This is a genomic window from Pelotomaculum terephthalicicum JT (genome assembly GCF_022410535.1).
GTDB lineage: Bacteria > Bacillota > Desulfotomaculia > Desulfotomaculales > Pelotomaculaceae > Pelotomaculum_D > Pelotomaculum_D terephthalicicum.
In genome coordinates this window covers 1-57,671 of sequence record NZ_JAKNBL010000009.1, presented here as the reverse complement: position 1 = coordinate 57,671, position 57,671 = coordinate 1, and the positions used below count along the sequence as shown (strand labels likewise).

Sequence of the window (57,671 nt, the reverse complement as noted above, 5' to 3'; positions counted from 1 at the left end):
CTCACACCTTTCCTCAAACTTCCTCAAACAAGCTTATCCGCGTTATCCGCGTGTTCGGCCTCTCCGGCCACTATTTGCCTGGCTTCATGCCAGGTGTCGCGCAGGTTCTCAGCCAGTCCGAGCACCTCTTTCAATATTTCGGTATCTTTAGCCACATTGGCGTCCACAAGACGGCGGTAGGAGTAGTCGTAAAGGTGGGCCAGGTTAAACGCGACGTCTGCTTTCTCGTTCAGGGTTTCGGCCAGGTATTCAAATATTTCCTGCGCGCGTATAATAGCGTTGTGCGCTTCCTGTTTGTTGTCATCCTCAACGTGGCTGATAGCCTGCCGGATGAACTTCACAACCCCGTTGTAAAGCATCTCCGCCAGCTGCGGCTGGTTGGCCGTGATAACGGCGTTCTTGCGGTACTTGTTGTAAGGATTATCTGAATTCATTATATGTCCCTCCGTCTGTTCTGTCCAGGTGGTCCTTTCACCGTGATTTGAATCAATATCGTTCTAGCTGGAGCTGCTGGAGCTACTACTGCTGCTACTTCCTGTGAGTGCTCCGAGGTAAGCGCTGATAGTCTGGCTCTGATACTGCAGTTCTTGAAGTCTGGTTTCCATATCGGAAAACTGCTTCCATAGCCGCTCTTCTTTTGCCACAATGCGGTCGGTCAGGGCATTCATCTGATCTGCTATGTCATCAATCTGGTTGCTTAGCAGTTGGTCTTTTTTTGAGAGAATGCCACCGGATGAAACATAAGATGCGTAAAAGTTATCCAGAGTAATCGCCAGACCGGTAATGCCGTTGGCCCCTGCCCCGTATTGTCCCACCGCCAGGTTCAGTCCGGCCAGCCCGGCGTCAACCCTGGTTACCTGGACGCTCGAACTCGTGCCTGTTTTTAGGGAGCGTATCACAAGACAGTTATTGGAGTCGAGATAAGCTTGCGCAACCTCGCCAATAGTGTTGTTGATCTTGCTGACCACGTCGCTGCGGTTATACGCGCCGGTGAAAGCTATCGAGTAGTCGGCGCCGTCTATTTTCAAGCCCAGTGTGCCGCTGGTGGTTACCGGCGTATCCGCCAGAGCGGCAAATGAAGTTATTGAACCCTGCGTCTCTGCGACCTGAGCGGTGAAAAAAGCTGCGACATCCTTGCCGCGGCCTGAATCGCCCTGCACGAAGCCCAGCTTGGCCAGGTCGCCGGAGTGGTCCTCCAGGATCTGTTTAATTCTGATTACTGAATTCACGCCGGTGGAGCGGTCTGTAATCACCAGACGGTTGCTGGAATTGAGCGACGCCTTGGCCACGGAACCGATCACGGCGTTGATGCCGTCAACCACCTCCTGGCTGGTTTTCGGCCCGCTGAACTGTATACTGTAGTCTTTGCCGTCGATTTCAATAATCAGCCTGCCTGACTGGCCGGACTGGATGGCATTGTCCGCGCTGGATACTGTTGTCTGCTCCGTCAGCCCCAGGTCTGCAAAAGCCGTGCCGCCGCCAGTGTCGGTCAAAACCACTTGACCCGGCGTACCCATTGAGTTGCTTGTTATCAGCAGCTTGTTGTCCACAATTGACGCGGTTACTCCCGCGCCTGCCGCGTTGATATTGTTCATGATGTCGGTCAGGCTGTCGGTGGCCGACACTGTTATCGAAGCGGTAGCCACGCTGTCCGCCGATTTGACTGTGAAACTGCCGGTCAGGTTCAAATCGGTGGAGGCGGTAGCCGAAGTGTTCCCGGTAATGGCGGCGGCTGTCTTTGAGATGAAGCTGTTGTATTTCACCGGTATCCCGTCGCGGGCGGTTACTGAGGCGGAACCCGGGCCTTCAGCCAGGGCCTGCTGCAGTTTTGACTCGTCTATGACCAGGGTGGCCTGCTGTCTTTCCCCCTCTCCCGAATAGTAGCTGGTCGTGACACCGATGGCGCTTAACGCGTTCAAGGTGGTACTCAAGCCCGCCACGCTCTTGCTGACCATCATGCGAATTTGCGACTCCAGGTTGATGATCGTCGAGTCTCCCTGCAGCACGCCTCGTTCACGAGTGGAATCGTACGGTGAAAGATCGTCTTCATCCCTTTCGCTCAAAGCGCTCTGCGATGCGACAGAGGTTTTTTCGTCAATAAATTCCATCAACGAATTGTATTGCTCGACGAAAGCTTTTATTGCGTCATATCCTTTTGTTGTGTCGGTGGCTATGGTCAGCGAAACGTTTGTGGTGCTTTCGCCCACAAGGTTCAAGGTAACGCCGCTGATCACGTCGCTGATGCTGTTGGTGCTCCTTGTTATGGTCATTCCTTCATACACGATTTCAGCGTCCTGCGCCGCTGTCGTCTCCGTTAAGCCAAGGTCGGTGAAAGCCGTGCCGCCGCCGGTGTCGGTTAAGGTAATTTGACCTTTTGAACCCATGGTGTCGCTTTTTATCACAAGCTTACCGTCAATTAAGGAAGCCGTGACACCGGCGTTTGCCTTGTTTATCTTTTCAAGAATGGAGTTAAGCGTGTCGGTCGCCGTTATTGTAATTGAACCGGTATTGGTGCTGTCCGCCGACTTGAACGTAAAGCTGCCGGTCAAGCCGAGCGCGGTGGATGCCGTCGCGCTGGAATCGCCGGTTATTGTCGCCGCGCTGCTGAAGACGTAACGGTGATAGCTGGCCAGCTTGTTTACCTTAATCTGGTATGAGCCGGCGGCCGCCGAAGTGCTTGCAGATGCGGTCAAAACTTTATCGTCGCTTGAAGTGGCCGTCTTGCTGTTGAACGTCGAGCTCATTTTAAGCTGGGTAACCGTGCTGCGCAGGTTGGTCAGCCGCATGTTGACATCCTGCCAGGCTAACTGGACTTCCTCCAGGCGGTCCATTTTATCCTGCATTAAATCCAGCGGTTTTTTATCGTTCTCAGTCAACGCTGTTATCAGCGATTCCGTGTCAAAGCCGGATACTATGCCTCCAATTTGGATGCCCATACTTTCCTTCACCTCACTATTTTTTAAACGTACTTGTCGATAATCAAGCCGGCCATTTCTTCCATCTTGCCGAGCATGTCCAGTATTTTTTCAGTGGGTATCTCTTTCACTACCTCGCCCGTATCCGGGTTGACTACCTTGCAAAATATACGTCCGGTTTCTTCGTGAACACGGAACTGCAGCTTGAAGTTGAAAAGCTCCGTCATCATGTTCAGCTTTTCTATGGCTTTTTCCAGGTTTTTTTCATTGATTTCACTGATTTCTTCGCGCTGGCTTTCCTCTGTAACGTATTTGCTTATATCTTGAGCTTTTACCGGCGTGACCGCTTCCCGAATATTCTGAGTTTTGTTGCTGCCGGCGGCATTGGCCGAATCGTCCGTTTTGACAATGGGTATTGTCGGTACAATATTGCTTGGGATGATTTCCATTTTTTTAACCTCCAGTTTGATAAGTCAAACTTGTTAAACAACTGATAATATGTATAGTATATATCATTTTATGTACTTTTTTGATTGTTTAAGCAAAATATGTTAAGGACGACCGGCCAAAGCCGGCCGTCCTTTTGATAAGGAAGCTGGATAACATAGAGTATGGTTTCAGCTAATCGACTGATTATTAGCCGCCAAGCAGCGAAAGGACGTTTTGCGGCAGCGCGTTCGCCTGGGCCAGCATCGCCGTGCCGGCCTGGGTGAGGATCTGCAGCTTGGTCAGGTTCATCATTTCCTGAGCCATGTCTACGTCGCGGATGCGGGACTCTGCCGACTGCAGGTTTTCAGCCGCGACACCCAGGTTATTGATGGTGTGCTCAAGGCGGTTCTGCAGGGCGCCCATCTTGGCCCGCTCGCTGGAAACCCTGTTGATGGCCGAGTCAAGCTTGGCGACGGAGTTGGTGGCCGAGTTGCGGTCGGTTACCAGGACATTGTCCACTCCCAGGGCGCTGGCGCTCATGTTGCCGATAGAGGCGCTGACATCCTGGTTCGGGTTGGCGCCGATCTGGAAGACCATGGTGTTGTCCGCCAGGTGAACTGTTGTTGTGTGATACTTGGTAGTGTCACTTTCAGCAACCATTTGGAAGAAGCCGGTGGCTGAATTGGTGGCTGTTATTGTCCTGATGCTGGCGTTGGAATCAAACATCACGTCCACGTTCTCGTGGATCACTCCCACCAGCAGGTTGCCCGCGATGGTGGCGTTCGGGTTGATATCGTACGGGTCGGTGCTGTGCGCGTCCTTGTACCAGACGTTGAACGTGTTTTCCTTGGAAGACTGGATGCTGGCCAGGCTGAGCGCGTTAATCAGGTTGTCATTGCCTGCCGAGAAACGGATCTCGCCGCTCTTGCCGGCGATGGCGCTCTGGATTACGAAGGTGCCATCCACAGAGTAACCTGTCTTATTGGCAAACTCAGCTGCGTCTTCTTTATTGTATACAAACTGGACAAAATTCCGCTGCAGGCTTTCATCTACATATTTACCTTGCTCCAGGCCGTCCCGTATGGCGTTGTTCAGTTTCTGCTGGACGGTGAAGATGGTGTCGTTGCTGTCCAGGGTGATGCTGGCTTTTTTGCCGTCGCCCTGGATCATGGTGAGTGTTTGCGGGTCGGTCAACATGAAGTTGCCGCTGGCGTCCCAGAACTTGTCTATGTCGTACAGTTTGGTGTCCAGTGAGGCCGCGCGCCCGAAGGCAGGTGTAACATCAAATGTGGTTGTGTTTTGTGTTTCAGCGTAATCGTAGTCAAAACCGACAGTGAACGTGCCGTTGAAGGCGGTGCCGTCGGCCGTATTCAGGGAGTACAGGTTGAAAGTGCGCTGGGTCTTATCTAAATAACCGTTAATGTAGCTTTGACTGACCAATTGTGTAGTAGCTGAACTGAATGTATAGTTGTGGGTTGAATCTGCTGTGTTTTGTGCCAGCACGTTGATTACAGCCTTGTCGCCGACCCGAAGCGTACTAGTTGTTCCAGCTGTAAAATTAAAAGTAAGTGTTGTACCAATACTTGTTCCTGTATTAAGAGCTACAGTTTCAGTAGATGATGTAATGTTCACTGTTTGAGTTGTCTGGTTAAAAGTATAAGTTCCATCCAGGTCGTACTTGTGGGTGGAAATACGGTAGGTAACGGCGCCGGAAGCTGTTACATTAGTAATTTCAATTAGTACGCTTTCGTTTGCCGAAACAGTACCAGTTGCATTTACAGAAGCTGCAGTTGTACCGGAACCGAATATGGTACCTGCGCCGCCTGACCTGAATGACTGGGTTAGAGTGGCTTCCGCAGTCGTGGCACCTGTTCCTCCGACAGTCGTTGTTAAGGTGTAGCTGCCTGAAACGTAATTGTAAGCGCCTACCATTGTTAAATTAGCCGATGACGCCAGATTCAGGTTTTCAATGCCATTGTATGTGTGCTTGACTTTAAAGATATCGGTTTTTTGAACCTCGGTCTGCCCCAGTTCTTTAACACCGATTTTTAATTCATAGTTGCCGCTGTTGGTCTTCTTCTGGCCGAACTGGTCGATGGTGCGCAGTCCGTCGCGTACAAAAATCTTGGTGGACAGCTTGTCGCTGGAAGTGAGGGCCGCGGCTGTCCCGTCCAGCAGTTTCTTGGTGTTGAACTCGGTGGTGTTGGCGATCCGGTCCAATTCCGAGGTCAGTTGGTCGATCTCTTTTTGGATCTCGCCCCGGTCGGTGGAGGTGAGGGTGTCGTTTGCGGCCTGGACGGACAGCTCGCGCATCCTCTGCAGGATCGAGTGCGTCTCGTTCAGGGCGCCCTCAGCGGTCTGGATTAACGAGATGCCGTCCTGGGCGTTGCGCGTCGCCTGGTTGAGGCCCTTGATCTGGGCGCGCATTTTTTCCGAAATGGCCAAACCTGCGGCATCGTCGGCTGCCCGGTTAATACGCAGTCCGGAAGAGAGCTTTTCCAGCGATTTGGACATGGACGAATTACTCATGCTTAAGTTGCGCCACGCGTTCAATGCTGGAATGTTGTGATAAATAATCACCTTGTTATCACTCCTTTACAAATATTTTTTATTATATTGCGGCAATAAAATGCTGCCTGTATATTTAATCGGCAGCATCGGCGAATACTTTATAGATATTGTAAGGTATGATAAATTTTTTAATCAAGTTCGCCGGGAAAATCGAAGTAAAGCAGTTCCCTGTATTTGTAAAGGGTCTTACGGCAGGTGTCGGCTAGGCGGCCGACAGTGGTGAACCACTCAATATGCCGCAAAGCGGTTTCCGCCAGTGCCGAGGATTCATTATCATGTGATTCGGGAACGGCTTGTATTTCCATCTCAAATTTAATATTAAAGGATTGAATTACATGCATGAAAAACAACTGGAAGGTGTTGTGATCCAACTCGCAATTACGCCTTTGTTCATAAATTTTAACCATACACTCTTTGACCTGACCGGCAGAATTCCGGTTGACGCCTGCTTGATTCAGAAGGGGTTCCATTTCTTTGATCATTTTCAAAGATTTCTTGCAGATACTATCTATTTTCTCCAGTTCCGCCATGGTATGATCTATTTTTGCAAACACTTTTCTTAATGTTTCTTTATTCTCCGATTCATCCGGTATGGTCAGGTGACGGTGGATTATCTCAAGAGGATCGAACTCAGCACTAAGGTGACGTTCAATTGCCTCCGCCAAGGTCATCACCTGTGTTCCTTGAATAAACGCGCCGCCTTCGGTTGAGTTGATACATGTGCCTGCGTATTCCGCCACGTCCACTTCGTAGCCTTTTAAAAAACTGTAAAGAACGGTACTTGTTTGGATTGGGCAACCATCGTTGCCGGGAACCTCCATTACGCTTTGGTAAAAAAAGTCCTGTTTTTCACCCAACATATGGCCATTGGCGTGCGTTGCCCCGGCTCTATCGAAGGCCAGGTCCTGACCCACCAGGATGATTGGATTACAGCCCAGCGCGGCAGCAATTTTAAAAGCCATGTTGCCGGCCGATCCCTTAATATTCAGCATGCCACGGTCGACGTCCAGCCACTTGAAGTGGTCAAAGGCCCGGTAGACAATTACTTTCGGGCCGCAATACAGGTCGTATACTTCCCGCCGGACGACCGGGCAGGCAGCCAGGTAGATATCGTCCAGTTCGCCCGGCCTAAAATCCTTGAAAAAGCCCGCTACCGCGATTACCCGTTCAAGCGCCGTGACCAGGTGCGGCCTGACGCCCATTTCCAGAAGGATCTTCAGGGAGGCGTCGACAGATACTATTAAGGCCCGTTTCTCAAGGCCTTTTAAAAGGTGCTTGTTCTTATTTAAAGACGGACCGGTGGCCACCACGACGGCAGGTTTGTCTCTGAATGCTTCAAAGAGTTGGTTTATGCCTGGGTTGCGGATGATTACCGACAGGTTGGCCAGCATGTTTTCGACGCCGATCAGGGAATCTTCCGGGCAGTTGCCGAAATCCGTTACAGTGAGCAAAGAAGCGTCGCGGATTACTCTCAGCGCGTTAAGGTAGTAGCCTTTTCCCAGGCGCATTGAGGAGGGATGGTATAGCGGCTTGAGGGCGCGCAGGTAAATGAACCAGCCACTTCCTTTCAATTTGTTTCTCAGCGGTACGTAAAGTTCATTCTCACTAGCTCCGATCAAGAAAAAAATCATGGGATGCGCGATAAGCCTAGCTAAATCCGTGTAGCAACAAGCCAGCTTAAATAATTCAAGATCTTTTTCGATTACTATTATTGCTTTTGTGCTTACTGTTTCCGCAATGTCCATGGCAAAATGTACGAGTTCGTAACCCAACCCGACACCGAGAAAAACGGACAGTCTGGCGTTTTTCAAATGCAGGGCTTCTATTTGCTGCTCGGAGTCTCGAAGGGGATCGGTGTTATCATAGTAAAGCAAGTCTTTTTCCACACAGTAAAGGTTCGGAGTGCCGTCCGGCCTGAGGGACTGCATTACCCGGTAGCGGGAAGTGAATTGGCATTGTTCCACCCGGCGGGCCAGTTCGGGATAATGTGTTTTTAGCGCCGCCAGGTTGTCACGGTAGAACCTGGTTGTAGTATGAAACCTGTCACTGAAAAGGGGCGGCGCTTGTTTTAGGGGCAGGGCGGCGGCTTGCCGCGGAAAGCCTGCAGCGCTTCTTTTTTTTGCCTTTTTGTTGGCCATTTTAACACCGTCTTTTCTTTTGTTTCTTGGATTGTGCGTAACTACTTGGAAAGTAGCAAGAGCGAATCCGTGTACCTTTTTTCCTGCTCTATAAGAAGATCTTCGATAATACCGATTCTCTTGGGGTAAATAGATTCCTCGTTAATTGAAAATAAGGTAAAGTTGCAAGGAATGAAATCCAGCAAGTTAACCAATTTAAAACTATTAAAGAACTTTATAACTTCTTCCGGCCTGAATACGCGCATCACGCCTGACATTTGGATGTCGTCGTGTGATGCGATCTCGTTGGTGAAAGAGACCAGGGCAAGCCCGCCCTGTTTTAAAACCCTGTAAAACTCAACGGCCATTTTGTTAATAAGATCATCTGAAGGAATATTGGACAGGTAGTTTAAGCAGACAGCAATATCAAATGTATTATCATTGAAATTAAGCGTGTCTAGGTCTATTTTGACAAAGCTAAGCGTTTTGCTTAAGATGGCCTTGGCCCGGTCAATGGCTTGCGGGCAAATATCGGCCACGGTGATATTTTGGGGTTCAGCCCCCAGCTTTAAAAAGAATGAAACCAGTTCATGGCTGAATCCGGTAATAAGAATAGACTTTTCCGCCAGGCTTTTCATCTCGAATTCGCGCAGTACGGTAAATAATACTCTTTCAATAAATCTCTCCCTGAGGAATTTATTAAGATAATTGTCTGATAGATTCTCTTCGTTATCCAAGAAACCAATTTTCTTGTAATAATTATAAAAAACATTCTCTAATTTTTTGTTTATTAAACCTGCTTCTTTTTTTGTCATAATAAAATTTTCCTTTCTATAGTGGTTACATAAAGAAGGATACTTGTTACCATGCACTAAGACCTCCGTCCACGATGACATTCTGGCCGGTTACGTAACTGGAGGCGTCTGAAGCGAGGTATATCAACGCTCCGACCATTTCCTGAGGTTGGGCCATCCGCCCCAGGGGAACGCGAGTGGAATAATTTTTTTTAAATATATCGTTTTGCCCGCTCTCAACGCCACCTGGCGTAATTGTGTTCACTCTGATACCCATGTCAGCCCACAGGGTGGCGAGGTATTTCGTCAGCCCGATGACTGCCGCTTTGGAGGCGGCGTATACCGCCGGGGTGTTGATTTCGCGGTTCAGGTAATATGAGCCTTCATAAATCCGGTGATCGGGTCCCATGACGCCATAGATCGAAGCTGTCTGGATAATCGTGCCACCCTTGCCTTGAGCGATCATCTGCCTGCCCGTGGCTTGAGCTACTAAAAACATGCCGTCCATGTTTACTGACATGATCCTGCGCCACTCAGCCGGCGAGTATTCAGTGGTGGGCGCGAAATAGGCGTTAAGGTCAGTTGATTTACCGGCCGCGTTATTATGCAAAATATTGATTTCTCCAAATGTTTCAACAACTTTTGATACCATTATGTTTACAGACTCCGGCGCAGAAACGTCGCAACCCAAGCCGGTTGCTTTAATACCATATTTTTTTGCCAACTCCGCGGCGAATTCACCGGCTGCTTTTTCATCCAGGTCGACCACCGCGACATTTGCGCCGAACTCAGCCAGTCCGGAACAAAAATGTTTTCCCAGAATGCCAATTCCACCTGTAACTACGGCGGTTTTACCTTTTAGACTAAATAGTTCTGAATAGGTTTTATTCATCATAATGCGGTCTTCTCTTTTCAATTAGCAATTTTACCAACTCAAAATCGAGTTCGGAATCAATGTCAACAGAACGTTCTATTGGCATCACATAAAGTTGTGTATCTTTGAAAAATACTGTATCATTAGCAATTAATGTGTCCCTTTTCCAGACATAAATTGATGCATTCATATCATAGCATTTTGGCGCATCTTGCCTGCGGAAGACCGGATTTGGCAGTGTTTTTGACAGAACCGCTGTCCCGCTTTCGTTTATTTCGACCAGATTAAAATAAGGAGAGCGGCGGGCAGGTGCGCCGGTGATCACGTTGGAAACCTTCTTTTCTTCCAGCAACCTGACAGCTTCCACAATATCATCCGGTGTTCTCAATGGCGAGGTTGCGTCTAATTCAACTATGACATCATAAACTCGCCTGCTAAGTTTTTCTACTTCCAAAATGCAGTGCCTGATAGCCGGTATCTTCGGTGCTTGATCCGTAGCCAATTCCGGAGGCCTTTTTATTAAATAGTCGGCTCCCCAATCCTTGGCTACTTGGAGAATGTTATCAGCATCACTACTGACAGCTATAGCGTCAAAAAGACCTGATGAGCGCGCCTGGATGATGCTGTGTGCAATAAGTGGTTTGCCTGATAACTTACGGATGTTTTTGTTCGTAATTCCTTTCGACCCGGCCCTGGCGCATATGGTGCAGAGCCTTATCATTTGTAATCCACTCCTTTTCTGCAACGGACTGTTCTATCGCTTCAATCATTTCTATTATAGCCAACCCTTCTTCAATGCTGCACAGGCAACTAAAATCTCCGTTCAATATTGCTTGATGTTGTAAACGATAGGTAATATTTTCATCTGTTTCGAAGTAGTCTCTTGTTCCATTAATTTCCAAAATGCTGTTGGCCAGGTCTGCTATAATAGTACAATTATCGGTATTGACAAGGATTTCCCGCCGGGTAACGCGGTCGAGGTAATTTATGTGAACAGCAGCTACCGGACACCTGCTCATTTCGAACAGGATGGAGAAAATATCATCACTGTCTATTTGCAGGTGGCTGAAATGCCCACCTAGTGCGGTTAACTTTTGCCAACCGCTTAAAATCCAGTTAAGATAATCCAGTTCATGGCTCAGGTCTCTGAGGACTCCACCGCCTGCCGCTTTACTGGCGGAATAACTTAACCTGTAGTCCGACTGAGGGCGCCATAATGGCAGGTATTGTCCACAGTAGGCTTGCGCAAACAATATTTTTTCATTTTTTAATAAGTTATATAATCTTTGCATTACCGGATGAAACCTCAAATTATACGCCACAAAAATTGCCTGAAAATTATTCGGAGGGGGTTCTTTAAGAGAGTTGAATAAAGGTTTTTCCACCAAAACTATCCCTTGAAAACCAAGCTCAGCTATGTAAATAAGTGTTTGAGAATGATCGCATGTTTTATTTGCAATGACGATGTAGTCAGGTTTTTCAGTGTTAATGGCCCGATCTATATGTTCATATTTGATGCCATAGTCTATATCATACTGGCTGACTACAGCTACCCTGCACCCTAGATTCTTTAGCACTTTAACATGTTTTGAGCCGATTGAACCATAACCGATGACTAGTACTCTCATAATCATTTCCCCTGTTTTACCTCTATAAATAATATCGATTCTTTGGACTATAAATTAAGATCAACCCAAAACTTCTTGATCGATATTAGACTTAAGACAATGTTTTTATTTCGGCAGGTTGGGTATAAATCCTTTTTTCGACAGTAAATTTTCTAATTGATACCGCAATAGACATCATGTTACAATGTTTTTACCAGTATTTATATATCAATGGAGTAAATTAATATGAAACAGAAGATTTTGGTCACCGGGGCAGGTGGTTTTATCGGTTCCCACCTCGTCGAAAAATTGGTGGGACTGGGTCATGAAGTGAGAGCGTTTGTAAGATATAACGCCCGGAATGACTGGGGTTGGCTGCAGACGTTGCCATGTATAAAAGATATCGAAGTGTATACGGGTGATATACGTGATTACGACAGTGTAAGGCAAGCTGTTAAAGGGATGGATACCGTATTTCACCTTGCGGCGCTTATCGGTATCCCTTACTCTTATGTGTCGCCACTTGCCTATATTAAAACTAATGTCGAAGGTACATATAATATTCTGCAGAGCGCCAGGGAAGAAGGCATTGGCCGCGTTGTGTGCACTTCCACATCCGAGGTTTACGGCACGGCGCGTTACGTACCTATTGACGAGAGCCATCCCCTGCAGGCACAATCTCCTTACGCGGCAACAAAAATCGGCGCCGACCAGTTGGCGCTGAGCTATTACCGCTCTTTCGGCTTGCCGGTGGTTGTTATCCGGCCGTTTAATACTTTTGGTCCCCGCCAGTCAGCAAGGGCGATCATCCCCACTATTATTACCCAAACAATCAGTGGAAGCGGGTTGGTTAGCTTGGGTAACCTTAAGCCCACCCGCGACTTGAACTATGTGCGTGACACGGTGTTGGGTATGATTACTGTAGGCAGGTCGGATAATGCTATTGGACAGGTTGTTAATGTCGGTAGCGGCAGGGAGATTTCCATTGAAGAGCTTGTCGCTTTGATAGGAAATCTGATGGGTAAGGAAATTATCGTTAACGAGGATGAAGCCAAGGTAAGGCCGGGCGCAAGCGAAGTGGAGCGCCTTTTGTGCGATAATAAAAAAGCCCTGGAACTTGCAGGATGGAAACCTAGTTATGATCTGGAGCTTGGGTTGATTGAAACAATCAAATGGCTAGGCGAAAATATCCACCTGTATAAGCCGGACTTATACAATGTGTAGAGTGGAGGCGCGTTATAACTGATGCGTATACCGTTAGACGCTCCTAATATCGGCGAACTGGAGAAAGAATACGTCATGCGTGCTTTCGAAAGCGGTTATGTTTCTTCCGCTGGCCCGATGGTAGCAGAATTTGAAGAGCGCTTTGCCGTCTATGTGGGCGCGCGGTTTGCCGTGGCGATAGTGAACGGTACTTCTGCTATCCACCTCGCCCTCAGGCTTCTTGACATAGGTCCGGGTGATGAAGTGATTGTACCAGCCTTAACTTTTATCGCCACGGTGAATCCTGTGCTTTATGTAGGCGCCACTCCAGTGATTGTAGATGTTGATCCGGCGACATGGAACATTGACGTGGACAAAATGAAAAAGGCGTTGACCGCGCGTACCCGGGCGATTATTCCAGTGCATTTATATGGCAATCCGGCCGACATGACTTCCTTGATGAAGGTTGCGTTCAATCATAATTTGAGGGTTGTTGAAGATGCCACTGAAGCTTTAGGGGCCACATGCAAGGGGAAAAGCGCGGGTACAATCGCGGATATGGGCGTGTTCAGCTTCAATGGTAACAAGGTGATTACCACGGGCGGCGGCGGCATGCTGGTTACCAATAACTCAGATCTGGCAAACCGGGCGCGTCTGCTGGTCAATCAGGGCCGCGAAGCCGGTATTTTCGAATACGAACATCAGGAAATTGGGTATAATTTCAGGTTGAATAATTTGCAGGCTGCTTTGGGTTTAGCCCAGTTGGAACGGTTGCCGGAGTTTTTAAAAAACAAGCGGCGCTATGCCGCTCTTTACCGGGAAATGTTCAAGGATGTGACTGGCTTGAGCTGGCAGAAAGAGCTTGGGGAAGCAAAAAGCAATTGGTGGCTGTTTTCATTGCTGATGGACCGGGAGCACTTTGGCGAGAATAGGGCGGAAGTGGCCAGGCGGCTCCTTGCGAGGGGGATTCAGGTGCGGCCTCTTTTTACCCCCTTGTCGCGACAGCCTGCTTTTGCGAGTGCCGGTTTTGCAAAATGCCCTGTAGCTGAAAATTTGCATGAAAGAGGTCTTAATTTGCCGGGTGCCAGTTTTCTTACGGAAGAAGATATCTATGAAGTGGGCCGGGCAATTTTAGGTGGGTGATTTCTTTGGGTGCATCCCCTGTTGTAGTTATCGGTGCCGGCGGACATGCGACTGTGGTCTTAGAAATAATTAAAAAAACAGGTGTTTATGAAATAGTTGGTTACACTGGTCCTGTTAGGCGGCAGCCTGCCACGAACTGGGATTTAAAATATTTAGGGGATGACAGTGTTCTGCCTTTCCTGCGCAGACAGGGAGTTAAACTCGCGGCTCTCGGGGTCGGCGCAGTGGGAGATAACAGACTGCGGTGCAAACTGTATGAGCAGGTCCGCGCCTACGGTTTTTCCTTTCCGCCGTTAATTCACCCGGACGCTGCTATAGCCGGTGATACTGGTCTTGCAGACGGTGTGTTGGTTGCTAGGAGTGTGGTGATTAATCCTGGTGTGGAAATCGGCAGTAACACAATTGTCAACTCAGGTGCGATAGTTGAGCATGATTGCTCACTGAGTGAGCATGTGCATGTTTCGCCAGGGGCTGTGTTATGCGGTGGCGTTAAAGTGGGCCGTTTAGCGCATGTGGGTGCCAACGCGGTGGTAATTCAAGGACTGACCATTGGTGAAGGAGCTTTGGTAGGCGCCGGGTCTGTGGTGCTCCACGATGTCGAGCCGTTAACCGTGGTGGCCGGGAATCCTGCCAGGGTGATTAAAAAAATGGAAGAAAGGTTTTAACAGTGCGCAGGGTTGCAGTCTTTACGGCAACGCGGGCCGAGTACGGTTTGCTAAGGCCGGTGATCAAAAGCATCAAAAATTCCAATCGGCTGGATTTGTCCCTTATCGTTGCCGGTGCTCATCTAGTGCCGGGCCAAGGCTTGACGGTGCAAGAAATATTGGATGACGGGTTTACTCCTGATTGTCTGATAGATAATGTTCTTTTTTCCGACAGCCCCGACGCTCTGGTTAAATCAGTCGGCCTGGGACTGATTGAGATCGGTGGTTATTTTACTAGTCACCCGGCGGATATTATCCTCCTTCTGGGGGACCGCTATGAGCTATTTATTCCTTTGGTTGCCGCGTTGATGCACCGTGTGCCTGTAGCGCACCTTTGTGGCGGTGAAACTACTGAGGGTGCTCTTGACGAACAAGTGCGCCATGCCATAACCAAGATGGCCCACCTGCACTTCCCCAGCGCCTTTGAGTACGGGCGGTGTTTGCGGCAAATGGGGGAGGAGGCATGGCGAATTCACGTTGTAGGTTCGCCGGTTGTGGAAAACATCCGCTGCGGGAATGTAATGGGTATCCGGGATATAAACGCCAAGTTCGGTTTTAACCCGGAACTACCGACATTACTGATTACCTACCATCCAGAGACAATAGCAAAAGAAAAAGAATCAATTGGTCAGATAAAGAGCTTAATTGCCGCGCTGAAGGAATTTTCAGAGTATCAGCAGGTTATCACCCATCCGGGGATAGAGGTCGGATACCTGGAGGTTGTCAAGGTATGGGAAGAATATGCCGCGGTAAACCCCCGCGTTAAGCTGTTTAATAATCTTGGCTCGCGAGGTTACCTGGGAGTGATGAAAAACGCGGCGGCAGTAGTGGGCAACTCGTCCAGCGGGATAATTGAGGCCCCTTCATTTAAAGTACCCACGGTTAACGTAGGGGATCGGCAAAAGGGACGCCTGCGGGCTGAAAGCGTGATAGACGTATCTTGCCGCAAAGACGCCATAGTTGCCGGGCTGCGGAGAGCCTTGCATGAAGAAGATTTTCGCAGTCATTTGAAGGAAACGAAAAATCCATACGATCCGTATGGTGACGGGAAAGTAAGCGAGCGAGTTATTTCGGTTCTAGAGTCTGTTTCGTTAGACCGGCGACTATTGAATAAAAGACTGGATTTCCCTTCTCCCGGAGAGGAGGCTTATTTGAAGTGCTAAAAGACAGGATCTTTATTATCGCTGAAGCCGGGGTTAACCACAACGGCTGTCTGGATACTGCCAAGAGCCTGGTTGAAGTGGCTGCGAAAGCGGGGGCTGACGCGGTAAAATTTCAAATGTTTAATCCGGAAGAACTCGTTGCCAAGAGTGCCTGCCGGGCGGCATACCAGCGGTCAAATATGCCGGCGCGCAATGAAACGCAATTGGAAATGCTCAGACGCCTGGCTATGACCCGTGTGGAATTTCGGGAACTGGCGGCTTTCTGCAGCCAGCTTGGTATTGTGTTCTTGTCTACTCCGTTTGACTTCCCAAGCGTGGATTTTTTAGATGAATTGGGAGTGCCCTATTTTAAAATTAGCTCAGGTGATTTAACCAATCACTCATTCTTAAAATACATTGCAGGCAAGAAGAAAAAGCTAATATTATCAACGGGTATGGCATCGTTAGGTGAGGTGGAGGAGGCTCTTGATGTGCTGCGGCAAGCGGGACAGGATGATACTATTCTTCTGCACTGCACATCTAGTTACCCCGCCGCGTTCAGGGAAGTAAACCTGCGGGCAATGCTCACGTTGCACCGGGCCTTCAACTTGCCGGTTGGTTATTCAGACCACACTGAGGGTATCGAAGCTGCGATAGCGGCGGCGGCAATCGGGGCTTGTGTGATTGAAAAACATTTCACGCTGGACAGGGGGATGGAGGGGCCGGACCACAAGGCTTCAGTGCAACCTGATGAACTGGTAGCAATGGTTAGGGCGATCCGCAATGTCGAAAAAGCTCTGGGGGACGGTCGTAAAAGGCCAAGTGAGAGTGAAAGGGACATTATGCGGCACGCCAGGAGAAGTCTAGTTGCGGCAGATGATATTTTTGCAGGAGAAACCATTACAGAAAATAAGCTTACTGTAAAACGTCCCGGCACGGGCATTCCGCCGAATATGTTAAATATCATTGTTGGGCGGTTTGCCAGAGTGGACATTCAGAAGGATTCGGTTATAACCTGGGATATGATTTGAAATCAAGGAGCATTCAAATATTATGAAAAGAGAAGATTCACTAAAAGAAATTCATATATCACCCGGTGAGCAAATTGTAAGCGCGCTTGCACAAATGGACCGCACAGCCCGGCAGATACTGCTTGTTATCGATGATGGCGACGTCTTGCTCGGAACTGTAACGGACGGTGATGTGCGACGTGCGCTTCTAGAAGGGGTTAACTTAAGTGAACCTATCTCCAAAATAATGAACAGCCGCCCTAAAGTGCTTCCTATCGGTTCTTCATTCGATTCTGCCCGTAGATTGATGATTGAAAACGGTATTAGACATGTACCACTGGTTGATGACGACGGTCGGGTTGTTAAATTGTTAATATGGCAGGATTTATTTTTACATCAAGTTGAGGAGAGGTCGGAAAATGTTGTAATAATGGCCGGCGGAAAGGGTACGCGTTTAGATCCTTTCACAAAAATACTGCCGAAGCCTATGATTCCTTTACATGATAAGCCTATTATTGAAGTGATTATGGACAGGTTTAACCACCAGGGTTTTGGTCATTTTATACTCTGCCTGGGTTACAAAGGAGAAATAATTCGTCTTTATTTTAATGACGACAGGCGCCCGTACAGCGTGGATTTTGTTCAGGAAAAAAGCCCTCTGGGAACAGCAGGCGCCCTTTCACTACTCGGTAGTCTTGTTGACAGCACTTTTATATTAACTAACTGTGACATTATTGTCGAGTTGGATTACGGTCATTTACTTGAATACCACAAAGAACGGCAGCATTCGATCACCGTAGTCGGAGCTTTAAAGGAGTTTGAGGTTCCGTATGGCGTTTTACACTCGGAAGGAGAGCGCTTTTGGATACATGAAAAACCGAACTTTCATTTTTTGGTTAACACTGGTATTTACGTATTAGAGCCATATTTATTGCCGTATATTCAAAAAGAAACTCCTTTAGACATGCCGGAATTAATAGAAACTGCTCAATCACATGGTATGAGCGTGGGAATTTATCCGCATCACGGCAAGTGGTTTGATATTGGGCAGTGGGATGAATACCAGATGACATTAAAGATGTTTAACAACATAGGATTGAGCGGCTGATAAATTACCCTTATTTAATATCTGAAAGGTTTATTTAATATTTAAAGATTAATTATTATTGTGTATATTGAGTTCCTGGCTTGAGGTTACTTATTTTTTCAAAAACTAGCCGGATGAAAGGGACTATCTCATTTTCAAGCAATTGACCTACGGAGTGAGTGTCTTTGTTTTCTATTGATTCAAGTATGCTATTGAGCGCTTCCATATAAGGCTGCCAGCTAGTCTTGATATCTGTCACATTATCTCCCTGCGGAAGTATAACAGGCAGTCCTAGGACAACTTCATTAAACCAAGTTAAACCCTCATTTGCGTCACTTAAAATTTGAAAGCCATTCAGGTTTTCATTTTTTTTAAAATGGTCAGACGCCCTGGATAATCCGTCTATTAGGCGAGGCAGATAATCCATGGCGGAATCAAAAATCTCATCAGATAACTCTTTGATGTCATCCATTAATCCTCATCCCTTTCTGACTTATTTCTAGGTAATATTACAGTAAATTTACAAAATTTTCAAAATGGCTTATTGTTAAACTATATTCGACATAAAAATAAGATTTCCTTTGTATTGATTTCGAATGTTCCATTAAATTGATTGACTATCAATTATTGATAAACCTTCGGTGGAAATGTATTTCGGCAGTTCATTGCTTGTTATAACTTTTATCGACAAATTGGGTTGCTAGATTAGTATTTTTGATATAAAATTGGCAGTAATTGTTCATTCTGGGTAGTTCGTAGTAGAATAAATATCAGCCGATAAACATTGACAGTATTGCATTCTAGGACTTGTGTCCTAGAAAAAATTAGTGCTTTCGCCTTATTTGCTATAACAAGTATGAAGGATAAAATTAGGGAAAATTACCTAAAAGATGAGAACGATGTTAAAAAAGGAAAAATATTAGGTGGTTATGGCGTAAATTATCGACTGGCAACTAATAAGGCGAATGGTAACTGTTTACCATAAAGATGGCAGCGATGAGATAAAATGACAGTTGGTATTTATTGTATGCGGCGGCGGCAAAAATGTCTTAATAAAAGGAATTTGTGCGTAAAGATTTAAAAAAATTGGTATTATTTTGTCCTTTTTAGAAGGATAAAATTTTTTAATGTAGAATATTCACTAAATAATTTTTAGGTAAGTAGTTCCTCATATTATAAAAATTTTCCATGAGCTAGAAAAAAATAATGCCAATTTTCGGCATTATATATGGAGGTTTGCAGGTGGATCTTTTTTCCAACCAAGTAATGGTTGCCCTGGTAAAAGAGTTGGATGCCTGTACTCTGCGCCAGAGAGTGATGGCTAATAATATTGCCAACGTAAATACGCCGGGTTTTAAAAAATCTTCTGTGGAATTTGACGGTTTATTAAAAAAAGCTCTGAGCAAGGAGCCTGCCGAGATGCTCAGGACTGACCCCAGGCATTTTGGCGGGAAAACTTCTTTGGCCGAACTGAAGCCGGAGGTTTTGCTTAACAAAACTACCACTATGCGCACTGATGACAACAACGTTGATATTGACGAGGAAATGGCCAATCTGGCCGCTAACAGCATGCAATACCAGGCGGTCGCCAGAGAGCTGAGCGACCGTTATTCCGGTTTGAGTTACGTTATTAAGGGGAGGGGGTAAATAAATGGCAGGCTTTTTCAGTTCTTTTGCGATCAGCGCCTCTGGCCTTACGGCGGAAAGATTGCGGCTGGACTTGATCGCTAATAATATCGCGAATATGAATACCACCGGCACGCCGGATGATCCGAGCAACCCTCCTTACCGCAGGAGGATTCCTTTGTTCGCCCAGATACTGAAGCAGGAAGAGGAAACCGGCGCGTCGCAGCCGTTTTTCAAAGGCGCCGGCGTGCGGGTGACCAAGGTGCTGGAAGACAACAACCCGCCCAGGCTGGTCTATGAGCCTACCCATCCTGACGCGGACGAAAGAGGCTATGTAGCTTATCCGAATATTAACGTTGTTAATGAAATGGTCAATATGATTACCGCCACCAGGGCTTATGAGGCGAATGTGACGGCTCTGAACGCCGCCAAGGATATGGCCTTGAAAGCGCTGGAAATAGGCCGCGGTTAAAAGGAGGACAGGCAAATGCAAGTGTCGCCCGTAGGACTGGCTTTACCGGTGCAACCGGCGGGGTCCGGGAATAAACCGGAAAGCGGGGGTAGTTCTTTCGCCGAGATGCTGGACAACTCCCTGAAAAAATTGAATGACAGCAAGGTTAACGCGGACAATCTGACGATAAAGTTTCTCACGGGTGAGGTTCAGGATTTTCACCAGGTTGCCATAGCCATGCAGGAAGCTAGTTTGACCATGCAGCTGGCGGTTGAAGTAAGAAACAAGGTGATTGAGGCTTATCAGGAAGTCTCACGTATGCAGATATAGTACTTTTTTTAATCATAATGCGTTTCATTTGGATGTTTGAGGTGGTTTGATTGAACCTAGGCGGCTCTTTAGCCATGGTCAAGGAGAGATATCAGGCTTTAAACCGAAATCAAAAAATAATCTCGGTCCTGGTTGCGGTAGGTGTTTTGGTATGCTTCATCTATCTTGGACTGATTGCCGCAAGACCTAATTACGAGCCTCTTTTATCGGGACTGGATCCGAAGGAAGCGGGAGCTATCGCAGAAGAGTTAAAGACTTTGAAGATTCCTTACCAGCTTGCTGATCAGGGGCAAACCATCAATGTTCCGGAGTCTCAGGTTTACGAAGCGAGGATCCAATTGGCCAGCACTGGCGTACTGGGCGGCGACAACAAGGGGTTTGAGCTTTTTGATCAGAATAAATTCGGGCAAAGCGATTTTGACCAGCAGGTAAACTACCAGCGGGCCCTGCAGGGAGAATTGACTAGAACAATTTTGCACCTTGACGGGGTGCAGGACGCCAGGGTGCATCTGGTGCTTCCCGAAAAAAGCGTGTTTGTTGACAACCAGGGCACTCCGACAGCCTCGGTGGCATTGACGTTAAAACCCGGGGCCGAATTGAAACCGGAGCAGGTGCAGGGGATCAGCGATCTCTTTGTGGGCAGCGTGGAAGGGCTCAAGCCGGAAAATATTCATATTATCGACAACATGGGAAATGTCTTAAGCGAAGACTTGCAGGTTAAAAGTGACCCGGATGTGGTGCTCACTAAAACTACTCTGGAACAGCAAAAGCTGCAGCGTGATTATGAAAAAGAGCTGGAAAAAAGGATTCAGCAAATGCTTGTCAAAATCACCGGCCAGAATAATTCCGTGGCGATGGTTACCGCTGATCTCGATTTCAGCAAGCAGCAAGTCACCAGCACAACCAGCACAAATCCGGACAATGTGAAGGTCAGCGAGCATAACGTCAAGGAAACAGGGAAGGGCAGCACGACGGGCGGCGCGGTTGGAACCGACTCCAACATTACCACGACTCCCTTTGTAGAGAGCGTCGACTCGTCCAACTTCAGCAAGGAAGAGAACACCATCAATTATCAGGTGAGTTCAAAAGAAGAAACAATGTCCGCGGCGCCGGGCAGAGTGAAGCGCCTGTCGGCGGCGGTGGTGGTGAATGACAACCCGGAAAGCCCGGTGGACGTGACGAAAATCAAGGATGCCGTCGCCGCCGCCATCGGGTACGATGAAAGTCGCGGCGATCAGATTAATGTCAGCAGTATGGCGTTTGACGATTCGCTCCAGAAAAAAATGGAAGCGGAGGCGGCTCAAGAAAAAAGCGCCAGGGAAAGGGAACGGCTCTATATAATTGCCGCCGTGGCCGCAATAATCTTGATTGCGCTGCTTATTTTACTGGTTATGTACATAGCGAAGCGGCGCCGCGAAGCGCAAAGGCAAATGGAAGAGCAAGAAGAAATAGAAGAAACCTTTATTCCGGTTGGCATCCTGGAGAAGGAACCGGAGCAGGAAATCCGGGATGACAAGCAAGAGCAGATCCGGAGAATGGCTTCCGAAAAACCGGATGACGTTGCTGAGATTCTCAAACTTTGGTTGAGGGATTAGGAGGGACCAAATTGCAGCTTTCCAAGCTGACCGGTATTCAAAAAGCAGCGATACTGTTGATCGCCCTGGGTTCGGACCTGTCGGCCAAGGTTTTGAAGCAACGTTTCGCGGATGCGGAAATTGAACAGCTTACTCAAGAAATTTCCAATATGATTAAAGTGCCTCCTGAGATCAAGTATGCTGTTTTTGATGAGTTTTTTGAACTGCACCGGGCGCGGGAGTTCCTGATTCACGGTGGCATGGGTTACGCCAAGGAATTGCTTGAAAAAACCCTCGGAGCACAAAAAGCCTCTGAAATACTATCCAAGTTGACCAAGGAAATGAAGGCGGTTCCTTTCAACGCCTTGCGCAAGGCCGATCCGAAATCTATTTTGAACATCATCCGTGAAGAGCACCCGCAAACTGTGGCGCTTATTCTCGCCCACCTTACCCCGGAGCAGGCCGGTGTTATCCTGGCGTCCATGCCGCCGGACATGCAGAGCGATATAGCCAGGCGCGTCGCTATTATCGACCGCCTGACTCCTGATGTGATCAAAGATGTCGAGGCTGTATTGGAAAGAAAGATTTCTTCCGTCGTGCAGCAGGACCATTCCATTGTGGGCGGTATCCAGTCACTGGTGGATATTCTGAACAGAGTGGGCAGGAGCGCGGAAAAAGTGGTTTTAGAAGGTCTGGAGAGAGAAGACCCGGCGCTGGCGGAAGAAGTCAAGAGACGCATGCTTGTTTTCGAAGACATTATCATGCTCCCGGACAACTTCATTCAGAGAGTTTTGCGGGAGGTCAATTCAAAAGACCTGGCCATGGCTATGCGCGGCGCCGGCGAGGATGTGAACACCAGGATTTACAAGAACCTGTCCAAGCGCGCGGCGGAAATGCTCAAAGAAGAAATCGAATTCATGGGGCCGGTGCGCTTGAGAGAAGTGGAGCAAGCGCAGCAGAAGATTGTGAATATCCTCCGCAAGCTCGACGAAAGCGGCGAAATTATTATCTCGCGGGGTGGCGAGGATGTACTTGTATAAAATTATCAAAAGCGCTGAAGTGCGGGATAGCCTTTTACATGTTTTACCGCTCAGGTTGTGCAACATTGTTGAAGAACCCGGGTTTGGCCGCGGCAACGGTAGCGGCAACGGGAATGGAGACCATGCGGCGCCGGAGAATAAGCCGGGGGATGATGTGGATTTAAGCGCTGAAATCCTGGCGCAGGCCGAAGAAACATTAAGCGCGGCCCGCGCGGCCGCGGATGAGATGATCAAACAGGCCCGGCTTGACGGCGAGAAGATCAAGCAGGAAGTTCACCGTCAAGCGGAGCTTGAAAGCGAGCAGATCAAGCAAGACGCGCGCAAGACCGCGTTTGACCAGGGATATCGGGACGGCTTCCAGGAAGGGATGGCCAAGGCGAAGGAAGAAGGCGAAGCCATCCGGGCAGCGGCGCTGGATGTTATGAATCAGGCGGAAGAGAGCCGCCGCCAGACCCTGATGTCGCTTGAAGGCAGTATTATCAGCCTGGCCAGGGAAATAGCCGAAAGGATCTTGTCGGCGCAGCTGTCTCTTGAGCCGGAAATTGTTTGTAATGTGGCCATGGAGTCGCTTCGCCTGGTAGCGGACAGGCTCCAAGTGGTTCTGTATATAAACCCGTCGGAAATGGCGCTGTATGAAAAAAGAAAAGAAGAAATGAGAGGTATTCTGCCGGCGAAAGCGGAGTTTCAGGTGATTGCCGACGCTTCGATCCAGCCGGGCGGATGCCGGATTGAAACTGAGAATGGACGGGTGGACGCTACTATGGAAACGCGGCGTGAAGCGTTGCTGAAGGCGCTTTATGGCGAGGAGGGCTAATTTGTGGAAAGTGCTCCGATAGACCTGTCGGTATGGAAGTCTCGCGTAAAAGAGGCCAATTTGCTTAGACTGACCGGCAGGGTGACCCGTGTAATCGGGCTCACTGTCGAAGTGCAGGGAATCAACTCTCCCATCGGAGAGGTTTGCGGGATTAATGTGCCGGGTGAATCTGAGCCGGTGAGGGCTGAAGTGGTCGGTTTCCGTGATGGAAGCACGCTGCTGATGCCGCTTGGCGAGCTCAGGGGGATTTACCAGGGATGCAGCGTTACTCCCACGGGCAAGCCGTTTTATGTTAAAGTAGGAGAACAACTGCTCGGCAGGGTTTTGGACGGTCTGGGTCATCCCCTGGACGGTCTGGGTCCTCTGAACGGGCTTACTGAAGAATACCCGGTGGACAACCGTCCGCCCAACCCGCTCAAGAGAAGACGTATATCTGAGGTGCTGTCGACCGGAGTGCGGGTGGTGGACGCGTTTCTCACCTGCGGCCGGGGGCAGCGTATCGGCATATTCTCCGGCAGCGGGGTCGGAAAGAGTACTTTAATGGGGATGATCTCGCGGTACGGCAGCGCCGACGTTAATGTGATCGCCTTGATTGGCGAGCGCGGCCGGGAGGTGCTGGATTTTATCGAGACCGACCTCGGCCCGGAGGGCTTGGCCCGCTCGGTGGTTGTGGTGGCTACATCGGAGCAGCCTGCGCTGGTGCGCCTGAAAGGCGCCTTTGTCGCCTGCGCTATCGCCGAATATTTCCGGAATCAGGCCAAGGACGTGCTGTTGATGATGGATTCGGTGACCAGGTTTGCCATGGCCCAGCGTGAGGTCGGCCTGGCTATCGGGGAGCCGCCGGCGACTAAAGGCTATACTCCCTCAGTGTTCGCGCTGCTGCCCCGGCTGCTTGAGCGGCCGGGCATGTCTGACACCGGCTCAATCACGGCTTTTTTTACGGTGCTGGTGGACGGGGATGATTTGAATGAACCGATTTCCGACGCGGTGCGCGGCATTCTGGACGGGCACATTGTGCTGTCCCGCTCGCTGGCCGCGGCCAACCATTACCCGGCGGTGGACGTGCTGAACAGTGTCAGCCGCTTGATGCCCGACATTACCTCGGAGGAACACCGGGCGCGGGCCGGGAAGCTGCGTGACCTGCTGGCGGCTTACCGCCAGGCGGAAGATCTGATCAATATCGGGGCTTACGTGGCGGGTTCAAACCCGCGCGTTGACGAAGCCATCGCTTCCTACCAGGGTATAATTGATTTTTTGCGGCAGGGAATGCTCGAGCATAATGATTATGACGACACACTGGAAAGGCTGAAGGCAATAGCCCAAAAAGGGGTGACACGACATCGCTAAGTTTCATTTTCAACTTGAACCGGTGCTGCAGCACCGGGCGGCGAAGGAAGTTTCCGCGGAGCAGGCCCTGGCGGTTGCCCATCACGAGTATAACCGGCGCCTGGCTCTTTTGGAGAATACCAGGCAGCGCCTGGAAGCGGCATTTGAGGTGGAAGAAGCGGATGTGGACGTTTTAGGAGTCGAGTATCTATCCTTCTACAGGGCGTCGTTAAGCAAGAAAATCAGCGTGCAAGAAAATGATGTCAGCAATGCCGGCCTGGTGGTTGAGAATAAGCGCCACGCGGCTGTTCAGGCCAGACAGGAGCGGCAGGTCATCGAAACGCTGAAAGATAAGCATTTAATGAACTACAAGCGCGAAACCGCGGCCAGGGAGCAAAAAGAAGTGGACGAACTGGCTCTCTACGCTCACCAGCGGCAGGAGAAACAGATTTAGGGGTAATTAATAACAGCCTTTTTGATCATAGACCATCTCTTGAAAGGAGGTGAAAAAGTGCAAGTATCTGTTGTCAATAACGTAGCGGTTCCACCGAAAGGCGGCGGATCGTTTTCTGGAAATCAGACGGACGCGGGAGGGTTTGATACGGCCATGGCTGCCGTCATGGCGCTGCTCAGTCAGCAGCCTGCCCAAACAAGACGGCCGGCGAATGATTCCGGCAATGCTGATGACAATAAAGTGAGTTCCGGAACCGGGAGGGACGCTTTTGTTGATCCGCTGATTGTCAACGATGATTTACCGGAAGATAGTATGCAACCGGCTCTTTCACAACCGGAACCACAAGTAACCGGCCAGGGAGCACAATTAACAGTCGGTGAGACAGGGCAGGCGTCCGTGCCGGGAACGCTCCCGGATGCAACCCAGATAATGCCGGCGGCTTCCCTGCCTGAGATACCGGTTGATCAACCGACGGGACTTGCCGGACAAACCCAGCCTGTTTTCGGGGCGAATGTTGAGACAGCGTCGGCGGGCGTGCCGGTGTCGGCAGGAATCCCGCTCGAAACACCTGAAACAGGTATGATGACTGGTGAAGGGCAAAACGCCCAGGCAATAATGAGAGATAATAGCGCCGCCGCAGCACAGCAACCCGCGGACGCGGCTAAAACGACAATTGTGGTGATTTCTCAAGCTGCTAACGCCCCCAATAGCCTGGGAGCGTCTGGAGAATATCCGGCTGTTCAGGATATGCAGCCGAATAGTGTTCCTTCCGGGCAGGCGGCCGGAGCGGCTAATGCTGCCGGCACCCCCGCTGAGGACGGGATGGAAAAGAATCTTCAAGATGTGTCTAATATTAAAAACGCGAACCCGGCGGTCAACGGCGCTAACGCGGGAGAGATGAAAAATGTTGCTGCCGGTACGATAGCGGCGGAAGATTCCCGGTTGACCGCTGAAAAGAAAACTGTCACGGTGGTTTCTGAAAACACCGTGCTCAAACCGGATGGCGGGAGTCAGTCCGGAGTTGCGTCAGCGGAACAACAGCGCAATGCGCAGTTAGCCTACCAGGGCGGTAATGAAAACAAGCTGCCGAACGATAAGCCAAAAGGAGCGCAAACCGCTGATGAGAGTAAAAATGTAATAATAAACAACGCGGTTGCGTCCGAAAAGGTCGAGGCCGGCAACGGGCTGGGGACTAACAATACGGCGGATGCCAGAGCTCAATTTTCCGCGCAGGTTTCCACCACGGACAGTGCGAAGGGGGTTGCGTTATCCGACCTGAGGGACAGGGTGCTTCAGGAAATCAGGCACATATACAACACAAGCGGCGGCGACCGGCAGACCCAGGTCCAGCTGAAACTTGAGCCGGAACAGCTGGGACAGCTCACAATCAAGCTGTATTTCCACAAAGGTGAATTAAACGCCCACTTCTACACCGCGAATAACAGCGTGAAAGAGGTTCTGGAAGGTTCGCTGCAGCAGTTGAGGGTTTCTCTCGATCAGCAGGATCTGAAGCTGAATGAAGCGTTTGTGTTCGTCGGGAACGGCAGCCAGGACAGCTCAAATCTTTATTATGAGCGAAGTAATGAGGGCGGCGCGGTTCATTACGGCAGCGGCAACTACCGTATTGACGGTGACATTCCTGCGGAATCCCCACAGGCTGGCGGGACCGGCACGGGTTCCTGGCAGGTTAACTACTTAGTATAACTTAGGAGGTGATATTGTGGAAGTCACATCGACTACTAATGATTACTCGTATTCAGCGGAAGCCAGCAAGAGAGATCCGGTAAAGACTCTTGATAAGGACGCGTTTCTCCAGCTGTTCGTGACCCAGCTGCAAAACCAGGACCCGACCAGCCCGCAGGATACAAGCGAATTTATAGCACAGATGGCTCAATTTACCATGCTTGAGCAACTGACAAATATGAATGAAGAAATCGCCCAACTAAAACTCTCGCAGGAAATGAGTCAGGCGTCGGCGCTTATTGGACATCAGGTAAAAATTACTTCCGATGGCAATGAAATTTCCGGGCAGGTGGAGAAAGTTACTGTCACAAACGGTGTTGTTAATGTCTATGTGAGCGGGACGGCTTACGGTTTGGATCAAGTGACCGAAGTACAGTAGAGGTGGTGCGGAATGAACCGGGAAATCAGCTCCATCCTGCCGGTCGCGCCGCTTCCGGTTGTTCCGGCGGGTGGCAGGCAGTCGCCCCGGAAAGACGACAAGCTGTCCTTTCAGGAAGCGGTGCAGCGGGAGATTGCCAAGGGTCAGGAAATAAAGATTTCAGCGCACGCTGAAAAGCGGCTGAAAGAGAGGAATATTGTCCTGGCTCAGGATGATCTGGACAAGATCAATATGGCCGTGAAACAGGCCGAATCCAAGGGCTCGCGTGAATCGCTGATTATTTACGGTGACCTGGCGTTGATCACCAGCGTCCGCAACAAGACGATAGTGACGGCCATGGACAATAATTCTACGACAGACCATGTTTTCACCAATATAGACAGTGCAGTAATCGTAAGGTAGCTGGTCCGGGTTGTTTGCTTCAACCCCATGGGAAAACCAAAAAGACAGCTACTGACTACTGATTACTGACTACTTAAGAAATCGCAGCCGGCCCGAGAGGGGGCTGCGCGGGCCGCCGAACGACTGAGGCGGCTGACCAAAAGGAGGATAATAATAATGATTAGGTCTCTTTTTTCCGGCGCTTCGGGAATGAAAAACCACCAGATCAGAATGGACGTTATCGGCAATAACGTCGCCAATGTCAACACAACCGGCTTTAAGGGCAGCAGGACAAATTTTCAGGATATTCTGTACCAGACGGTGCGCTACCCCAGTGCCGGAGATGGTACAATAGGCGGAGTCAACCCCTCACAAGTCGGTCTGGGCGTGATGGTTTCCAGCATCACCAACAATACCGGCGAGGGGGCTCCGCAAACCACAGGCCGCTCGCTTGACCTTTACATCAACGGAAACGGTTGGTTCGTATTGTCGACAGACGGCAATATGGTTGATGGGACCGGCCAAACTAACGAGGCGTATACAAGAGAAGGAATATTCTATATTGACAATGTGGGCAATCTGGTCAATTCGAGCGGCTACAACCTTTGTGATGTTGACGGCAACCCGATCACGCTTGACGTTAGTTCGAGCGGGGTGGCGACTATCAATATTGAGAAAGACGGGTATATATCCTATTCACTCCTGGACGGTACCGAGTATGAGGATGCTTTTCAAATCGGACTGGCCATGTTTCCCAACCAGGACGGCCTGGAGCGGGACGGACTAAATATATATCGAATTTCTCCGACCAGCGGGGAGGTTTCGGGTGGGGCCTACGGGGCGCCCAATTCCGGCGGCTACGGTGAAATCGACTCCGGCTTCCTGGAAATGTCCAACGTGGACCTGACCGACGAGTTTGTCAACATGATCACCACCCAGCGGGGCTACCAGGCCAATGCCAGGACAGTCACCACTTCCGACCAGATTTTGGAGGAATTGTTGAACATCAAGCGGTAGCTGTATTTTAAGCTTAATATAAGAAGGGCCTTTTTAGGGCAGTAATGCTAAGCCGTATGTTTCATATAATCCAAGAATCCAAGAAAAGTAGGTGTGGCCGTGCCGAAGGACAGTGAAAAACCTCAGGGAAAAGGTAGCCAGAAAGAAAAATCAAAAAGAAAAAAATTAATATTGATTTTGCTCATAATCCTGGTGGTTTTGGCCGGTTCTGCGGCCGGCTGGTATTTCTTTTTTAAGAGTCCAGCCGAGGATGGCGCGGTGGTGAAGAAGTCCAGCAGTGTGGAAGAGAAAACAGCGCCTGAAAAAACCGCAAAAGCGGCGGAAGTGGAATGTGAGAAACTGGATCTGGGCGAAGTAGTGGTGAATCTTTCCGGTGACGGGGGAGGGCACTACCTCAGGGTTGAGGTTGTCACAGAGTATCCCAGGGATAATAAACACCTGGCCAAGGAATTAAAGGACAAGCAGCATCAGGTAAGGGACACCTTGATTTCCACTTTGCGCACGAAAACGCTTACCGACGTCACTGCCGCCGGTGCGGTTGAGAATCTTAAAAATAGCTTGCTTAATGATATTAACAATAATTTGAAAACCGGAGATATCACCGGAATATTTTTCACGGATTTTCTGGTCCAGTAGGAGGAAGCGCTTTGATGACCGAAGAAGAAATCAAGTCTCTTCTAGGCAGCCCGAAAAAAGGCGAGGTTGAAATAAGAAAAGTACAATTTCCCTCTCTAAAACCGGCGGATATGGAAAACCTGAAAACAGGCCTGTCCCACCTGGATGATGTCTACATTGAGGTAAGCGTTGAGCTTGGTCAGGGGGACCTCAATTTAGGGGAATTGCTGAGCCTTGAGGAAGGTTCCGTGATCAAGCTTGACAAAGTTGTCGGTGAGTCGGTTGAGGTGAACGTCAACCAGCAAAGGTTCGCCAAAGGTGAAGTGATTATTGTCAACGACGTTTTTAACGTCCGGATCAACGCTGTCAACGAGGTTCAAAATTTAAAATTGTCGGAAGGCTTGATATGAGCAGTGATTTAATCTGGGCTGCGGTCCGTGTGCTGGTTGCTTTACCGGTTGTTCTCTTCATGGCTTATCTGGTATTGAAGTATGGTCTTGCCCGCCGCTATGCGGTGACGCCGGGCAAGAACCGGATGAAGCTGGTTGAGCAGCTTCCCCTGGGGCCCAAAACGGTTTTGAGTCTGATCGGCCTTGGAGAAAAGTATTACCTGCTGGCCCACCAGGACAACACAATTCAATTAATTAAGGAACTGGATGAATTACCTTTACCGGAAAAGATAGCTGCTGAAGATGTTTTGGAATTGACCCCCCGGGCCATAAAAGAAATCGATCAGATCCGGGAAACCGGTGTGACCGGGGACACAGGTCCTGTTCCCGGCCGGTTGAAAAGGGGGTTTATTTTCGAGGCAAGTCTGGCTGCTATGGACAAGCTGCGGTCACTGGGCGCTTCCCGGCAGGGAGGCGGCATGCGACGTGGCAATAAGCAGAATAGGTAATGTGAAATGAGTGAAAAAGTTTGAAGGTTAGGCTCACGGTCCTTCTCCTGCTATTGGCATTAACATTTCTCTTGACCACGGAAGCGGCGGCCGCGCCGCTTCCGGCTGTTGACCTGAATATTCATCCTTCTGACAGCCCGGAGCAGGTGGTGGACAGTGTCAAGCTGCTTGTCCTGCTGACGTTATTGTCACTGGCGCCTGCTTTCCTGGTGATGATGACTTCTTTTACCAGGATCGTGATTGTGCTTTCATTGCTGCGGACAGCCCTGGGAGTGCCCACGATTCCAAGCAATCAGGTTGTTATAGGTCTTTCCTTGTTTCTGACGGTATTTATCATGGCGCCGACTTACCAAGAAATCAATGAGGGAGCGCTCCAGCCCTACTTGAATAACCAGATCAGCCAGCAGGAGGCGCAGGAGCTGGCGGCTAAGCCTTTGAAGAGCTTTATGCTCAGGCAGACCAGGGAAAAAGATCTTGGATTGTTTGTCAATCTGGCGAAAATAGAAAGGCCGGAGAAACCTGAAGATGTGCCTTTATATGTGGTAATACCTTCGTTTGTGATCAGTGAATTGAAAACGGCTTTTGAAATCGGGTTCCTTCTTTTTGTGCCTTTCCTGGTTATTGACATGGTTGTGGCCAGCATTCTGATGGCAATGGGCATGTTTATGCTTCCGCCGATCATGATCGCGCTGCCTTTCAAATTGCTTCTCTTTGTAATGGTGGACGGCTGGTCGCTGGTTGTTAAATCCCTGATGGAAAGCTTCCGGTGAGGAGGAGGAAAGAAAGTTGAGCCAAACCTTCGTTGTTCATATGGCGCGTGAAGCTTTGTTTATGGTTTTGCTCCTTGCGGGACCGTCCATGGCTGTGGCGCTTTTGATCGGCCTGCTGATCAGCGTGCTGCAGGCCACCACCCAGATTCAGGATCAAATGTTGAATATGGTGCCGAAAATAGTGGGGATGTTTTTAACTTTGCTGCTGCTGGGTTCCTGGATGCTGAAAAATGTAATTAATTACACAACGAACCTTTATGGCCAGATACCCAATTTACTACATTGACCGGGGTGTTGATATTTGCCCGATATAAACCAGTTGTTAGCCTTCTTTTTGGTGTTTTTAAGGGCTGCAGCCTTTATGATTTCGGGGCCGCTTTTTGGTTTTAGGGGTATCCCGCCGCTTTTTAAAGTCTGTTTTCCGCTGGCGCTGGCCATTGTTCTTTTCCCCACCGCCGCCGCCAACCTGACAGCGCTGCCCGGAGGCGTCTGGGGGTATGGGCTGGCGATTATCAGCGAAATTGCTGTCGGCTTGCTATTAGGCATCACGGTAACAATTATTCTAAACAGTATCCGGATGGCCGGCCAGATGATTGATGTCCAGATTGGCTATTCCATGGCCAGCATGGTTGACCCGATGAACGGGGTGCAGAACACGCTGCTTGCCCAGTACTTGTACCTGCTGGCGCTAATTCTCTTCCTGATCCTGGACGGCCATTACACCCTGATTATGGGTCTGGCGAAAAGCTACGATCTCGTGCCGCTGAGCGCGGCAACCCTGATGAATGGAAGCATGCCGCTCGTTCTGATAAAAACTTTTTCCGGGGCGTTTACCATTGCTTTACAGGTGAGCGCGCCTGTCCTGGCTGTGCTGCTGGTGAGTGATTTGGCCCTTGGCTTTTTATCGCGCACCACACCGCAGATCAATGTGTTTCTAACTGGTTTTCTCGTTAAAATAGCAGTCGGTCTGTTGACCTTGAGTTTTTTAATCCCCTTGCTCGGGACTGTCTTTCACTCATTGATCAACATGATCGAAAGAGATTTATATTCATTAATGAGAGTGTTGATATAAGTGGCCGGCAGCAGCAGCGCACAGGAAAAAACGGAACAGGCGACACCTAAGCGCTTGGAGGAAGCGCGGAAAAAAGGACAGGTGGCGAAAAGCGTTGATTTAACCGGTGCTTTATGCCTGCTGGCGCTAGTGATTTTGCTATATGCCGTAAAAGATTCTTTTTTTCTGGACCTGCAGCGTTATTTGACCGGCTATTTCAGCGAGGTCGGCGGCCACTACGGTGCGGATTACAACCCGCTGCTGTCGCTCAGCGACGCGGTGATGTTTTCCTTGAAAGTGCTCGCTCCTTTTTTTGGAGTCGCTTTGCTGGTGGTTATGGTTTCCAACATTGCTCAGGTTGGTTTTCTTCTTTCCAGTGAAGCGCTGCGGCCCAACCCTAACGTCTTAAACCCTTTGTCGGGCTTTCAGCGCATGTTTTCACGCCGCAGCCTGGTTGAGCTGGTCAAGTCAATCGCGAAGTTCTCGATAATCGGCGGGATTACCTTTCAATTAATTAGAAAAAGTCTGGATAGCCTGCTTGTGCTTTTTCACTGCTCACCGTGGGGGATTTATCAGGTAGTAGTTGGTTTTATTATTAAAGTGGCCTTCTGGGCGGGGCTGTGCTACCTTGTTTTAGCGCTGTTTGATTATCTGTACCAGCGCTATGAATACAATAAAAGCCTGATGATGAGCAAGCAGGAAGTGAAGGATGAATTCAAACAGATGGAAGGCGACCAGCAGATTAAGTCCAGGCGGCGGGAGGTCCACCGCAATATTTCCATGAGCCGGATCGCCAAGGAAGTGCCGAAGGCCACTGTGGTGGTAACCAACCCGACCCGCCTGGCGGTTGCCCTGCGTTATGAGCAGGGCGAGATGGCGGCGCCCCGTCTGGTGGCTAAAGGGGCGGGACACTTCGCCTTGCGGATTAAGGAAATTGCCGGCGACAATGCCGTTCCGGTCATTGAGAATAAAGAAGTGGCGCAGTTTATTTATCATAACGTGGAAATCGATCAGGAAATACCGCTGGAGATTTACCAGGCTGTGGCGCAAATCCTGGCCATGGTTTACCGGCTGAAAGCAAAAGAAAACTACCGATCTTATTAAGTGAGCAGGAGTCAGGAGTCAGAATAAAAGAACAGTATCTTGTGATGAATTATTCTGAATGCTGACTGCTGAATTCCGAACAAATAAAAAGTTAGTACTCAGTGCCCAGAGTCAGCAGTCAGAATAAAAGAAAGAACATTTATTGTTTTGAATTATGCTGAATTCTGACTCCTGACTTCTGAGTACCTAACAGTGATAACAAGCGAGGGAAAAATGGCTTCTCCAACACCCCTGCCCGTAACGGCAAAAGCGTATTTAAAAAAGAGCAGCGATTTGATTATCGCCGGGCTGATCGTTGGGATCATCCTGTTGATCATTATTCCGCTGAAGCCTGCTTTTCTAGACGTCCTGCTGACTCTGAGCATGACCATGGGGCTGGTGGTTCTCTTAATCACTATGTTTACTGTCGAGCCCTTGCAATTTTCTGTTTTTCCTTCGCTCTTGCTGGTAACCACGCTTTTCCGCCTGGCGCTGAATATTTCGTCCACCCGCTTGATTTTGAGCAACGCGGCGGCCGGTAACGTAATCGCGGCTTTTGGAGAGTTTGTGGTCGGCGGCAGCTATGTGGTTGGTATGGTCGTATTTATTATTATCACTGTCATCCAGTTCGTGGTGATCACCAACGGCGCAGGCAGGGTGGCGGAGGTTGCCGCGCGGTTTACCCTGGACGCCATGCCGGGCAAGCAGATGAGCATTGACGCCGAGTTTAACGCCGGCATGATTAGCGAGGTCGAAGCGCGGGAGAAGCGGAAACGCCTGCAGCGTGAAGCTGACTTCTTCGGGGCGATGGACGGGGCCAGCAAGTTCGTCCGCGGAGACGCCATCGCCGGTATCATTATCATAATTATCAACATTCTGGGCGGACTGATTATCGGCATGGTGCAGAAGAACATGCCTTTTATTGAGGCGCTGCAGACTTATACATTGCTGACCATCGGTGAGGGTTTGGTTGCCCAGATACCGGCGCTCCTTATTTCAACCGCGACTGGTATTCTGGTCACCAGGGCCACTTCCGAAACCAGCTTTGGCAAAGATCTTTCAAGCCAGTTTTTAAATTTCCCGAAAGTATTGATAGTGGCCACATTTATCCTGTTTGTGATCGGCCTTATTCCGGCTATGCCGAACATATTGTTTCTCTCCCTGGCCGGCATTACGGGATACTTTGCATACAGCATGCTCCGCGCGGAGCAGAAAAAATCGACGACGGAGCGGGAACAGGTTGCGCGGGAGAGCCGTGATCGAAAGAAAGAGCCGGAAAATGTTTCCGCGTTCTTCCAGGTGGATACCTTGGAAATTGAAATAGGTTATAATCTGATCCTGCTGACTGACGAGGGGCAGGGCGGTGACCTGCTGCACCGTTTGGCGGCTGTCCGGCGCCAGTGCGCCGGGGAAATGGGCATTTACGTACGCCCAATCCGGATCAGGGATAACCTGCAGCTTAACCCGAACGCGTACTCTTTTAAGCTGCGCGGGGTAGAAGTAGCCGCCGGCGAGTTGATGCCGGGGCAATTCCTGGCCATGGACCCGCTTGGGCAGGAACTGAACGTCAAAGGAACACCTACCACTGAGCCGACTTTCGGCCTGCCTGCCTGGTGGGTGGCCGCTGAAGACCGCGACCAGGTGGAGATGACCGGTTTTACCGTTGTCGACTGTGCCACCGTGCTGGTCACCCACCTCACCGAGATTGTGAAAAAGCACGCGCATGAGTTGCTGGGCAGGCAGGAAGTGAAGGAACTGCTGGATGTTGTCAAAGAAAAGAATTCGGTTGTGGTGGAGGAACTGGTTCCTGACTTGATGAGCATGGGCGAAGTGCAAAAAATCTTGCAGAATCTACTGAAAGAAAGGGTGCCGATTAAGGACCTGGCCAGTATTTTAGAGGCGCTGGCGGACGGCGCCAGAATAAGCAAGGACCCCGACTACCTGACGGAATGCACGCGGCAGGCCCTGGCCAGGACCATTTGCAGCCAGTATACCGGGACGGACTCATCAAAAATAGCGGTAGTCACTTTACACCCCAGGTTGGAGCAGTCGGTTGCCGAATCCATCGAGCAGACTCAGATGGGTTCCTATCCTGTTTTAGAACCGCAGGTTGCCAGGCAGGTTTTAAATAAGTTGAAGGAAACGGTTGATAATCTGGCCTTGCGCGGGTTGCCCCCGGTGGTTCTCTGCTCGTCAAAGGTACGCCTGCCGTTTCGCAGGCTGACAGAAAGGCTGCTGCCGAACATGGCGGTTCTTTCAATGAATGAAATAGCTCCGAATATTGAAGTTGAAGCTGTAGGGACGGTGATGTTTGATTGAAAATTAAACGTTATGTAGTTAGAGAAATGCAGGAGGCAATCAGGCTGATAAAGCAAGATCTGGGTCCGGAGGCGGTGATCGTCAGCAGTTACCGGGTGCCTTCCAAGGGCCTCGCGGGGTTTTTTACGCCCAGGCTGCTGGAAGTTACCGCCGCCCTTGATGAGCCCCACGAGATCAATCTAAGATTGAAAAGAGCCCCGGCGCAGCTCACTGCGGCGGCCGGCAACACGGCAGGCAGGCAAACTCACCCCGCAGCGCCGCTGCCCCTGAAACAGCAAGGACATGGTGGACGCACGCTCTACCTTACCGGCGGCGGACACGGCGCAAAGCAGCAAGGGAACCCGGTGAACGGCCGGCCGGCGGTGGAGCCGGGCGCCAACGCGGACACCGGCGTGCGGTTTGTCCAGCCGGGCCACGAAAGGGGAAATCTCTTTGAAATGATTGTGAACAAAGAAATAGGGGCGAGCCGGGGCGAAGATTTGGTAATCAACTGGCGAGAAGCGCTGCTGAAAATGGATGTGGATGAAAATATCGTCGATAGTCTGTTGTCGGACCTCGGCAGTGAGTCAAGCCAGCCCGGCGCTGAATCCGAAAATGCCTACCTGCATATCAAAAGGCAAATCATCCGCCTGTTGGAGCCGGCCTACATACAAGCGCCAAAAGCAAGGGTGCTGACCTTCGTCGGTCCCACCGGGGTGGGAAAGACAACCACGCTGGCAAAGTTAGCGACCAAACTCAGCCTTGACGAGCAGAAAAAGATTGCCCTGGTTGCAGTGCAGACATACCGGCTGGGAGCGATGGAACAACTGCAGGTTTATGGAGATTTTCTGGGTATTCCGGTTGAAGTGGTGATGACTCCGGCTGAACTTGGCAGAGTGTTGGAAAACCACGCGGATAAAGACTATATCCTGGTAGATACTGCCGGCCGCTCGGCGCGAAATAACGGACAACTGCTGGAGTTAAAGAGTTTTCTTAATGCTGTGGGAGAGCCGCAGGACATCTTCTTGGTTTTAAGTTTAACCACAAAAAACAGGGATTTAAATAAAATCGTTTATGAATTCCAGCGGATTAAGTGCTCAAAAATAATCTTCACTAAGCTTGATGAGACCGAGACTTTTGGCTCTGTTTTAAATGTAGTCAATAATTATGGCATGCCTGTGGCCTACCTGGCGGACGGCCAGGGTATACCGGACTGCATCAGCTAAGCTAAGCCCAGGAGCATAGCGGAACTACTTTTCAGGGGAGTTGACCCGGATGAAACTATGGCCACCTAGAGCGGGCCGTATTTACCGGGGTTCGATAGCGAAAAGCGAAAACATGCCGTACGGTCCCAGGGCCATAGCCGTGGCAAGCGGCAAAGGCGGAGTCGGCAAGACCAGCTTGTCGGTTAACCTGGCGCTTTGTCTGGCCGGGATGGGCCTCAAGGTCACTCTGTTCGACGCGGACCTGGGCCTGGCAAACGCAGAGGTAATGCTTGGGCTGACACCCCGCTTTAGCCTGTATGAAGTGCTCTATGGGGATAAAACCATTGATGAAATAATTGTGCCCGGCCCGCTGGGGATAAATGTTATATCAGGCGGTTCCGGTTGCCTGGAGATGGCCAATTTGGACCACGCCAGGCGGCAATGGCTGCTGAAAATGTTCGACCGGTTCAGCGCTCCTGACGACGTTCTAATTATCGATAACGGCGCGGGCATCAATAAAAATGTGCTGGGTTTCTTAGCGGCGGCGGGGGAAGTGATCATAGTGGTTACGCCCGATCCGACTTCGCTGACCGACGCTTACGCGCTGATCAAGGTGCTGGCCAATTATAAAGTGCATTCGGAAGTATATCTGGTGGTGAACCGCGCGGCCGGCAGGCAGGAGGCAATGCGCACGCTAAGCAAAATTCAAGCGGTGGCCGGCCGGTTCCTGGAAATAAAGATTAACAGCCTTGGCTGGATCCCCGAAGACAAGCAGGTGGCCCAGGCAATAAAAAGGCAGCAACCTTTCTTTACGGCCAGCCCCTCTTCAGCCGCTTCCCGCAGTGTTGCCGGGATGGCGGAGCTATTGACGGGAGGAACGCGTTCTGCGGCGGCTGGCGGTGGGTTCTGGAGCAAGTTGATGGGTTTATTTTGTTAGGAGGAACATATTTGACAGCGCGGAAATGGATTAAGATAAACCAGAACATCAGGGTCGCCCGTTTAAATAGTGAAGATGACTGGTACGCTTCCAGCGTGCAGGATGTCAACGAGCGTGAATTCTGCATAGCGGTTCCGGTGAAGGAATCAAGGCCGCTGGTTTTAAGCAAGGGAGATCAAGTAAAAGTATCGTTTATTGCTGATATGACGCGGTATGAGTTTACCACCATGACACGCGGGCGACGGCACGATAATATCCCGCTGTTTGTGCTGGCCATGCCGGAAGATTACACTCGGGTGCAGCTAAGGGAGTTTGTCAGGGTTCCCACGACGTTGGAAGTTAAATATGCCAGGCTCCCTTTGGAAGGCAAAGAACCTGTTTTTATAAAAACAGATAGTTTGGATTTAAGCGGCGGCGGGATGAGGATATTGATCAAGAGTGATTTAGCCGCGGAAACGCGTTTAATGATCAAATTCGCTGTTCCTCTGAAAACAGGACCTCAGGATATAGACGTTGTCGGCAGAGTGTTAAGAACATGGGTTGATGAGCGCACAAGATTGCGTCAAGCCGCTATCCAATTTGTAAAAATAAGCCGCAAACAAGAGGATTTAATTACCCGCTTCTTGTTTAACAGGATGTCTGAGCAAAGGCGGTTAAGATAAATTGAATTTTTTGTATGAGATGTCTTCTGATAAAAAAGAGCAGCCTCCTCTATGGAAATGGGTGATGACATGGCTGTTAACGAAGAACTTTGGCGGGAATACCACACAACGAGGGAGAAAAGCATCAAGCATGAGTTGGTTATGGAACACCTTCCTTTGGTAAAACATCTCGCGGGGCGGCTGGCGGTAAGACTGCCTGCCGTAATAGACCAGGAAGACCTGGAAAGCTACGGGGTGTTCGGCCTATTGGAGGCGGTGGACAAATTTAATCCTGATCTGGGAACCAGCTTCAAGGCTTTTGCATACAGCCGCATCAGGGGCGCCATGATTGATGAAATACGGAAGCTGAACTGGGTGCCCCGTACGGTATGGCAAAGAATACAGCATTTAAATGCGACAAGGGAAAAATTGCAAAAAGAACATGGTGACAATGTGTCGGGCGAGATGCTGGCTGAGGCAATGGGAGTGAGCTTGTCTGAGTTGCACAGGCTGGCCGGGCAGACCAACCTGCTTAGTCTTTCTTCACTGGATGAAATCACGCCGGGCACCGAAGGTGAAACTGTCCGCTTGGTGGACTTAATCCGGGATCCGGCAAGTCCCGATCCCCTGGATATTGTCGAAAAAAAGGAAGGCAGGCGTCTTCTGGCAGAAGCGATCGGCCAGCTGAATGAAAAAGACCAGTTGGTATTATCCCTATATTATCAAGAAAAGCTGACCTTAAAGGAAATAAGCAAAGTGCTTGAAGTTTCGGAATCAAGAGTCTGTCAGCTGCATACCAGGGCGATTGACCGGCTGAGGAAAAAGCTGGAGCAGGTTTCCTACCTGACCGTGTGAATTGTGTAATAGTGTAATAAATGAAACAATTAATCGAAGGGTGTGGTACGAATTGCTAAGAGGCTTATACATGGCTACTTCCGGGATGGATGTTTTGCAAACATGTATCGACGGCACGGCCAATGATATTGCCAACGCAACTACTCCGGGCTATAAAAAGGACACATATTTAATAAGAAGTTTTCCGGAAATGCTTATGATTGAAAAGGGTGGTCCGCAGAATGAAAAATCATCATTGCCGCAGAAAACCCGGAGGATTGGCACCACCGGGATAGGGGCGCGGCTGGCGGAAGTGTCAACGGACTTCACCACGGGGATTATCCGGGAAACCGGGAATAAGACAGACATTCTCCTGAAGGGGCCGGGGTTTTTCGCGGTTGACGCTTCGGGACAGGGTGAGCCGGGCAGAGTTGGTTATACTCGCAACGGCGCTTTTAAAATTGACGAAGAAGGCTATCTGACTACTGCCGGGGGTTATCGGGTGCTTGGCGAGAACGGCGAGATATCACTGGGAGACGCGGAGTTGAAATTTGATGTCGAGTCCGACGGGAGCATTACGGTCGACGGTGTCCGGGTGGAAAGGCTCCGCCTGGCTGAATTCAGCAGCCTCGACAGTCTCTACAAGGAGTCTGACGATATATTCATCGACAGGGATGGAGCGGCTGAAACCGCGTCCGCCACTACTGTCAAGCAGGGTTTTCTGGAAGGTTCCAATGTCAATCTTGTGGACGAGATGGTAAGCCTGATTAAAGTGACCCGCGCATACGAGGCTAACCAGCGGATGATTCAATCTCAAGACGAGCTGCTGGCTAAAGCAGTTAACGAGGTGGGCAGCTTAAGATAAAATATTTTTATTGTATATCGCAAATAAGATCGGATAATGGTATTTTTTAAAAATTATGGTATTATAGAGGTGGAAGGTTATGCTGAAGGCATTAAGCAGCAGTGCTTGTGGTCTAAACGCCCAGCAGCTGAGAGTGGACACATTGGCTAATAACCTGAGCAATATCGATACGCCTGGCTATAAAAAACTCCGGACTAATTTTGCCCAACTGATCAACCAGTCAGTTGTGTATACCGGTTCTCCAGGCAATCCTGAGGTAACCTCGGGCAATGGTGTGCGGGTGGCGCAAGTAGCCAAGTATTTTAGCCCGGGTGACGTCGTAAAAACCGGGCGCTCGCTGGATCTGGCAATTAATGGGGAAGGTTTTTTCCGGGTTGTCCGCGGCAACGAGGAGTATTATACTCGCGACGGCACTTTTAACCTTGATGAGTCCGGTAACCTGGTAAATCCTAATGGCTGTGTGCTGGAGGGAATCCGGTTTAGCCCCGATACCGACAGGATTATGATTTCCGCGGATGGAACAGTGGAAGCCGAAGGCCCCGAGGGTATTTCTGCATCAGGTCAAATCCAGCTTTACAAGTTCACTAATTTAGCGGGACTGAAGCTGGAGGGAGGGGATCTTTTATCATTTGACGATACGGCCGGAACGGTTGCGCCCGGGATTGCCGCAAGTCCGGGTTACGGTACGATTATACAGGGGTTTCTGGAAATGCCGAACTTTAGTTTGGTGGAGGAGATGGCAAATTTGATTGAAGCTCAGCGTGCTTACGGATTTAATGCCCGGACTATGCGTACCGCGGATGAAATGTGGAGTATGGCTAATAATTTGCGGAAGTAGGGTGATCTAAAAATGCAGTCTTCACCGGTACGGGAAGCTGCGGCATTCCAGGAGGCGAAATTGACCGAGATTCAGGTGGGTATAGCTGATTTGAAAGTTACGGCACAGCCGCATCGTTTGATAACCCTGGGCCTTGGTTCCTGTGTCGGGCTTACTTTGTACGATCCGGCTACCAGAGTGGGGGGGTTGCTGCATATCATGCTCCCTGACAGCACCCAGTTCAACAGCGTAAATAAACCGGCTAAATTTGCCGATTTGGGAATACCCCTCCTGTTATCGGAGATTGGACGATACGGAGGCAAAGTAAACAATCTTCAGGCGAAGATTGCCGGCGGGGCGCAGATGTTTTCCGGGCTGAATGAAAAATTTGTTTTAAATATCGGGGAGCGAAATATTGCCATGACCAGGCAGACCTTAAAAAACCTGGGTATCCGGATAATGGCGGAGGAAGTGGGCGGAAACAGGGGCAGAACCATGATTCTGGATACAACTAACGGTCAGGTGATTATACGGACGGTAGGTACACCAGTGAAAGTGATTTGAAGGCTAGGCAGAAAATATCACTAGTGGATGGAGATAAAAGAATCAAGCATGGACTTTTCACTTTTTAAAGATAGAGTGCGCAGCAATTTTAAACTGAACTTAAACGCTTATAAAGAGAATCAATTAAAACGCCGGCTGGACAGCCTGATGACAAAACAAAAAATAAGCAGCGGCGACTACGCCGGCTTTCTAAAGCTCTTGCTTTCAGAGCAAAAGGCTTACATGAATTTCCTGGACACCGTGACTATCAATGTATCCGAGTTTTTTCGCGATAAAGCGATGTTTGACGTACTGGAAGAAAAAATACTGCCGATGCTGTTGGGAAAAGGTACCCTGAAAGTCTGGAGCGCGGCCTGCTCCAACGGGGCCGAGCCATATTCCATGGCCATTATTTTGAATGAGTTGTCTCCAAATCGCCGTCACCAGATCGAAGGAACCGATTTGGACCGGAATATTCTCCAGGCTGCGGCCACGGCTTGTTACAATGCGGATCAGGTGCGCAATGTCAGCAGCGCCAGACTGGCGAAATATTTCAGAAAAGAAGGCAATTCATACTACTTATCTGATAAGATTAAAAACATGGTAACCTTGCGGCAGCATGATCTGCTGCTGGATCAATACGGCCAGGGCTACGATTTGATCGCCTGCCGGAATGTGATGATATATTTTACCAGGGACGCGCAGGACGTCTTGAACAATAAATTCGTTAAAGCGCTGAGACCCGGAGGTGTGCTGTTTATCGGCGCCAGTGAAATGATCTTCAACTACAAGGAGTTGGGCCTTGAGAAAATTGCCTCATGTTATTATCTTAGAAAGTGATTGAAGAGGGGATTAATATGATAAAAAAAAAGGTAATCCCGGATGTCTATATTGACGCTTTACAGGAAATAAGCAATATCGGCTTGGGCAACGCGGCTACCGCCCTGGCTGAATTGCTTGATAAAAAAGTGGATATGGCTGTTCCCAAAGCCTTCTTTTTTGATGTGGAAGAAATATTCGACATGGTCGGTGGGCCTGAAGAAATAGTATCTTGTGTCTTTTTAAATCTAGAAGGTGATATTCACGGTACCGTATTGTTTATTTTTACGGAGCGGAGCACCTACAGGCTAATCGAAATGTTGACGGGACAGGAGGTTGGTAATGTTACGGAGCTGGACGTCATGGGTGAGTCGGCTGTTTCAGAAATAGGCAATGTGCTGACAGGCTCATTCATGAACGCCATCGGCGGGATGACCGGTCTGAGAATGAATACGTCGGTCCCCATGTTTGCTTTTGATATGTTTGGGGCAATTCTAAGTACTTCCCTGGTGGCCAGCGGTCACTGGGATGATCAAGTGCTGTTTATTGAGACAGTTTTTTTTCAGGAAACGGACGAAATAAGAGGGCACTTTTTTATGTTGCCGGAAACCGGAGCCTTAAACCGGCTTTTTGAAGCACTTGGCGTTACCGAAGGGGTATAGTTTATCAACAGGAGGGAAACTATTTTGGGAAAACGGATTTTAATCGTTGACGACGCGGCTTTCATGCGAATGATGATTAAAAATATCGTTACCAAGAACGGCTACGAGGTAGTCGGCGAAGCTGAAAACGGGCAAGTTGCCGTGGACTTGTACAAGCAGCATAAGCCCGACCTCGTCACTATGGACATTACCATGCCGGAAATGAACGGGATTGAAGGGGTTAAAGCAATTCGCGGCATTGATCCCAATGCCAACGTGATCATGTGCAGCGCGATGGGCCAGCAAGCCATGGTAATGGAGGCGATCCAGGCCGGCGCGAAAGACTTTATCGTTAAGCCGTTCCAGCAGGACCGGATCCTCCAGGCCATCGAGAGAGTCATGGCCAGGGCCGGCCAGTAAATGTATTTAGGGAAGGAATAACTTATGGACGTACTTTCCCAGAGTGAAATAGATGCCTTGTTGAACGCGCTGTCAACTGGCGAGATGAAAATTGAGGAGCTAAAGGACACCCAAAAGAATATTGATTATAAGCTTTATGATTTTCGGCGTCCGAATAAATTTTCCGAGGAACACCTGCGTTCCCTGCAGGTGCTGCATGGTGTTTTTGCAAGGTTTTTAACGAATTTTTTAACTGGTTATCTGAGAAACAATATTCAGGTGGAAGTTGTTTCCGTTGATCAGCTGACGTATGAAGATTTTATTAAATCCATACCGAGCCCGACTGTTATCACCATTTTTAAGGTAAAGCCTTTTAATGAAAATGCCATTATTCAATTTGATCCGATGTTTTTATTCCCCATGATCGACCTTTTTTTCGGTGGAAACGGGGATGCGCCGGGAGAAGTCCGGGAACTGACGGATATAGAACTCTCTGTTACGAAAAATGTCAGTGACATTGTATTGGACAACTTAGTATTGTCATGGAAAGATATTGTTCCGGTTGAACATGAGATCTTATCCGTGGAAACAAACCCCAACTTGCATCAAATTTTCCCATTTAACGAGATTGTAGCTTTGATAACCATGACTACCAAAGTGGGAGAATCAACAAAAGGCTTTATTAACCTTTGCCTGCCTTTCACTTTGCTCGATCCGGTCATTATTCAACCGGCGCAAAAGCGTTTTGGAGCGCATATTTCCGCCGCGGACGAGAAAGAGAGGAAAAAAGTCGAGTATTGGCTTGGCCTTCCGAAGATTGAACTAACTGTCGTAACCGGGCGGGCACAAATAACAGTTCGGGATTTTTTACAGTTGCAGGAAGGTGATGTGCTGGTCATGGACAGGAAGTTGGATCAGGATATGGATGTTTACGTTGGTGAAAATTTGAAATATAAAGCGCAAGCCGGTACGCTGGGAGACCAGTTCGCCGTACAAATAACCGCGCTGGCGGGGGAAGGCGATCATGATGTCTGATGGATTATTAAAACAAGAAGAAATTGATGCTCTCTTGGGCGGTTCAGATGTTGAGACCGAGCAAGTTGAAATGCTTAGTGAAGATATCCAGGAGGAAAAGCCGGATATTGAGGAACCGGTGACAGAAGCAAGCGCGTTAATAGATTTAACAGATGAAGAAAAAGACGCGCTGGGGGAGGTCGGCAACATTTGCATGGGGGCCGCTTCAACAACCCTGTCAATGCTGCTCAACCAGAAGGTTAACATTACGAGTCCGCAGGTCAGTATCACCACTATTGAGGATTTGTTTGCGAGCTTTACTGTTCCTTACATGACCATCTATATTCAATATATCGAAGGGCTTTCCGGGTTCAACCTGCTGATGATGAGATTGGATGACGCCGCCGTGCTGGCCGACCTGATGATGGGGGGAGACGGCACAAACACATCCGAAGAGTTGAATGATATCGGTATCAGTGCGGCATCAGAGGCGATGAACCAGATGATCGGCTCTTCATCAACTTCCATGGCGTCAATGTTTGGCCGGACAGTAAACATTTCTCCCCCTGAAACAATTGTATACCGCCAAGTTGAAGGAATGATCCCTCTGCAAACGGAAGTGGGCGGCCCGGTTGTGGTCGTTTCATTTAAAATGACCATAGGTGAAATTTTAGATACCCGGATCATGCAGGTTATGGGGGTGGAAACGGCCAGGGAAGAAGCGGGCTTTATTCTCGGCAATTTGTATGAGGAAGCGGGTAGGGAGCAGGATATTCAGGATGTTAAAGAAGAGAATCCGGTTGAAGAAGCTGCTGAGGAAATATTGGACAGTGCAGGAATCAGCGAATTGACGGACGATTTATTAAGCGGCATGCCGGAAGGCCTTCTCAAACCGGAGCCGCCTAAGCCGGTAACAGGCGCGAAAACAACGCCGGCGCAGCGAATGCCTGCTAAAACTTTTGCGTCAACAACGCTGGCTGCTCCGCCCGGGGTTGACCAAAAGCGATTGGATATGATTTTGGACATTCCTGTAAAAGTAACCGCCTTGCTTGGGCGGACCAAGTGGCCGATTAAGGATATCCTGGGGATAACACCCGGTTCCGTGGTCGAATTGGAGAATCTGGTGGATGAGCCGGTGGAAATACTGGTCAACGGCATTCTTGTGGCGATGGGGGAAGTCGTGGTTGTAAATGAAAACTTTGGCGTGCGTATTACCAGTATTATTGGTCAAGAGGAAAGATTGCAAAAGCTTATGCAAAGAAAGATACCCTGATCAGGTCAGGGTATCTTAGCTAATAGCCGCATAACGGGTATAAATTTGGCAAAGAAATGCAATAATAAGCTGTTAATCATTGAAGACGGCCCTAATCAAGGCTGCGATGTAATTGAGCATTTAGAGGAGAGAAAATTGAAAGTTTTCGCCATAGGGGATGTGCACTTATCTTTTAACAGTCCGGTGGACCCTCGCCGCTGGGACAATGCAAAGACCTCCAAACCCATGGATATTTTCGGTGAGTTATGGTACGAGCACTACCGGAAGATTTACGACAATTGGCTGAGCGTGGTAAGCGCAGCGGATTTGGTCTTGATGCCCGGTGATTTTTCCTGGGCGATGAAACTTGGCGAGGCGCGCTATGATCTGGGATTTCTGGGTCTTCTACCGGGAACCATTGTCGGGGTGGCCGGAAATCATGACTACTGGTGGCAAAGCCTGTCCCAAGTGCGCGCGGCCTTGCCTGCAAATATGCGGGTGATCCAGAACGACCATCTGGTTTTTGGCAGTTTTGCCGTCTGCGGGTCGCGAGGATGGAATAGCCCGGGTGAAGCGCACTATAAAGAAGAGGATCAGAAAATTTACCGCCGGGAACTGCTCAGAATGGAAAACTCGTTAAAAGGTGTCAAAGGAGTTCGTAAGATAATTGTAATCACCCACTTTATGCCTACCAACGAGCAGCACGAAAAAAATGATCTAATTGACCTGTTCTTGCGGTACGGGGTGGACTCCGTGGTTTACGGCCACCTGCATGCGGATGCCGCGCGGTGGAAACTGCCGGAGCGCGCCTGGGGGATAAATTTTCATCTGGTAAGCGCCGATTACGTAAATTTCACACCGGTAGAAATTATGCAAGGGTAGACAACGTAGAAGCGGAAAGAGGGTTATTGGTGAATACCGAGGCTGTATTATTCGACCTTGACGGTACTCTTGCGGATACTTTGCCTTTGATTGTCCAGACCTACAGGAAAGTGTTTAGAGATATGAAGATACCCTGGGGTGATAATGATGTGGTGAAGTTAATCGGACTGCCTCTGGCGGAAATAGCCAGGCGTTTTGTCGGGAAAAGTGAACCCCGGTTTGTTGAGCTGTATCAGTATTATTATCAGCTGGAGCATGACCGCCTGACCAAACTGTTTCCAGGCACATATGAGATGATCAGCCGTTTAAAAAACATGGGCCTTAAACTCGGTGTGGTTACTTCAAAGGGCAAGCCGGTTACTTTGCGCACGATTGCTTACACAGGATTGGATTGTTTGATGGATGTAGTGGTAACGGCGCACGACATTGTTAAACCAAAGCCCGATCCGGAGTCGTTGTTAAACGCCTTGGCGGCGTTGGAAACCGCGGCGGACCGGTCAGTTTTGGTCGGTGACAGCAGCTTCGACATATTAACCGCCCAAAACGCCGGCGCGCGCGCTTTGGGTGTAACCTGGGGACTGGACAGCAGGGAAGAATTAGCGAAGCTGGCGCCGGACGGTTTGCTGGACAGCTGGGAAGAAATAAGTCTGTATCTGTAGGGGAAGCAGGGGGACGTTCTTTTGCTTACCACAAGTGGGAAGAAAAAAGAACGTCCCCCTGCTTCCCCCTTATCGCCGGAGGGGAGTAGATTGTTGTCGGGATTTTAACTGTTGAACTGTTCATTGGCGAAGTCCACTCACTCAAAGAAAAGAGAAAAGTACTGAAAAGCGTTATAGACCGGATAAAAAAACGGTTTAACGTTTCCATCGCCGAGATCGGAGAGCAGGACATCTGGCAGCGCTCCACGCTGGGGCTGTCAATGATCAGCAATGAACAGGCCTATGTGCACAAAGTCTTTGCCGCTGTCGTGAAATTTATCGAGACCCAAGGAATGTTGACTATCACTGATTATCAAATACAGTTATTTTAGCAGCCTGCTTACTTGATGCTCTGTTTCACCCAAAACCATACCCGTTTATACCATGACTCAGTTGCGCTGATTATAAAAGAATAATTATAACGTATGGGAGTAGGAATATGTGTGTTGGCATTTGTTCCCATAAGGTTTAAGGTGTGTCTCAGCTTACCGTTTTTGTCAGGTACGTATTTGCCCACTAAACGATCTATTGCCATCAATTAACACCCCTGTTATAAATTATATGCCCCAGGGGTGACATGTAAAGGGGTTGTTTTTGTCGTTTCTTCTGGATATTATCTTATGGTGAGCAAAACATCGGCTGCCCGGACGCCCCGGCCTTTTGGATATACAAACAAGGGGTTGATATCAAGCTCGTCAATTTGGGGAAAGTCCAGCGCGATTTGGGATAATTTTAAAAGCACATCCGCAATGGCCTCCTGATCCATGGGGGGCTTGCCGCGAAGACCGGATAAAACCCGGAATCCTTTTATTTCACTGATCATTTCTCTGGCATCTGCCGCGCTTAAAGGGGCGACTCTTAAAGATACGTCTTCCAGCGCTTCAACGAAGATTCCTCCTAAACCGAACAACACGGTCGGGCCGAAGACCGGGTCACGACTAACGCCGGCGATAACTTCGATTCCCCCGCTAAGCATTTCCTGAACCAGAACGCCCCGGATCAGGGCATCAGGGCGGTATTCTTGCACTGCCCAGATAATATCTCTGTACGCTTCTTTAATTTTTGACGGTGTATCAAGGTTAAGCCTGACTCCTCCGGCTTCAGTCTTATGAGGTATGTCAGGCGAGTCGATTTTTAAAACTACGGGGAAGCCAAGGCCGGCTGCTATTTTTACCGCCTCTTCTTCATTAGCGGCTAAGCATTCCCTTGTGGCCGGGATGCCGCAAGAACTTAGTATTTCTTTTGATTGTGATTCAGAAAGCTTGTCGCCGGGTTTATAACTTTTTAGCAGAAGGGCTGCTTTCTCCTGGTTGGGCACAAGGGAGAGAGAAATTTTAGGCTGGTTAGAATAAGAAGCAGCTTTAGCGGAGTATTTCGCCAACGCGGCCAGACTACGCGTCGCATAATCAATCTCTCTTACGGCGGGAACCCGGTGTTCTCTGAAGAAACGCAGATCTTCAATGGCCGCTTCATCCGAACCCCACACCAACACCAGCACGGGCTTGCCCGAATGCGCCAATAAATCAACAATTTCTCTTGTCGGCTGCGACCAGCCCTTGCGGGAGGCCCAGTGCAAGATAATCAGCATGTCCACGCCGGGGTCTTTAATTACCAGGTTTGTTGTATCTCTTAACAGGTTGGTGTCAGTCAAAATCTTTGAAGTCATGTCTATCGGGTTGGCCGTTGTGCCGAATGACGGCAGCAGCTTGCTGAGAGCGGCTTGAGTTTGAGCGGTCAGCGACCCCACTTCAAGACCGGCTTCGATACACTTGTCGGCCAGCAAGACGCCATTTCCGCCGGAGCCGACAATAATGCCCACCTTGTTCCCACGGGGCAGGCTGCCGCAGGCCAGCAAGGAAAGTATGGTAATGAATTCTTCAACACCTTCGGCCCGGATAATGCCTTTTTGTCTAAAAAAAGAACTGTAAACAAGGTCCGATCCCGCCAATGCGCCTGTATGGGAGGAAGCCGCCCTGGCTGCCGCCGGATGGCGTCCGGTTTTAATCAATATGACTGGTTTTTTTGCTTCAAGCGCCATTTCAGCTGCCTGAAACAGTTTTTGTCCGTCTTTGATTCCTTCTAAATAACCGCCGATTACTTTAGTCGCGGCATCTTCAACCATATAGGCGAGATAATCGGCGAATTGAAGGTCTGACTCATTGCCTGAACTGATAAAATAAGTAAAGCCGATGCCATGTCCCGAGGCAATAGCATGCATTATCGCCCCGAACCCGCCGCTTTGGCTGATAAATCCAAAAAAGTTAGGCACTATTACTTTCTCCGGCAGTTCTGAAATAACAAATCCGGCTGTCATTGCGTTTTGGGCATTAAATATGCCCATACAATTCGGGCCGCACAAGGCGATGTTGCTTTCCCTGGCCAGCTTTGCCATATCTTCCTGGAATTTAATACCTTGACCGCCGACTTCGGCAAACCCTGAAGTAAATACTATAGCAGCCTTCACTTTTTTTGCGGCGCACTCACGCAGAGCTTTTTGAGCCAACTGCGCGGAAACCGTAATGATTGCCAGATCTACTTCATCCGGAATATCCATCAAGGAGGGATAGCATGGCAGTCCGGAAATCTTACTGCGGTTTGGGTTGACTGGGTATATGCCGCCGGTGTAGCCGTTGTTAATCAATGAAACAATCGGCATGCCGCCAGGTTTGTCGGGGTTGGCCGAAGCCCCGATGATGGCGATTGAACGGGGATAGAATAAATAATTCATCGCTTTGCTATCCCGTAACAGTGTTTTATCCAACGATAACCCCTCTCTTTTTATGGAACTTGTTCAGTTTATAATTTAAAGCCAAGCAATTTTGAAACTTATCATATTGACCTGATTTTTTTATCGTGCTATAATAAAACCCGTGATTCTGTAATAATTATTAAGGTTGCAATTTAATCTTGCGGCAGTGGCGGAATTGGCAGACGCGCTAGATTCAGGTTCTAGTGGGCATTAAGCTCGTGGGGGTTCAAGTCCCTTCTGCCGCACCATAGCAAAACCAAGAGTACAAGATTTTTGGATGTAGCAGGCAAAAGTCTTGTATATTTTTTTATACCCGGCTAATTCTTTATTGCGTTGACCCGATGGGATAGCTAAGATAATTATACTGTTAAGCATGTAAAAAAAGATCATTTTATTATATCATGGAACAGCGTATGAACCAACAATAATAGTGCGTATAGCATAAGAAAATATCAACAAGAGTGGCAAGGGGACAGTTCTCCTGACAATGACAAGGGGACGGTCCGGCCTGTCTGTTCCTTGTCCGGAGCGCGAGTCAGAGGAGGTCTTACGATGTCTTCAAATATGATCCTGGTTGTTGATGACGATGAACTGGTTCAGGATCTGATTAGGCTGTACCTGGAAAAGGAAGGATTCCGGGTGGAATCGGCCTGGGATGGGGAAGAAGCGCTGGCCAAGCTGCGCACTGCCGGCCCTGACCTGATTATCCTGGATATAATGCTGCCTAAAATGGACGGCTGGTCAGTATGCCGGGAGGTCCGGAAAACCAAAACAACCCCCATTATCATGCTCACGGCCAAGGGTGAGGAGTTCGACCGGGTGCTGGGACTGGAACTGGGGGCGGACGACTACGTTTGCAAGCCCTTTAGCCCGATTGAACTGGTGGCGCGGATCAAGGCGGTGCTGCGCCGCAGCACGCTGGCAGGTCAAACCAGTTCGAAAATATTAAGCTATCCCGGTATTATTGTGGATTACAACAGCCACCGCGTTGAAGTGGACGGCCGCGAGGTTGCCCTGGCCCCCAAGGAATTTGAGCTGCTCTGGTTTCTTGCCAGTTATCCGGGCAGGTTGTACAGCAGGGAGCAGCTGTTAAAAAATGTGTGGGATTACGAGTACCTTGGTGATCCCCGCACGGTGGACACGCATATCAAGCGCCTGCGGGAAAAGCTGGAGACAGGAGCGAAGAAGCGGTACATCAGGACAGTTTGGGGCCTTGGCTATAAATTTGAGGTGGCTGAATAAATGCGGAACAGCCTTTTTTCCAAGCTGATGGTTTCTTATCTGGTTGTTGCTCTGGTTACGCTTGCCGTCGTAGGCATCGCGATCTCCCAGCTCTTTGCCAATTATTTCTACACGAGCAAGGAAAGGGAACTAGGGCGCAAAGGCCAGGAGATGGCGAGGATTGTAGCGGTTTACTTGGAGAAAGGCCAGACCCAGCCGATGGAACTCTTGATCAACACGGTAGGCACTTTTTTGGACGCCCGGTTGACGGTTATCGACAAGGAAGGTTTGCTGCTGGGGGGAGACTCCGGTTTCCGCGGCTTGCCTCAGCTGTCGTTGACCGCTGAGGAAGCGAAGCAGGTGCTGGAAGGGAAGATTATTAGTAAAAGAGGTTTTGTCCTGCGCAGCGAACAGATGATGCTTTCGGTAACAGTGCCGGTGCAGATTAACAATGAGGTGGCCGGCGCTCTAGTTCTGACAGCTCCTGTTTCGGGCATGGCAGCTACCGTTAACGCTGTGCGCTTATTGATCTTTTACGCTGCCGCGGGCGTTGTTTTTTTGTCCGCTCTGCTGGGGTTCTGGCTGTCCCGCTCCATCTCTCGGCCTTTAAGCCAAATGAGCGAAGTTACCAGGGAAATGGCCAGGGGCAACTTCCGGCAGCGTGTCGAAGTGACCTCAAGTGACGAGGTGGGCCGGCTGGCGGAAGATTTCAATTACTTGGCGGGTTCTCTGGATCAGACCATCAGCGCCCTGTCGCGTGAAAAGGGTAAGATTGAGAACATCTTGACCAATATGACAGAAGGAGTGCTGGCGGTTGACGGCTCAGGCCGGGTAATCCTGGCAAACGGGGCTGTTTCCCGCACCTTGCAGGTGGATGCGGCAGAAATCCTGGAGCGGCCGGTTTCCGAGCTTTCCTGCTGTCCCGGCCTGGCCGGTCTTTTCAGTGAAGTTGTCTTGTCAGGCGAGCCTTGTTCCGCGGAATTTAAAGTCAATGAGGGTAAAACGTTCATCATCGCTCATTTGGCTCCCCTAAGGGAGACTGTGGGCGGCAGCTACGGCGCTGTGGGCGTGCTGCAGGACATAACGGAATTGCGGACACTGGAACAATTAAGGCGGGATTTTGTGGCCAATGTTTCACACGAACTGCGTACCCCGCTTACTTCCATTCAAGGGTTCCTGGAGGCTTTGATGGACGGCACCATAGGCGAAAGTCAGCCCCGGGATCGTTACCTCAAAGTAATCCACCAGGAAACCTTGCGTTTAAACCGGTTGATTCACGACCTGCTGGACCTGGCCATAATTGAATCGGGCAAAATGCGCTGGGAACTCAATCCAATTAGTGTTTCAGACTTGGCCGCCCGGGTTCTCTTCAAGCTGAGGCCGCTGGTTGAACAGCAACAGGTTAAAGTGGATCTGGATATACCGGCTGATTTATCCCTAATGCTGGGTAATGAAGACCGGATTGAGCAGGTACTGACCAACCTGTTGGAAAACGCGGTGCGTTATTCACTGCCAGGCGGCGCAATCACCGTAAAGGCTGTTGAAGAAAAAGGCAGTATTACCGTGGAAGTGGCCGATCATGGTCCAGGCATTCCGCCGGAAGACCTGCCGTACATTTGGGAGCGTTTCCACCGGGTGGAAAAATCCCGCTCGCGCAGCCTCGGGGGAACCGGACTGGGTCTGGCCATAGTAAAGCAGATAGTTGAGGCGCATGGTGGCCTGGTGAGAGTGCGCAGCGAAGTCGGACGGGGTTCCGCTTTTAGTTTTGCTCTAAGGGTTGTTCCCGCTGAAGAGCAGCAATACTCAGACTGTTAATATGGCATAATTTTTATTTTTGTCATAATTTGTTCACAAAACGGTTAAAAAAGAAAGGTATAATAAGTATGCGGCATTTTTAAATATTGATTCTAGGGGGAGACTTTAGATGAACCAATATTTTAAATCTTTACCCAGGGGGAAAACAATTATCGCTTTTCTTGCGGTTGCCCTGGTGGTGGCTGCTGTGGCTTGTGCCGGCAGCTACCGTGGATTACCAGGCCTTTCCTGGGCTGAAGAGACCAATGAGGGAGAGGTTTTTAATTCGTTGCCGGGAATAGGCCCGGACACTATCCCTGATATCGTTTCCAGCGTCAGTCCGGCTGTGGTTAGAATCGATACTACAGAACAAAGCAGCGGCAACAATCTTGATCCTTTTTTCAATGATCCTTTTTTCAGACAATTTTTCGGGAATCAGAACCTCGTTCCGTCTCAACCGAGAGTTAGCCGCGGTCTGGGATCGGGCTTTATTGTATCTGCAGACGGATATATATTGACCAACGAGCATGTTATCAGCGGAGCCGACGAAATAGAGGTGACCCTGGCGGGTCATGATAAGCCGTACCCGGCCCAAAAAATCGGGTCTGACCATGACCTTGACCTGGCAGTGTTGAAGATTGATGCCGGCGGCGAACTGCCCACTGTGTCCCTGGGCGATTCAGACAGCATCAGGGTTGGAGATTGGGTGATCGCTATTGGCAACCCTTACGGGCTCGATCATACGGTAACGGTGGGAGTAATCAGCGCCAAAGGACGGCCGATTGCTTTGCAGGATCGCCAGTACAAGAACCTGCTCCAAACCGACGCCTCGATTAACCCCGGCAACAGCGGCGGGCCGCTGCTGAACCTGAACGGTGAAGTGGTCGGGATCAATACAGCCATCAATGCCGAGGCGCAAGGCATCGGCTTTGCCATCCCCTGCAGCACCGTCAAAGCAGTTTTCGACGATTTGGTAAATAAAGGCGGGGTTACCCACCCGTGGCTTGGTGTATATCTCCAGTCGGTAACCAGTGAGGTGGCGCAATATTTTAATTTGAAGGATTTAAACGGGGCGATGATTGCCCAGGTGGTGGGAGGCGGTCCGGCCGCGAAGGCGGGGCTTCAGCGCGGCGATGTGATAACGGGTTATAACGGCAGTAAGGTCAGCAGCCCCGATGAGCTGAGTGAGTTGGTAAACGGGACCGGGGTCGGCAGCCAGGTTGAGATAAATTTTATCAGAGGCGGTAACAGCATGTCAGTAACAGCCACTATTGAAGCGAAAAAATAAAATTATTAGGAACGTAATAATTGTTTTAAGTCCTCGTAAAGCATGGTGAAATAAACCATGCTTTTTTTATTTCTTGAATCAGCGGTGTGGGTATATTATACTATCATTTGCGGGGCTTTTAATAAACGCGAATAGCGAGGTGATTATTACGGGCGGAGCCGAAATAAAAAAATGGCGCAACCTGGCGCTGGCGGTTTCTGTGCTGGGAATAATATTGTTTTCCTTGCCGTGGATACCCAGCAAAATCAAATTCCTGTCCGCTGTGCCGCTTTATATTATTTTTGTTTATGTCTACTATCAATATATTTGTCTAAAAAAAAGAGCGCTTTCTGCTCAAAAAAACAATCACATCAAAGCCGGAAAGTCAAAGGAAGGGAACCGCTGATAGGCAGGGTTATTTATATAATTGGAACGGTTTCTGATCATACCACTCATACAGCTTAACATTCGGATTGTGGTATTTCTTTGCGTTGTAATAGCAGCTGACCAGCCGCATGGGGTTCATTCTTTCAAGCAGATATCGAGAATAGCCCCATTTCGACAATCTCTTTTCAATTATATTGAGTTCATACGGTAACATGCTTATCACCGCCTTGGGTTTTTAAGTATCATATATAATATCGCCACCTTTTGCATGAGCATAATATCCCAAATCAAATAGGACCATAGTCGTAAATTGGTTATTCTGCTATTTGTTACCGGTCCGATAAGGTACTTTAACGCCTTGGTATTTTTTACTGCTCTTTTCGGATTTTGTTGATGTTGCGTCTGTATCCATAATTACTTTACGCTTATGAGGGCCGGTTATTTGTTTTTCCTCCCTTTTTTTCTTCTCGCTGGCGTAGCAGCTTATCAAACTCCATGGTTTCATATTTTCAACCAAATGGGAGGGATAACCCCAACGAATAAGTTGCTTTTCAATTCTCTCCAACGTTATCGGCAACATAATTAAATCCCCCTGTTAGTATAAAATGCTATAATTTAACTTTAGTTTACAACTTTTAGGATTTTGATTAAAGATAATATTTTATATTTTTTAAGAAAATAGTAAAAAAGAAGACCGGATAGTAGAAAGGATTATTGTTTGATAGGGGGTGCTTGTTATAATTTATCCTGGTTGGGATATCTTATTAGGAGAGGTGAGATATCTATGTCCCAACCGAAGTTCCGGCGGCTTCCAAAGCATATAGGAGTCATTCCTGACGGAAATAGAAGATGGGCCGTACAGAATGGACTGCCAAAAGAGGCGGGGTATGAGAAAGGGTTGGAACCTGGCTTAAGGCTTTATGAATTATGCAAAAATATTGGAATAAAAGAATTAACTTATTACGGTTTTACTCAGGATAACACAAAGCGTCCCTCCATTCAGCGGAGGGCTTTTCAGAAGGCATGTATCGAAGCTGTAAATATGTTTATTGACAAAGATGGGGCTTTGCTGGTTATCGGTGATTTCGGCTCGCCATTGTTTCCCCCGGAGCTTATTCCTTATACTAAAAGACAAACCTTCGGAAATGGTGTTATTCGCATTAACTTTTTGGTGAACTATGGATGGAAATGGGACTTGAATCATTTAACAAATAATATCTCCCAGAGAGATAATATATCTGCGGGAAATCTACTTGAGTCGATAGCTTCAGCTGATATATCGCGCGTTGATTTAATTATCAGGTGGGGCGGCCGGAGGAGACTCAGCGGATTTCTCCCGGTTCAATCAATATATGCTGATTTCTATGTTGTGGATGAATTATGGCCCGATTTCAAACCTGAACATTTATACAACGCCTTGGATTGGTATGAAACACAGGACATAACATTGGGCGGATAGGAGTGAACTTGTTTAGCCATAGTGACCTTACCTAGCAGTTGTAGACACAAAGAAACCAAAATTCCTGCTTATTGTGCTTAATTTTGAGATCATGCTATATCTTTCAGTTTTAAAGGAGCAATATAACCGTTTCCGGAATGTAATCTTCGTCGGTTGTTAACCGGCAGCGCCTTGGTTATTCGCGGAGCGCCGTATATTTTATGATTGTTCTCAAAAAAATGTTCTTAATCGTTTCCAATAGTGCATTTCTTCTCATTGTGCGCTTGCTTAACGGCCTTTTGATAAAGGCATAGTAACCGCTCCTTGATACTTTTAAGGCCTTACACATCTTCGCAATCCGAAATCTGGAGCGACTGACCTGCACCTAAAACGGTTCCGGGAATTCTTTGCCGACTTTTATGGGCATGGCCGTATATCAACCTGTCTAAAGCGTGATGTAGTAGCTTGGCAGTCAGCATTAAAGGAGCAAGGGTTAGCTCACTCCACAATTAACAATCACTTGGCTTCACTCTCCGGCTTTACCACCTGGGTTTGCGCTCAGGATGAGGACATATTTCCGGCCGGCGATCCGTCAAAAGGTATTGGTGAGCTGGGGCTTCCCCCGTTAGAGCCGCGTTCATTAAATGATGATCAGGTTCGGTCGCTGAAAAACATCTGTGACCGGTTGCATCGTTTTTACCAGCTAAAGGGTCGCCGCTGGGCGAAAGGTGAAGCGCCTGTTTTGGCTAACGGGCGGCCACTGCGTGACCGGGTGATTGTCTATACCCTTCTCTCTACGGGGCTGCGCCGGGAGGAATTGGTGAAGTTAGACCTTGACCAGTTGGTGCCAAACGAAGTGGATATCTTGCGCAAAGCCCGCCAGGGCCAGATTGTTCGGGTGCAAGGGAAAGGTAAAACCGAGCGCACCGTATTTTTATCGGCAGACGCGCGTTCTGCGCTGGCAGATTACCTCGAACAAGAACGCCCAGGGATACGGGTGATAATACAAAAGCGCTTTTTTTAAGCGCAATAGGTATTCCGGCACGTTCACCAAACGGGCGGCTATCAACGCGGTCAATTAATACTATTCTAAATCAAATCGGTCGCTGGCATGATTCGGAGGTAAAAGGGGATTGGCGTAAAATTTCACCGCTACGGCCGCATGACCCGCGTCACACGTTTGCTTTTAATCTGGCCCAAAAAACTGGAGCCGATCCTTACGAATTGGAAAGGCGTCTCGGCCACCGATCCCAGCGGTATATTCAGCGATATACGAATCCGCCGGAAGATGTTGCGGCGAGTTATATAGAAGATTTTTAAATCATGGCAACGGTTACATCATAAATTATGTTTCATATGAAAAAGATAAATTACAGTAAATTATGTTTAATTATCCTACAAGTTTATTTAATGTTTTTTGGACTAAACCGCTGGCGCGGTGGTAAAAACTTTTAGGTAATACCCTCCCAACCCTGCCTGCCGAGATCCTCTGCTGCGACTGACGTGTCCGCACTCATTGCTCTTCATTCGGCCTAAGGTCTTGCCATCATAGCCCTTGCAGCGTTATTTACGCCAATAGCTAGTTTTGGCAGTGCTTTCCTTTGTTTTTCGAGCCCCTTAAAATTATTATGCAGTTTTATTGCAAATAAATTTGAGGAGAGTGGAACATGAAAAACAAAGGGCAAGTTTTACTACATAGGCTCTCGGCATTAGATGGGAGGAATCATTAAATCTGGAATAAAGCAACTGGAAATTCTGGCATGCCAGGCTAAAAAGACTGTCCTTTTCACGACATTCCTAAAAATGGGCATGGCAAAGAAGC

General features: G+C 49.0%; 61 protein-coding genes, 1 tRNA gene and 1 pseudogene (1 of these 63 running past the window's edge). 49 read left to right on the top strand and 14 right to left on the bottom strand.

The window, feature by feature from the left end:
* The 11 genes and pseudogenes from L9W92_RS08025 to L9W92_RS07975 all read right to left on the bottom strand — a co-directional run.
* Positions 1-5, bottom strand: partial view of a hypothetical protein gene (locus L9W92_RS08025; RefSeq protein ID WP_240083236.1) — the 5' end (the start) only. It extends 412 nt beyond the left edge of the window; 5 of the gene's 417 nt are visible here — the first part of the coding sequence; its start codon is at positions 3-5; its stop codon lies beyond the left edge, outside the window.
* Between the two features lie 18 nt (positions 6-23).
* A complete protein-coding gene (fliS, locus tag L9W92_RS08020) occupies positions 24-434 on the bottom strand; it encodes a flagellar export chaperone FliS (protein ID WP_240083235.1) in 411 nt (136 codons plus the stop codon).
* A 63-nt stretch (positions 435-497) separates the two neighbouring features.
* A complete protein-coding gene (gene fliD / locus L9W92_RS08015) occupies positions 498-2,948 on the bottom strand; it encodes a flagellar filament capping protein FliD (protein ID WP_240083234.1) in 2,451 nt (816 codons plus the stop codon).
* 11 nt (positions 2,949-2,959) lie between these two features.
* Complete coding sequence (locus L9W92_RS08010; protein WP_240083233.1) at positions 2,960-3,364, bottom strand: flagellar protein FlaG; 405 nt, start codon at positions 3,362-3,364, stop codon at positions 2,960-2,962.
* A 187-nt stretch (positions 3,365-3,551) separates the two neighbouring features.
* Positions 3,552-3,884, bottom strand: a complete 333-nt coding sequence (locus L9W92_RS08005; protein ID WP_286725218.1) for a flagellin — start codon at positions 3,882-3,884, stop codon at positions 3,552-3,554.
* Positions 3,885-5,489: 1,605 nt separating this feature from the next.
* Positions 5,490-5,924 (bottom strand): annotated as a pseudogene (locus L9W92_RS08000) (flagellin N-terminal helical domain-containing protein); the annotation flags it as partial.
* A gap of 119 nt (positions 5,925-6,043) precedes the next feature.
* Positions 6,044-8,053: a motility associated factor glycosyltransferase family protein gene (locus L9W92_RS07995; protein ID WP_240083232.1), complete on the bottom strand. Its 2,010-nt coding sequence runs from the start codon at positions 8,051-8,053 to the stop codon at positions 6,044-6,046.
* Between the two features lie 41 nt (positions 8,054-8,094).
* On the bottom strand, positions 8,095-8,847 hold the full coding sequence (locus L9W92_RS07990; RefSeq protein WP_240083231.1) for a class I SAM-dependent methyltransferase: 753 nt from the start codon (positions 8,845-8,847) through the stop codon (positions 8,095-8,097).
* Positions 8,848-8,893: 46 nt separating this feature from the next.
* A complete protein-coding gene (locus L9W92_RS07985) occupies positions 8,894-9,721 on the bottom strand; it encodes an SDR family oxidoreductase (protein ID WP_240083230.1) in 828 nt (275 codons plus the stop codon).
* Positions 9,711-10,421, bottom strand: a complete 711-nt coding sequence (locus L9W92_RS07980; protein ID WP_240083229.1) for an acylneuraminate cytidylyltransferase family protein — start codon at positions 10,419-10,421, stop codon at positions 9,711-9,713. Before L9W92_RS07980 ends, L9W92_RS07985 begins: the two co-directional genes overlap by 11 nt.
* Positions 10,354-11,328 (bottom strand): Gfo/Idh/MocA family protein, encoded by a 975-nt coding sequence (locus L9W92_RS07975; RefSeq protein ID WP_240083228.1) that lies wholly within the window; start codon positions 11,326-11,328, stop codon positions 10,354-10,356. The genes L9W92_RS07980 and L9W92_RS07975 overlap by 68 nt, the downstream gene beginning before the upstream one ends.
* A gap of 225 nt (positions 11,329-11,553) precedes the next feature.
* On the opposite strand from L9W92_RS07975, the gene L9W92_RS07970 reads away from it, so the two are divergent.
* From L9W92_RS07970 to L9W92_RS07945, 6 genes are read left to right on the top strand one after another with little or no spacing between them, the layout of a single operon-like run.
* Entirely contained in the window at positions 11,554-12,531 is a 978-nt protein-coding gene (locus L9W92_RS07970; RefSeq protein WP_240083227.1) for an NAD-dependent 4,6-dehydratase LegB, read from the top strand.
* Between the two features lie 21 nt (positions 12,532-12,552).
* Positions 12,553-13,653: a LegC family aminotransferase gene (locus L9W92_RS07965; RefSeq protein WP_240083226.1), complete on the top strand. Its 1,101-nt coding sequence runs from the start codon at positions 12,553-12,555 to the stop codon at positions 13,651-13,653.
* A 5-nt stretch (positions 13,654-13,658) separates the two neighbouring features.
* On the top strand, positions 13,659-14,318 hold the full coding sequence (locus L9W92_RS07960; RefSeq protein WP_240083225.1) for an acetyltransferase: 660 nt from the start codon (positions 13,659-13,661) through the stop codon (positions 14,316-14,318).
* A gap of 2 nt (positions 14,319-14,320) precedes the next feature.
* A complete protein-coding gene (gene neuC, locus L9W92_RS07955) occupies positions 14,321-15,520 on the top strand; it encodes a UDP-N-acetylglucosamine 2-epimerase (RefSeq protein ID WP_240083224.1) in 1,200 nt (399 codons plus the stop codon).
* Positions 15,514-16,530, top strand: coding sequence for an N-acetylneuraminate synthase (gene neuB / locus L9W92_RS07950; RefSeq protein ID WP_240083223.1), 1,017 nt, complete (start codon positions 15,514-15,516; stop codon positions 16,528-16,530). The genes neuC and neuB overlap by 7 nt, the downstream gene beginning before the upstream one ends.
* Positions 16,531-16,552: 22 nt before the next feature.
* The gene (locus tag L9W92_RS07945; protein ID WP_240083222.1) at positions 16,553-17,617 is read left to right on the top strand and encodes a nucleotidyltransferase family protein; all 1,065 of its coding nucleotides are present in this window, start codon (positions 16,553-16,555) and stop codon (positions 17,615-17,617) included.
* Between the two features lie 55 nt (positions 17,618-17,672).
* On the opposite strand, the gene L9W92_RS07940 is transcribed toward L9W92_RS07945, so the two are convergent.
* A complete protein-coding gene (locus tag L9W92_RS07940; RefSeq protein ID WP_240083221.1) occupies positions 17,673-18,068 on the bottom strand; it encodes a DUF8042 domain-containing protein in 396 nt (131 codons plus the stop codon).
* A gap of 770 nt (positions 18,069-18,838) precedes the next feature.
* Between L9W92_RS07940 and flgB the strand changes: the two genes are divergently transcribed.
* The 35 genes from flgB to L9W92_RS07765 all read left to right on the top strand — a co-directional run bounded on the left by flgB (position 18,839) and on the right by L9W92_RS07765 (position 47,325).
* Positions 18,839-19,243, top strand: coding sequence for a flagellar basal body rod protein FlgB (flgB, locus tag L9W92_RS07935; protein WP_240083220.1), 405 nt, complete (start codon positions 18,839-18,841; stop codon positions 19,241-19,243).
* A 4-nt stretch (positions 19,244-19,247) separates the two neighbouring features.
* Positions 19,248-19,694 (top strand): flagellar basal body rod protein FlgC, encoded by a 447-nt coding sequence (gene flgC / locus L9W92_RS07930; RefSeq protein WP_240083219.1) that lies wholly within the window; start codon positions 19,248-19,250, stop codon positions 19,692-19,694.
* Between the two features lie 15 nt (positions 19,695-19,709).
* Positions 19,710-20,003 carry a flagellar hook-basal body complex protein FliE gene (gene fliE, locus L9W92_RS07925; RefSeq protein WP_240083218.1) on the top strand — a complete coding sequence of 98 codons (294 nt, stop codon included), beginning with the start codon at positions 19,710-19,712 and terminating at the stop codon, positions 20,001-20,003.
* A 50-nt stretch (positions 20,004-20,053) separates the two neighbouring features.
* Positions 20,054-21,598 (top strand): flagellar basal-body MS-ring/collar protein FliF, encoded by a 1,545-nt coding sequence (gene fliF / locus L9W92_RS07920; protein ID WP_240083217.1) that lies wholly within the window; start codon positions 20,054-20,056, stop codon positions 21,596-21,598.
* A gap of 11 nt (positions 21,599-21,609) precedes the next feature.
* Positions 21,610-22,617 (top strand): flagellar motor switch protein FliG, encoded by a 1,008-nt coding sequence (gene fliG, locus L9W92_RS07915; RefSeq protein ID WP_240083216.1) that lies wholly within the window; start codon positions 21,610-21,612, stop codon positions 22,615-22,617.
* Positions 22,604-23,431 carry a FliH/SctL family protein gene (locus tag L9W92_RS07910; protein WP_240083215.1) on the top strand — a complete coding sequence of 276 codons (828 nt, stop codon included), beginning with the start codon at positions 22,604-22,606 and terminating at the stop codon, positions 23,429-23,431. The genes fliG and L9W92_RS07910 overlap by 14 nt, the downstream gene beginning before the upstream one ends.
* A 3-nt stretch (positions 23,432-23,434) precedes the next feature.
* Positions 23,435-24,778, top strand: a complete 1,344-nt coding sequence (gene fliI, locus L9W92_RS07905; RefSeq protein WP_240083214.1) for a flagellar protein export ATPase FliI — start codon at positions 23,435-23,437, stop codon at positions 24,776-24,778.
* The gene (fliJ, locus tag L9W92_RS07900; protein WP_286725216.1) at positions 24,771-25,211 is read left to right on the top strand and encodes a flagellar export protein FliJ; all 441 of its coding nucleotides are present in this window, start codon (positions 24,771-24,773) and stop codon (positions 25,209-25,211) included. The genes fliI and fliJ overlap by 8 nt, the downstream gene beginning before the upstream one ends.
* A gap of 57 nt (positions 25,212-25,268) precedes the next feature.
* Positions 25,269-26,915, top strand: a complete 1,647-nt coding sequence (locus L9W92_RS19130) for a flagellar hook-length control protein FliK (protein WP_240083212.1) — start codon at positions 25,269-25,271, stop codon at positions 26,913-26,915.
* 16 nt (positions 26,916-26,931) lie between these two features.
* On the top strand, positions 26,932-27,333 hold the full coding sequence (locus tag L9W92_RS07890) for a flagellar hook assembly protein FlgD (protein ID WP_240083211.1): 402 nt from the start codon (positions 26,932-26,934) through the stop codon (positions 27,331-27,333).
* A 12-nt stretch (positions 27,334-27,345) separates the two neighbouring features.
* Positions 27,346-27,735 (top strand): TIGR02530 family flagellar biosynthesis protein, encoded by a 390-nt coding sequence (locus tag L9W92_RS07885; protein ID WP_240083210.1) that lies wholly within the window; start codon positions 27,346-27,348, stop codon positions 27,733-27,735.
* A gap of 156 nt (positions 27,736-27,891) precedes the next feature.
* Positions 27,892-28,731, top strand: a complete 840-nt coding sequence (locus tag L9W92_RS07880; protein ID WP_240083209.1) for a flagellar hook-basal body complex protein — start codon at positions 27,892-27,894, stop codon at positions 28,729-28,731.
* Positions 28,732-28,902: 171 nt separating this feature from the next.
* Positions 28,903-29,367 (top strand): flagellar basal body-associated FliL family protein, encoded by a 465-nt coding sequence (locus L9W92_RS07875; protein WP_240083208.1) that lies wholly within the window; start codon positions 28,903-28,905, stop codon positions 29,365-29,367.
* 14 nt (positions 29,368-29,381) lie between these two features.
* Complete coding sequence (locus L9W92_RS07870; RefSeq protein WP_240083273.1) at positions 29,382-29,756, top strand: FliM/FliN family flagellar motor switch protein; 375 nt, start codon at positions 29,382-29,384, stop codon at positions 29,754-29,756.
* On the top strand, positions 29,753-30,244 hold the full coding sequence (locus L9W92_RS07865) for a flagellar biosynthetic protein FliO (RefSeq protein WP_240083207.1): 492 nt from the start codon (positions 29,753-29,755) through the stop codon (positions 30,242-30,244). The genes L9W92_RS07870 and L9W92_RS07865 overlap by 4 nt, the downstream gene beginning before the upstream one ends.
* A gap of 20 nt (positions 30,245-30,264) precedes the next feature.
* Positions 30,265-31,014 (top strand): flagellar type III secretion system pore protein FliP, encoded by a 750-nt coding sequence (gene fliP / locus L9W92_RS07860; protein WP_353681818.1) that lies wholly within the window; start codon positions 30,265-30,267, stop codon positions 31,012-31,014.
* Between the two features lie 16 nt (positions 31,015-31,030).
* Positions 31,031-31,300 (top strand): flagellar biosynthesis protein FliQ, encoded by a 270-nt coding sequence (gene fliQ, locus L9W92_RS07855; RefSeq protein WP_240083206.1) that lies wholly within the window; start codon positions 31,031-31,033, stop codon positions 31,298-31,300.
* Between the two features lie 15 nt (positions 31,301-31,315).
* On the top strand, positions 31,316-32,086 hold the full coding sequence (gene fliR, locus L9W92_RS07850; protein ID WP_240083205.1) for a flagellar biosynthetic protein FliR: 771 nt from the start codon (positions 31,316-31,318) through the stop codon (positions 32,084-32,086).
* Positions 32,087-33,169, top strand: a complete 1,083-nt coding sequence (gene flhB, locus L9W92_RS07845; RefSeq protein WP_240083204.1) for a flagellar biosynthesis protein FlhB — start codon at positions 32,087-32,089, stop codon at positions 33,167-33,169. It begins immediately after the preceding gene.
* Positions 33,170-33,382: 213 nt separating this feature from the next.
* Positions 33,383-35,467, top strand: coding sequence for a flagellar biosynthesis protein FlhA (gene flhA, locus L9W92_RS07840; protein WP_240083203.1), 2,085 nt, complete (start codon positions 33,383-33,385; stop codon positions 35,465-35,467).
* Positions 35,464-36,672 (top strand): flagellar biosynthesis GTPase FlhF, encoded by a 1,209-nt coding sequence (gene flhF, locus L9W92_RS07835; protein ID WP_240083202.1) that lies wholly within the window; start codon positions 35,464-35,466, stop codon positions 36,670-36,672. The genes flhA and flhF overlap by 4 nt, the downstream gene beginning before the upstream one ends.
* A gap of 49 nt (positions 36,673-36,721) precedes the next feature.
* The gene (locus tag L9W92_RS07830) at positions 36,722-37,588 is read left to right on the top strand and encodes a MinD/ParA family protein (RefSeq protein ID WP_240083201.1); all 867 of its coding nucleotides are present in this window, start codon (positions 36,722-36,724) and stop codon (positions 37,586-37,588) included.
* Positions 37,589-37,599: 11 nt separating this feature from the next.
* Positions 37,600-38,250: a flagellar brake protein gene (locus tag L9W92_RS07825; protein ID WP_240083200.1), complete on the top strand. Its 651-nt coding sequence runs from the start codon at positions 37,600-37,602 to the stop codon at positions 38,248-38,250.
* Positions 38,251-38,301: 51 nt separating this feature from the next.
* Positions 38,302-39,084, top strand: a complete 783-nt coding sequence (locus L9W92_RS07820) for a FliA/WhiG family RNA polymerase sigma factor (RefSeq protein ID WP_240083199.1) — start codon at positions 38,302-38,304, stop codon at positions 39,082-39,084.
* A gap of 70 nt (positions 39,085-39,154) precedes the next feature.
* Positions 39,155-39,928 carry a flagellar hook-basal body protein gene (locus L9W92_RS07815; RefSeq protein WP_240083198.1) on the top strand — a complete coding sequence of 258 codons (774 nt, stop codon included), beginning with the start codon at positions 39,155-39,157 and terminating at the stop codon, positions 39,926-39,928.
* Between the two features lie 79 nt (positions 39,929-40,007).
* Entirely contained in the window at positions 40,008-40,766 is a 759-nt protein-coding gene (locus L9W92_RS07810) for a flagellar hook-basal body protein (protein WP_240083197.1), read from the top strand.
* A gap of 12 nt (positions 40,767-40,778) precedes the next feature.
* Positions 40,779-41,309 (top strand): chemotaxis protein CheD, encoded by a 531-nt coding sequence (locus L9W92_RS07805; protein WP_240083196.1) that lies wholly within the window; start codon positions 40,779-40,781, stop codon positions 41,307-41,309.
* A 27-nt stretch (positions 41,310-41,336) separates the two neighbouring features.
* Positions 41,337-42,128 carry a CheR family methyltransferase gene (locus L9W92_RS07800; RefSeq protein ID WP_240083195.1) on the top strand — a complete coding sequence of 264 codons (792 nt, stop codon included), beginning with the start codon at positions 41,337-41,339 and terminating at the stop codon, positions 42,126-42,128.
* Between the two features lie 17 nt (positions 42,129-42,145).
* On the top strand, positions 42,146-42,769 hold the full coding sequence (locus tag L9W92_RS07795) for a chemotaxis protein CheC (RefSeq protein WP_240083194.1): 624 nt from the start codon (positions 42,146-42,148) through the stop codon (positions 42,767-42,769).
* A 24-nt stretch (positions 42,770-42,793) separates the two neighbouring features.
* Entirely contained in the window at positions 42,794-43,168 is a 375-nt protein-coding gene (locus L9W92_RS07790) for a response regulator (protein WP_240083193.1), read from the top strand.
* 24 nt (positions 43,169-43,192) lie between these two features.
* Positions 43,193-44,182, top strand: coding sequence for a flagellar motor switch protein FliM (fliM, locus tag L9W92_RS07785; protein ID WP_240083192.1), 990 nt, complete (start codon positions 43,193-43,195; stop codon positions 44,180-44,182).
* Positions 44,172-45,434 carry a flagellar motor switch phosphatase FliY gene (gene fliY / locus L9W92_RS07780; RefSeq protein WP_240083191.1) on the top strand — a complete coding sequence of 421 codons (1,263 nt, stop codon included), beginning with the start codon at positions 44,172-44,174 and terminating at the stop codon, positions 45,432-45,434. Before fliM ends, fliY begins: the two co-directional genes overlap by 11 nt.
* Before the next feature lie 45 nt (positions 45,435-45,479).
* Positions 45,480-46,295, top strand: a complete 816-nt coding sequence (locus tag L9W92_RS07775; RefSeq protein WP_312038074.1) for a metallophosphoesterase — start codon at positions 45,480-45,482, stop codon at positions 46,293-46,295.
* 29 nt (positions 46,296-46,324) lie between these two features.
* Entirely contained in the window at positions 46,325-46,954 is a 630-nt protein-coding gene (locus L9W92_RS07770) for an HAD family hydrolase (RefSeq protein ID WP_240083190.1), read from the top strand.
* An 89-nt stretch (positions 46,955-47,043) separates the two neighbouring features.
* Complete coding sequence (locus tag L9W92_RS07765) at positions 47,044-47,325, top strand: DUF503 domain-containing protein (protein WP_240083270.1); 282 nt, start codon at positions 47,044-47,046, stop codon at positions 47,323-47,325.
* Positions 47,326-47,606: 281 nt separating this feature from the next.
* Here L9W92_RS07765 and L9W92_RS07760 read toward each other — a convergent pair whose 3' ends face one another.
* Entirely contained in the window at positions 47,607-49,754 is a 2,148-nt protein-coding gene (locus tag L9W92_RS07760; RefSeq protein ID WP_240083189.1) for an acetate--CoA ligase family protein, read from the bottom strand.
* Positions 49,755-49,902: 148 nt separating this feature from the next.
* On the opposite strand from L9W92_RS07760, the gene L9W92_RS07755 reads away from it, so the two are divergent.
* The 5 genes from L9W92_RS07755 to L9W92_RS07735 all read left to right on the top strand — a co-directional run bounded on the left by L9W92_RS07755 (position 49,903) and on the right by L9W92_RS07735 (position 54,430).
* Positions 49,903-49,990: transfer RNA gene (locus L9W92_RS07755), tRNA-Leu, on the top strand.
* Positions 49,991-50,294: 304 nt separating this feature from the next.
* Positions 50,295-50,984: a response regulator transcription factor gene (locus L9W92_RS07750; RefSeq protein ID WP_240083188.1), complete on the top strand. Its 690-nt coding sequence runs from the start codon at positions 50,295-50,297 to the stop codon at positions 50,982-50,984.
* Positions 50,985-52,778 carry an ATP-binding protein gene (locus tag L9W92_RS07745; protein ID WP_240083187.1) on the top strand — a complete coding sequence of 598 codons (1,794 nt, stop codon included), beginning with the start codon at positions 50,985-50,987 and terminating at the stop codon, positions 52,776-52,778. It begins immediately after the preceding gene.
* Between the two features lie 109 nt (positions 52,779-52,887).
* Entirely contained in the window at positions 52,888-54,045 is a 1,158-nt protein-coding gene (locus tag L9W92_RS07740; protein WP_240083186.1) for a S1C family serine protease, read from the top strand.
* Between the two features lie 139 nt (positions 54,046-54,184).
* Complete coding sequence (locus tag L9W92_RS07735; protein ID WP_240083185.1) at positions 54,185-54,430, top strand: hypothetical protein; 246 nt, start codon at positions 54,185-54,187, stop codon at positions 54,428-54,430.
* A 303-nt stretch (positions 54,431-54,733) separates the two neighbouring features.
* On the opposite strand, the gene L9W92_RS07730 is transcribed toward L9W92_RS07735, so the two are convergent.
* The gene (locus L9W92_RS07730) at positions 54,734-54,991 is read right to left on the bottom strand and encodes a hypothetical protein (protein WP_240083184.1); all 258 of its coding nucleotides are present in this window, start codon (positions 54,989-54,991) and stop codon (positions 54,734-54,736) included.
* Between the two features lie 204 nt (positions 54,992-55,195).
* Here L9W92_RS07730 and uppS point away from each other — a divergent pair, with 204 nt between their 5' ends.
* From uppS to L9W92_RS19310, 3 genes are all read left to right on the top strand, one after another.
* A complete protein-coding gene (gene uppS, locus L9W92_RS07725; RefSeq protein ID WP_240083183.1) occupies positions 55,196-55,870 on the top strand; it encodes a polyprenyl diphosphate synthase in 675 nt (224 codons plus the stop codon).
* A 358-nt stretch (positions 55,871-56,228) separates the two neighbouring features.
* Entirely contained in the window at positions 56,229-56,873 is a 645-nt protein-coding gene (locus L9W92_RS07720) for a tyrosine-type recombinase/integrase (RefSeq protein ID WP_282442322.1), read from the top strand.
* Positions 56,780-57,169, top strand: coding sequence for a tyrosine-type recombinase/integrase (locus L9W92_RS19310; protein WP_353681819.1), 390 nt, complete (start codon positions 56,780-56,782; stop codon positions 57,167-57,169). Before L9W92_RS07720 ends, L9W92_RS19310 begins: the two co-directional genes overlap by 94 nt.
* Positions 57,170-57,671 lie beyond the last annotated feature (502 nt).

Coding starts and splice junctions, on each gene's coding strand:
- fliS (WP_240083235.1), bottom strand. CDS start 434: ATGAATTCAGATAATCCTTACAACAAGTACCGCAAGAACGCCGTTATC.
- L9W92_RS08010 (WP_240083233.1), bottom strand. CDS start 3,364: ATGGAAATCATCCCAAGCAATATTGTACCGACAATACCCATTGTCAAA.
- L9W92_RS08005 (WP_286725218.1), bottom strand. CDS start 3,884: ATGAGCGCCAGCGCCCTGGGAGTGGACAATGTCCTGGTAACCGACCGC.
- L9W92_RS07995 (WP_240083232.1), bottom strand. CDS start 8,053: ATGGCCAACAAAAAGGCAAAAAAAAGAAGCGCTGCAGGCTTTCCGCGG.
- L9W92_RS07990 (WP_240083231.1), bottom strand. CDS start 8,847: ATGACAAAAAAAGAAGCAGGTTTAATAAACAAAAAATTAGAGAATGTT.
- L9W92_RS07985 (WP_240083230.1), bottom strand. CDS start 9,721: ATGATGAATAAAACCTATTCAGAACTATTTAGTCTAAAAGGTAAAACC.
- L9W92_RS07980 (WP_240083229.1), bottom strand. CDS start 10,421: ATGATAAGGCTCTGCACCATATGCGCCAGGGCCGGGTCGAAAGGAATT.
- L9W92_RS07975 (WP_240083228.1), bottom strand. CDS start 11,328: ATGAGAGTACTAGTCATCGGTTATGGTTCAATCGGCTCAAAACATGTT.
- L9W92_RS07970 (WP_240083227.1), top strand. CDS start 11,554: ATGAAACAGAAGATTTTGGTCACCGGGGCAGGTGGTTTTATCGGTTCC.
- L9W92_RS07965 (WP_240083226.1), top strand. CDS start 12,553: ATGCGTATACCGTTAGACGCTCCTAATATCGGCGAACTGGAGAAAGAA.
- L9W92_RS07945 (WP_240083222.1), top strand. CDS start 16,553: ATGAAAAGAGAAGATTCACTAAAAGAAATTCATATATCACCCGGTGAG.
- L9W92_RS07940 (WP_240083221.1), bottom strand. CDS start 18,068: ATGGATGACATCAAAGAGTTATCTGATGAGATTTTTGATTCCGCCATG.
- flgC (WP_240083219.1), top strand. CDS start 19,248: ATGGCAGGCTTTTTCAGTTCTTTTGCGATCAGCGCCTCTGGCCTTACG.
- fliE (WP_240083218.1), top strand. CDS start 19,710: ATGCAAGTGTCGCCCGTAGGACTGGCTTTACCGGTGCAACCGGCGGGG.
- L9W92_RS07910 (WP_240083215.1), top strand. CDS start 22,604: ATGTACTTGTATAAAATTATCAAAAGCGCTGAAGTGCGGGATAGCCTT.
- L9W92_RS07885 (WP_240083210.1), top strand. CDS start 27,346: ATGAACCGGGAAATCAGCTCCATCCTGCCGGTCGCGCCGCTTCCGGTT.
- L9W92_RS07880 (WP_240083209.1), top strand. CDS start 27,892: ATGATTAGGTCTCTTTTTTCCGGCGCTTCGGGAATGAAAAACCACCAG.
- L9W92_RS07870 (WP_240083273.1), top strand. CDS start 29,382: ATGACCGAAGAAGAAATCAAGTCTCTTCTAGGCAGCCCGAAAAAAGGC.
- L9W92_RS07865 (WP_240083207.1), top strand. CDS start 29,753: ATGAGCAGTGATTTAATCTGGGCTGCGGTCCGTGTGCTGGTTGCTTTA.
- flhA (WP_240083203.1), top strand. CDS start 33,383: ATGGCTTCTCCAACACCCCTGCCCGTAACGGCAAAAGCGTATTTAAAA.
- L9W92_RS07830 (WP_240083201.1), top strand. CDS start 36,722: ATGAAACTATGGCCACCTAGAGCGGGCCGTATTTACCGGGGTTCGATA.
- L9W92_RS07820 (WP_240083199.1), top strand. CDS start 38,302: ATGGAAATGGGTGATGACATGGCTGTTAACGAAGAACTTTGGCGGGAA.
- L9W92_RS07815 (WP_240083198.1), top strand. CDS start 39,155: ATGGCTACTTCCGGGATGGATGTTTTGCAAACATGTATCGACGGCACG.
- L9W92_RS07810 (WP_240083197.1), top strand. CDS start 40,008: ATGCTGAAGGCATTAAGCAGCAGTGCTTGTGGTCTAAACGCCCAGCAG.
- L9W92_RS07805 (WP_240083196.1), top strand. CDS start 40,779: ATGCAGTCTTCACCGGTACGGGAAGCTGCGGCATTCCAGGAGGCGAAA.
- L9W92_RS07800 (WP_240083195.1), top strand. CDS start 41,337: ATGGAGATAAAAGAATCAAGCATGGACTTTTCACTTTTTAAAGATAGA.
- L9W92_RS07795 (WP_240083194.1), top strand. CDS start 42,146: ATGATAAAAAAAAAGGTAATCCCGGATGTCTATATTGACGCTTTACAG.
- fliM (WP_240083192.1), top strand. CDS start 43,193: ATGGACGTACTTTCCCAGAGTGAAATAGATGCCTTGTTGAACGCGCTG.
- fliY (WP_240083191.1), top strand. CDS start 44,172: ATGATGTCTGATGGATTATTAAAACAAGAAGAAATTGATGCTCTCTTG.
- L9W92_RS07750 (WP_240083188.1), top strand. CDS start 50,295: ATGTCTTCAAATATGATCCTGGTTGTTGATGACGATGAACTGGTTCAG.
- L9W92_RS07745 (WP_240083187.1), top strand. CDS start 50,985: ATGCGGAACAGCCTTTTTTCCAAGCTGATGGTTTCTTATCTGGTTGTT.
- L9W92_RS07740 (WP_240083186.1), top strand. CDS start 52,888: ATGAACCAATATTTTAAATCTTTACCCAGGGGGAAAACAATTATCGCT.
- L9W92_RS07730 (WP_240083184.1), bottom strand. CDS start 54,991: ATGTTGCCGATAACGTTGGAGAGAATTGAAAAGCAACTTATTCGTTGG.
- uppS (WP_240083183.1), top strand. CDS start 55,196: ATGTCCCAACCGAAGTTCCGGCGGCTTCCAAAGCATATAGGAGTCATT.